The organism is Vibrio sp. 10N.286.52.F8 (assembly GCF_041468745.1).
Classification (GTDB): Bacteria; Pseudomonadota; Gammaproteobacteria; order Enterobacterales; family Vibrionaceae; genus Vibrio; species Vibrio crassostreae_C.
Genome location: NZ_JBFRJF010000014.1, coordinates 1 through 56,984, shown reverse-complemented (window position 1 = coordinate 56,984; position 56,984 = coordinate 1). Strand labels below are relative to the sequence as shown.

Sequence of the window (56,984 nt, the reverse complement as noted above, 5' to 3'; positions counted from 1 at the left end):
AACAGTTCTTTTTTATTATTCGCTTGAAGGTTGTTATTAATTAAGTTGACGTTAGTTAGCTGTGTGATCATTTATTAACTCATTCAATATTGAAGTTCTTGAATTAAAATTAATGGATTAACCCGATTCGCGAAATAGCAAATAAAAGCCCTTCACTGTACATTTGTACCAAGCAAAATTAAGTGTGATTTGCATCATTCATCCAGTGTGAGATGGGTCATATTTGATGGTGTTTTTGATTATGTTTTTGACACGCCGAGCGGCCTCATCAGAAACAAAAATGCCCCGCATGAGCAGGGCAGTAAGACTTTGTACTGAGTTCTAAGGGAGCTAGCTGTAAGCACGCGCTACTCGGCCAACGCAGTCCAGTTTGTAGCTCTCAGCATAAGCAGGAATGAATACCGATTGGCCTTTCTCTATCACGCAGGTTTCGCCGCACTGGTGAGTAAGCACCATAGATTCGTCGAGAGGTAGTAGGATCTCGGCACCTTCGGTAGTGATCCGTCGCTGATGTGAGTTTTGCACGATAGAGAACTTAAAATCCTCGACTGGAATTTGGTATTCCATCACATCACCTTGCTCTATCGGGCTGAGCAGTAACCTATCCGCAGGCTTTTCCTTAAATCGAGTACAAGAAACCAGTTCATTCACGTCCATGTATTTAGGCGTTAACCCAGCGCGCAATACATTGTCTGAGTTCGCCATGATCTCTAAGCCCGTGCCTTTGATGTAAGCGTGGGGCGTCTCGGCATCCAGATACATGGCTTGCCCCGGCTTTAGCGTGATAACGTTCAATAGCAGCGGAGCGAACAAACCGACATCACCTGGGTATTGAGTTTCAAGCTCTGAAATCAGTTGGAATACACGTTTATCAGAAAGCTTAGCCTTCATGAGCAGTATGGTAAGCGCCATGCCTTTTTGCTCACCCTCCAGAGACAATAAACTCGCGAAGAAGCTCGCTAATCCATTAGGCGTTTGATCGCCCGCGAGGTCGTTAACCATCGAGTGCAGCTCAGGAATATCGAGGTAATGGAAGTGCTCAAGGATCTCGCTGATCGACCTAAAGCCATTCATCGCCGTGTAGTCCGTTAGGGCATACACCAGTTCTGGCTTATGATTAGGATCCTTGTAGTTACGATTGCCCGCTGTCATCGGAATGCCTTGCTGCTCTTCTAGAGCATAGCCAGATTCGGCTTGCTGCTTGTTCGGGTGAACTTGAACAGAGAGCGCTTTCTCCGCCGCTAGCACCTTAAACAGATACGGAAGTTCACCAAAACGGCTCGCGACTTTCTCGCTCAGAAACAGGTTTAGGTTCTTAGAAATCAAGTTCGACAACGTGGTTTGATGACCATTGTCAGTGACTATCGAACAACCATTAGGGTGAGCGCCCATCCAGATCTCCGCTTGTGGCTCACCTGATTGGTTATCAATACCAAACAGTTGGCTAAACGAAGAAGGGCTACCCCATGCGTAGTTTTGAATTACGTTGGTCATAGGGTAGAAAAAGCGTTGTACGAACGAGTCGTTCGCTAAAGAAAAATCAGACATCGAAATCACCATGAAGGGAAACATGGCTTGAGCTCTATTCGTTCCTAAAAGGAGAGTAGAAGGGCTCAAGCCATTGGAGTTGAAATGGCTTAAGCCGCTGCTGTTGCTAGCTTGGCTTTGCGTAGATTTTTAAGTGCGATACAAGTAACCGCAGTTACGCCTGCACCAGACGCCATGCACAACAGTGCTAGCAGTGGGTAGTTCATTGCGCCAAGTAGAGCGACCACTGGACCACCGTGAGCAACACTGTTGGTGATACCAAACGAGAACGCCATTACCGCAGCAGTCATTGAGCCAAGCACGTTGGCTGGGATAACTGACATTGGATCTTGAGCCGCGAATGGAATCGCACCTTCAGAGATACCCACCAAGCCCATCGCGCCTGCTGCTTTACCTGCTTCAATCTCAGAAGATTCGAATAGGTCGAACTTACGGCCAAGTCTGGTTGCGATAGCCATACCAAGGGGAGCGACAGGGATTGCACACGCCATTGCACCCATGAATTGAGTTTGACCGCTAGCAATCATGCCGACCGAGAATAGGAACGCTACTTTGTTGAATGGGCCGCCCATATCGAAACCGGCCATGCCACCCAGTACGATGCCAAGCAGAACCACGTTGCCTGTGCTCATGCTGGTTAGTAGTGCAGTAAGCGCATCCATCAGCCCAGCGATAGGTGCACCGATAACAAAGATGAACAGACCCGCGATGAATAGAGAGCCAGTGATCGGAGCGATCATGATAGGCACAAGTGGTTGAACGAATTTGTGGTAGTTAAACGAAGTAATCCATTTAACGAAGTAACCCACTAATAAACCCGCGATGATTGCGCCAATGAAGCCAGTGCCTGCGTCAGCGCCATAGAAAGAGCCGTTGTTGGCAATCCAACCGCCAATTAAGCCAGGGGTTAGGGCTGGGCGGTCAGCAATCGCGTAAGCAATATAACCAGCCAAGATTGGGATCATCAATGTGAAGGCAACCACGCCCACTTCTAGGATTTGGTTCCACATGCTGCCAGCAGGAATCGCCATGCCAGATTCACTTGGCTCGCCGCCAATCGCCAGTGCAAGGGCTATCAATAGGCCACCAGTCACGACGAATGGGATCATGTGAGATACGCCATTCATCAAGTAACGGTAAAGGTCTGAACGTGCTTGTGAGGCTTTTTCTACAACAGATTGGTTGGTCGGCGTTTGTTCAGCTTGGTAACTAGGTGCGTTGAGCGCTTGCTTAATCAAGCCTTGTGCGTCTTTGATTGGTGCTTTTACGTTGGTGCTGATGACGCGTTTTCCGGCAAAGCGAGCCATGTCGACCTGTTTATCACAAGCCACGACAATCGCGTCGGCGCGTTCGATCTCTTCTTGAGTCGGGCTGTTTTTAACACCAATAGAACCGTTAGTTTCGACCTTGATGTCGTAGCCAAGAGCCGCCGCTCCTTTCTCTAGCGCTTCAGCTGCCAAATAAGTGTGCGCAACGCCAGCTGGGCAGCCTGTCACACCAATGATGAAGCCTTGTTTCTCAACGTTGGTTTCGGTTGCTGAAGGCTCAGGTTTGCTAAGCAGTAGTTCTAATGCTTCTTGTTCAGATTGAGCATTCATGAAGCTTTCGATAAAGCCTTCTTCAATCAGTTTTGAAGAAAGCTCTGCCAGTACTTCGATGTGGTGATCATCGCCGCCATCAGGAGAGGCAATCATGAAGAACAGTTTTGATGGCTGACCGTCATCGGCGCCGTATTCGATACCCTGCTTGTGGACGCCGATAACAACCGCGGGTTTGATAACCGCAGCGCTTTTCGCGTGTGGCAGAGCAATACCTTCTTCAAATCCGGTATTACCTTGTTCTTCACGAGCTTTAATGTCGGTAAGGAACTGTGCTTTGTCTGAAATTCGACCTTGTGCGTACAGCACCTCGATCAGCTCTTTAAATACGTCTTCTTTTGAATTAGCGCTAAGCGAAAGCTTAATCAAATTTTGGTTGATCAATGTCGTGATCATAATGAACCCCTACTCTGTTTTTATTTTGTTAGGGGTATTCTGGAATCTACGGCTTGCCTTCTGTAGTGAAGAAAAAATGCATTTACTGGATGATTGTTGCCTTATAAATGGAGTGTGATTTTGATCGGTTAGGAGTGCCTGTTTGGGGGAGTGTTGACAGCTTTTATGAGGTTATAACGCTTTTATTGATAAGGGCTTAGATTGATTTTTCTATCATGATAACAGTGTTCTAAATCTGGCCTTAGACTGGAGATTTATTTCCACTACTGAATTTTTGTAACCTAGATCTCAAATTGTGATTTTGCTCAATAGCGCTATGTTTCACTAAGGAGTATATCTATTCCCGTAGCCTTATTGCTGCTTATAAGAGTTCGAAACAATGATATTTCATGACCTAATCTCGTCGGTATTAAACGAGCGAGAACCGTTTCATAACATCTGGTTTGCGGGAGATTTTCACACGCCTTCAGCATTCAGTTATCAGGTGAACTTTCCGCGTTTAGAGCTGGTGCTAGACGGAGAGTATATTAATGAAATGGAGAGTCATGATCGCAAGATCACCAATGTTGTTGCGAAAGCAGGGGATGCGATTTTCATCCCGCCTAACTGTTGGAACAAGCCGAACTGGGATACTGATTGTTCGGTACTGAGTATGTTGTTTGGGCGTCGTCAGCTTGGTTTAAGCTTGGTGAGCAAGCGCAAAGGGGAAGAGAGCTTCTACGATATCCAAAAGCATAGTATTCAGACTCGCTCTGGCTTTGCGATTGATAATATTTTGGAGGCGCTCAGCTCGTTAGCGCGCGAGAGCAACAAGCAGCCGATGGATGAATTATTGCTGCAAGCGTTGCTTCAATACAGCAAGACGATGCTGGATGCGCCTGTCGAGAAGTCTCACAGCCGCGTACAGGATGTGTATCAAGGGATCTGTATCTATATCCAAGAGAATTTCCACCGCCAGATAACGCGAGACAGCATCGCTTTGCGCTTTAGTATTTCATCCAACCATTTGTCGCGAATGTTTCGTCAACAAGGCCACATGACGCTGGCTGAATACATTACACGTGTGCGAATCGACCGCGCCAAGTTCATGCTCAAGAAATACAATTTCAAGCTCAATGAAGTGTCGGTACGTTGTGGCTTTAAGGATGTGAATTACTTCTGCCGAGTATTCAAAAACCGCACCGGAAGAACCCCGACTGAATATCGTGGTTCAATCTAATATCCCTTCAAATTGCCATTTTTGACCAGAGCTTATACGACCGAAATTTGTATGACTAGATCACCACAGTGAGCTCTGTGTTGTGGTGATCAATTTGCTTTGTGTTTTCCTCTGCTGTTTATTTCTATACCTTATTTCCAAACCTATCTTTAGGCACGTTCTCTATTTATCCCGTTTCACTAAATAAACCCAATTAATAACATTAAGGCTTCGCTTTGCGAGTTGCTTATTGTTTTTCGTTGCCTATTTATTGAATTAAACGTGTGAGAGTTGATGTATTAACGCGATGCATTTAATGGATGATAAGTAAATTAAAAACCACTTATCGAGACGATAAAATCTTGTTGTTATTGTCCGGCTTACTGATTTAAATGTTTTTAAGTTATTGATTTTAAATGCTTACTTCGCTTCGGCTTATTCTTTGTTTACTAACGTGTAATTCATGTCTCGAAATCAAATATTCAGGTTTATACGCCCCATCACAATCTTGACTTATAATACTACAAATTAAAAATTCTATAGATAATATGATCTTCAGATATTCATCATAAAGAAGACTTATACATGGAACTCAATACTCTGATCGTAGGAATTTATTTCCTTTTCCTTATAGCAATAGGTTGGATGTTTAGAACGTTCACCAGTACAACCAGTGATTATTTCCGCGGGGGCGGTAACATGCTTTGGTGGATGGTTGGCGCGACTGCGTTTATGACACAGTTCAGTGCTTGGACCTTCACTGGCGCAGCGGGTAAAGCGTATGCCGATGGTATGGCTGTCGCGGTTATCTTCTTAGCGAACGCATTTGGTTACTTGATGAACTACCTGTACTTCGCTCCGAAATTCCGTCAACTGCGTGTGGTAACGCCAATTGACGCGATTCGTATGCGTTTTGGTAGCTTCAACGAACAAGTATTTACTTGGTCTGGCATGCCGAACAGTATTGTTTCTGCAGGTATCTGGCTGAACGGTTTGGCGATCATCGCATCGGGCATCTTTGGCTTCGACATGACGACAACCATCGTTCTGACTGGTCTTGTTGTACTTGTTATGTCGGTGACAGGCGGCTCTTGGGCGGTTATCGCGTCTGACTTCATGCAGATGGTTATTATCATGGCGGTAACCGTAACGTGTGCTGCAGTGGCTATCGTACAAGGTGGTGGCGTTACTGAAATCATCAACGATTTCCCTGTAGCAGAAGGCGCATCATTCGTTTCTGGTAACAATCTGAACTACGTAAGCATCTTCGGAATTTGGGCATTCTTCATCTTCTTCAAACAGTTCAGTATCACCAACAACATGTTGAACTCTTACCGTTACCTAGCGGCAAAAGACTCAAAGAACGCGAAGAAAGCGGCACTGTTGGCATGTATTCTGATGACCATCGGTCCAATCATTTGGTTCATGCCACCTTGGTTCGTTGCAGGACAAGGCGTTGACCTTGCAGCACATTACCCAGACGCAGGCTCTAAAGCAGGCGACTTCGCTTACCTTTACTTCGTAGAGCAATACATGCCAGCGGGTATGGTGGGGCTTCTAATCGCAGCGATGTTTGCGGCAACTATGTCTTCTATGGACTCAGGCTTAAACCGTAACTCTGGTATCTTTGTAATCAACTTCTATCAACCGATTCTTCGTCCAAACGCGACAGAGAAAGAGCTGATGATTGTGTCTAAGTTGATGTCTACCTTCTTCGGTCTAGCTATCATCCTTATCGCGCTGTTTATCAATTCGCTAAAAGGCTTGAGCTTGTTCGACACCATGATGTACGTGGGTGCACTTATTGGCTTCCCAATGACCATTCCAGCATTCTGTGGCTTCTTCCTTAAGAAGACTCCGGACTGGGCAGGTTGGGGTACGCTAGTGGTCGGTGCGATTGTGTCTTACATCGTTGGTTTCGTGATTACCGCTGAAATGCTACAAAACTTGTTCAACCTAGAGCCTCTAACAGGCCGCGAATGGTCTGACTTGAAAGTTGCAGTAGGTCTGATTGCGCACCTAGTGTTTACTGGCGGCTTCTTTGTTCTTTCGACATTGTTCTACAAACCACTAGAAGCGTCTCGTCAGAAAGATGTTGATACCTTCTTTAACAACCTTGCGACACCATTGGTTTCTGAATCAACAGCACAGAAGAAACTGGACAACAAACAACGTCACATGCTGGGCTCACTGATCGCAGTGTCTGGTGTGGCAGTGATGGCGATGTTTGCTCTACCGAACCCATTCTGGGGAAGAATGATGTTCGTACTGTGTGGCGGTATCGTATTCGTAGTTGGTTTGCTGTTGGTGAAAGCTGTAGACGACTCGGTTGAGGATGCGAAACAAGCGAAAAAAACAGCTTAAGTTAGCTAACCAGTTAAACAAGTAATTAAACATAAAACGGCTGAGCTCTAATGCTCAGCCGTTTTTTTATTGTATGAGAAAATGAGCTTATAACGATTGGATAGGTGTCACAACAGGGGATTAATGGATGCTTTGAGTTTGACCAGAAGAGATGAATTAGATAAGGCGTGACGAGATGTACATCAACAAGGCTTGTAGGTCGACACTGCTTCGAGTCTTTTGCAGACGCTCATTGACCTGATCGTGAAGCAGGTTTCGAGTTAGGTTGGTCGCCGCGACAATGTGCTCACGCTGTGGCTTGGTTGGCAGAACAAGAGCAATGGCTACATGCACTTCGCCGATACGTGATGCCCAGTCAATCGGGTCGTCACTGACGATAACCGCAATCGAGAGATCTTGAGTCGATTCAAACATCACATGCGGCAGTGCAATACCCGGTGACACGCAGGTTGAAGAGCGTTCTTCTCGCTTAATAAATGCTAGAATCAGTTCATCTGGATCTTCTGGATAAACAAGGTGAGCGAGCCCTTTTAAGCACTCAAATTTGGTCAGTTGGGTTTGCGCCTTAGCGTGGTGCCATTTGATGTCACAAGGCGGGCATATTTGTGGCATTCGCTGGATTAAATCTTTAGAGAATTCATGGTTCACTTGTGAGCCAACCATGTCGTAATGCTCAGCAATTACATCTTTGAGAACGAAACAGGCCAGCTCCGCATCAATCCCAACCGCGGTTATCTGACACAAATCACCACGAAGTAAACCTACTCGCAGTATCGCAACGGATTTGGAGAGATCAGCGGTTCGATTTTGAGTGATGTTGATAATGCGGATGTTGCTTTTGAACTTCTTCGCTAAGCGAGTCAGCGGCTGTGCGACATGTGAGTTCGCGGCAGGATCGTTAACGAAGAAGGTGATCTGGTATTCGTTCATCAAAAGCTTAAGTTCGACAATGCTTAATAAAAACTTTATCGACACTCAACAACACCTCTTCCATTGGAACAAATACGGTTTTAGCTGGGTCAAATCGGCTTAGTTGTCCGATGTCGATATCAGAGACGATCAACACCTTGTCTGCGAGGGTAATATCTTGGGCTGTCAGTAAGTTTTCAATACCCATAGCGCCTTGCGTCTCAACCTTGATTGAAACGTTGAACTTAGGGGCTGTTTTATTTAGAGCATCAGCTGCCATATAAGTATGCGCAATGCCTGTAGGGCACGCAGTTACCGCTACAATTCTCATTATTATTCTCGGCTTAATCTCGTCCCTGTTACGTTACAAAAGCTACCTTGGAAAAGCTATCTTGCATGGAAAATCCAGTATAGAAAGCTCGCATGGCGGAGGGACGATATTGTTATGGGTTCTGTGGATTTTATGGATTGGCGTTTTTTATTCCAAGGTGAAAGTCACACTCTGAGTTCTTGGTTACAATAATCCAGTTAATGCACCTTTCGTCCTATATATTGAGTGCCTTCACACCGTTAATCTTTTCATCTTATTAACCTTATCACTTACGTAATTACTTCAGTCTGAAATCAGGCGAGGCAGAGCAGCATATGGATATCACCAACATTATCGAGCCCGAGATTATCTGTTTGGATTTACAAGCAGACTCAAAACAGGCGGTATTTGAAGAGCTTGTTGAACTGCTCGACCGTGCCGGTAAGCTCTCTAATAAACGTGAATTCCTTGACGACATCTGGAAGCGTGAAGCCATCGGTAATACTGGCTTTGACGATGGCATCGCCATTCCACACGCGAAAAGTGCTGCCGTAGCTAAACCTGCGGTGGCGGTAGGTATCAGCCGTTCTGGCATCGATTATGGCGCAGACGGCGGCGAGCTGTCGGATGTGTTCTTTATGCTCGCTTCACCAGACAACAACGACGACCACCATATCGAGGTACTGGCTCAGATTTCGACCAGGCTTATCGAAGATGGCTTTGTTACAAAATTAAAGGCGGTGGAGTCTGTCGAGGAAGCTCAAGAGCTGTTTCTTGAAGCCAATTCAGAATCGTTCGATAGCTACGCATCTAGCCATCATGAAGTGTATGTCGAACCACTAAGCCCTTGGGCACAATCTCTTAATCGCCTCAAAGAACACTTATTATACGGCACCTCACACATGATTCCTTTCGTGGTTGCAGGTGGTGTGCTTTTGTCTTTGTCGGTGATGATGTCGGGTCATGGTGCAGTACCTGAAAGCGGTGTGTTAGCAGATATCGCACAGATGGGCATCGCGGGGTTAACCCTGTTTACAGCGGTGCTCGGTGGTTACATCGCGTATTCAATGGCCGACAAACCGGGTTTAGCGCCCGGTATGATTGGTTCTTGGGTTGCGGTGAATCAATACAATACCGGCTTTCTCGGTGCAATTGTGGTCGGTTTCTTCGCTGGTTTTGTGGTGAATCTACTTAAGAAGATCAAACTGCCAGACAGCATGATCTCGCTGAGCTCTATCTTCATCTATCCATTAGTCGGCACCTTCGTGACCTGTGGTGCGGTGATGTGGGTGATTGGCTCTCCGATAGCTCAAGTAATGCTTGAGATGAACCAAATGCTCACGGGCATGGCAGGCTCCGGAAAAATGGTATTGGGCAGTATTTTAGGTGCAATGACGGCCTTTGATATGGGCGGCCCGATCAATAAAGTAGCAACGCTGTTTGCCCAAACTCAGGTGAATACTCAACCATGGTTGATGGGCGGTGTCGGGATAGCGATTTGTACGCCACCGCTAGGTATGGCATTGGCGACTTTCTTATCGCCAAAGAAATTCAAAAGAGACGAACGTGAAGCAGGTAAAGCGGCGGGTATCATGGGTATGATTGGCATCAGTGAAGGCGCGATTCCTTTTGCTGCCGCCGATCCTGCGCGCGTTCTGCCTGCGGTTGTTGCTGGTGGCATTGTCGGTAACGTGGTTGGCTTTATGTTCCATGTAGTGAACCATGCACCATGGGGTGGATGGATAGTGTTGCCAGTGGTTGATGGCAAGATTGGCTATATCGTTGGCACACTAGCGGGGGCTCTAACGACAGCCCTGATCGTGATTCTTCTGAAGAAGAACGTGGTCGAAGGTGAAGTGAATTCTAATCAGTTGACCTGTGGTTCTGTAACGGAAGAAGGGCAAGCAGATGTATTGGCGATCACTTCTTGTCCATCTGGTGTTGCCCACACTTTCTTAGCGGCGAAGTCTTTAGAAAAGGCGGCGCATCATCTTGGGGTTCGGATTAAAGTCGAAACCCAAGGTGCCAACGGAATAGGTAATCGCATTACCCAGAAAGACATTGAAAGGGCGAGGTTGGTGATCTTTGCTCACGATGTGGCGATTAAAGAAGTTGAACGCTTTGCGAACGTGAAAACCTTGGATGTCAGTACTAAGGAAGCAATGCTTAATGCTCAGGCGTTGATCATGAGAAAGGTGTAACTCTTTAAACCGCAAAGTTTATCATCTATAAAGTTAACTAGATCAAAACTAAAAAGACTCCGCTCAGACCTGTTAAGGCGAAAGTGGAGTCTTTCTGTATTGTGCCCAATCAGTCAGGTCAAACGCTAAAAAGGGTGGTACTTAAATACGTCTTCAACCATTGAGTTGAGTAAATCGATATCGTCACAGGTTTTGGCGTAGGTACGCAGGCCTGCGATTTGAACCTGAACATGACGAGCAAGCTGAGTCGGTTCACGCTCTTTGCTTATCTCACCCAATTCTTGTGATTCTGCGATCAGCTTAGCGAACTCACCTTCCATGATTTTGAGTGATTTCTTTGCTTCTTCTAATAATTCGGCGTGTTCATCAGTCAGTTCTGCTACCGTTTTTGCCAGCATACACATGCCATTTGGCGAACTTTGTTTTGAGTCGACCACAGCACGTTTGACGAAGCTTTCGAGCGCTTTGATTGGAGAGTCTGTTTCACTGCGGAAGCGGTTCAGATTCAGGATGCCAAGTTCGGTATAGCGAGCAAGCGTCTCTTTAAACAAACCTTCTTTGCTGCCGAACGTCGCGTAGATGCTGCCCGGACGCATATCAATCACGTCTTGCAGGTTGCGCATAGAAGTCGCATGAAAGCCCTTTTCCCAATACAGGTTCGTTGCTTTATCTACTACGTCTTGTCTATCGAACTTAGCGGTCTTAGCCATAACATCTACTTCATTAATCTGAACATATGTTCAATATTTTATGCTGAACGCCCGTTCTAGTAAAGGTGTGTTTAGCTGCTTTGCGCAGGCTTAGAACATCAAAGAGTTAATAAAACATCCCGATCATCAGGAAATAATCTTAATCATCAATAACTTCTACGGTCTTGTGCTGAGCGCCGTAGTAGGTGCCTTCATCGATGGTGTACATCAATGTTGCTTCGCACTCTGGACAATCGAATTCCTCATTGGGTTCAATAGCCGCTTCTTCTACCCATTCCCAACCGATATGTTCTTCGCAAGCGGGACAATCCATACAATATCTCTCAGTTGTTGTCGCATATTTATTGCGAATCTCTACTTTGATAATTCGGCATTATACATATTTAGTTAACGAGGAATAGACAGTTAATCAGCGCAGAATAGGGAGTTGATTAGTTGTGAATCAATCGCTGGTGAGCGTTGAATCTATAGTTAGTTCTGAATATATCGTTTTCTCTGAGCACATAATTGGTGCAGGCCTACCCCTTTTGGGTAGTTAAAGTGTGTCAGATTTCAGTCGCTTACGTCAATAAAATGTTGTCGCATGTGTTTTGGGTATCGTTAGGTCGCTTAGCTAACAGTTTTATCGGTAAATCAATGAATTTTGTAAGGTTAAATGTTACCTTCATCGCATCGCGATCTGTGTGGCACGGTAATTGATGCACATTGATCAAGTTGAATAATTATACAGTCACAATTGAGGCGCATCTTATTAAGGGTGTGCGAGTTAGATGACTGAAAAGATTTGTTAGCTGCTAGGGAAATGATAATGAAATTAACCGATATGTCTTTTAAGCAAAAAATCATCGCTTTGCTTATTTTACCGATCTTGGGATTTCTATGGCTTAGCGTTTCTGCGATTTCAAAAGGCGTAGAAACCAACAGTGAATTGTCTTCATTAAACCAACTTACCCGTTTGTCGGTTGTGTACAGTGAACTTGTGCATGAGTTACAAAAAGAGCGTGGAATGACGGCTGGGTTTATCGGCTCACAGGGCACTAAGTTTGTCAGTGAACTACGTGCACAAAGAGCCAGTGCAGATAATAGACGTAATCTGAAAACCGAATACTGGCAATCTGCTGAAATCGATTTACCGCAGATCACTCGGCTGAACACTGAAATAAGCCAAAGCCTAAATCAAATTACTTCTATTCGAAATCGAGTGGATTCTCAATCGATTCCTCTGTCTGAAGCTTTGGGTTACTACACCAAACTGAATGCAAAGCTGCTGAGCGTATCGGCGTTAATTGCTGAGCTTAGCTCTGATGCTGCCATCACCACTGAAACCATCGCTTACTACAACTTTTTACAAGGTAAAGAGCGAGCGGGTATCGAGCGTGCTGTCCTAAATAATACCTTCTCTAAAAATGAATTTGGCCCAGGCATGTTGGTTAAATTCATCTCTTTGGTGACTGAGCAAAATACCTATTTCTCAAACTTTGAGGTATTGAGTAACCCAGCTAACGTTCGTTTCTTTGAACAGCAATTGAATGATCGTTCGGTGGCAGAAGTAGAAAAGCTTCGTGGTTTGGCTGAATCTAAGATGAGCGGTTTTGATGTTGATCCTGTGTACTGGTTCTCGCAATCTACCGCTCGTATTGTTCAGCTAAAGAAAACAGAAAACCGCCTAGCAGAGTCGCTTATCGCACTGACAGAGAAAAAAATGTCAGAGGCGCAGTCTGCGATGATGATGAGTATTGGTCTGTTTGCTTTGATAACCTTGTTCGCGACCTTCGTGAGCTATAAGGCGATCAGCGACCTGACGATGAGAGTAAAAGATCTTACAGTGATGTTGTCTAAGGTTCGTAATGACAACGACTTAACAGTTCGCGCTAAGTTCGTTGGCAACAGCGAGCTTGGACAGATCTCTTCGGCACTCAACGAAACGCTAGAGAAGTTTTCAAACGTTATCGACAACCTGTCTCAGTCGAGTCTGACCTTAGCTTCAGCCGCTGAAGAAACCTCACAAACCTGTCACTACAATTCGAACACGCTAGTGCAACAACAAGACCAAATTGGCTTGGTTGCGACGGCGACAGAAGAGTTATCAGCAACGGTAAATGAGGTGGCGGCTAAAACTCAGCAGACAGCAAGTTCCGCTAAACTGGTCGATGAGCAGTCTCAAGAAGGTTTGAGTACGGTTCAAAACTCTTACCACTCTATCGAAAAACTGGCATCTGAAATTAATGATCTAGCGGAAAAGATCACGCACTTACACGAGAGCAGTAATAACATCAACAGTGTGATTGATGTGATTAAGTCCGTCGCTGAACAGACTAACTTGTTAGCATTGAACGCGGCAATTGAAGCGGCAAGAGCGGGTGAGCAAGGTCGTGGATTTGCGGTAGTGGCTGATGAAGTTCGCACGTTAGCACAGCGTACTCAGCAGTCGACAGCTGAAATTGAAGGTTTCATCAGCTCGTTACAGTCTGATGTGCAAACCGCGTTTAATGTGATTGATAACAGTCAGAAGATGTCGTCTAAAGCGGTTGAGGATTCAAAAGAGGTGGAACACACCTTACAAGGTATCTCAGCATCGGTGAGCGAGATCTTTAGCATGACTGAGCAGATCGCAACCGCTACCGAAGAGCAAGCGGTAGTGACTCAAGATATTGCTCAAAACGTCATGGCAGTAGAGCAGAAGTCGACAGAATCTACGACAGGTGCAACGCAAATAGCTGCAACAGCCAAAGAACAAGCTCAGTTAGCAGCTTCATTGAAAGATATTGCGAGTACGTTTAAGAGCTAACTAGCAAGCACTCCAATAAGAAGTAAAATGCCCGTTAGTCTCTACTTTTAATAGCAGGACTAACGGGCTATTTGTATCTGCTGTCTTCTAAATGGCAACAGATAGTCCATTCAATGGGGATCTACCCCATAAACCAAGACACGAAAATCAACGCACCAAAACCAAATGTCGCCATTAATGCCGTGTCGCCACCGGCTGCTGTGTAGCTGCCTTCGGTTTGTAGGTGAGGGAAGTCAGGTCTGCGAACCTTAACTACCATTGCGAGTGGGCCCCAGATAGCTAGGAACACCAGGACCATGCCTGCATAGTCCAGCATGCTTACAAACTGGCTAGCGAACAGCTCAGCTAATACCAAAGGTAAGATGAAGGTTAGCGCATAAGCCAACGCTTTGTTGTTGGTCACCGCATCTTTGTTTTGGTCGTAAAGCGCCATCGACACGCCGAGGAAAGAAGTCACCAAGGCCAGAGCAGAGAACAGAGCGATCACCACTTTCAACCAAGCAGATTGGCCGCTGAACGCAGAGATCAACTCAGAGATATTGTGGAACTGGCTTATCGCGTCTGTGCCAAGGTTGCCGATAATCGCGAATAACCAAGTTAGGTAGCAAATTAATGGAATCACTGAGCCTAGCAGAATCATATTGCGGATCTGCTTTTGAGTTGCTTCACGGTTGTAGATAACCAGTGACGGGATCACCACCATAGAGGCAAAGCTAGTAAAGATAACTGCGCTGTATTGCACCACGTCGTTGGCCGTGTATTGGCTGGTTTGAGTTAGGTAATCAAGGCGAATGTTGCTAAATAATGACGCGATAACGATAAACAGCATCACGACCATCAAGATGAATAGCCCGCGATTCAGTTTGTCGATATAAGACTTGCCCGAGACGACGATAGTACCCATCAATAGGCTGAAAATGGTATACGCAACGGATGCTGATACATCGACACCAACGTCGAGCAGTAGCTTATGAATGATGTCACCGACACCCAAGATATAAGCGATCAACATGCATACTAGCAACAGGTAAAAGAGTGCATTGATAAAGTGTTTACCTTTGCTGCCCAGAGTGAGGTAAGCAACACTGCTCATGCCACTGTTGTCTTTAGTTTTAGTGCATGCTTCTGCCAGGAGGAGTGCAGAGTATGTGGTGCCGATAAAGATAAGTAGCATCAGCACTGAGCTGATCATGAAGCCAAATTGGGCCAACACCATGGGAATAGCGAGCATGCCAGCCCCTAATGCAGTTCCTGACAGAATCAAAGAACTGCCGAATAATTTCATATTCAAGAAAAACAACCTCAAGCGATCCAATTAAATTTTGTTTGGATTGTAAATAATTGTTTCCAAGACTAACAAAATACTCAGTAAAGTTAGGGGTTAATTTCTAATAAATTTTGAATTTTTCTAAAAAATTTAAGCAGGAATTTCTGGTGTATATGTGTGGTTGATTTAAGTATTCACTCGGTGAGTTTATTTATCGTTTAGTTAACGTTCGTCCATTATTGAATGATTTAGAAATTGGCAAAATTCAGTTAAAAAGAAGTATGTTTATGAGCTAATTGTTTTCAATTCATCAAGTTTAATACTTCTCCTTTCCTGAATCCCGTTCAGGCAATGTCGATGACTAACCGTTCTATGGGTAAAAGACACGCTCAGATCGCTTTATCAATTTGAAGGTAAATAGGTAAAGAACGAGAAAAGTGTCGAAAATTCTGTTGACCTGACTACAACTTCATAGTTTATCTTTACTACTGAAATGAGGGAGAAGTGGATGTATCGCATATCTGAATTAGCGGAGCTCGTTGGCCTGAGCCGTTCAACGCTTTTGTACTATGGAAAGTTGGGTTTGATAGAAGCTCAACGCACCAATAATGGTTATCGAAGTTATTCCGAACGCGACTTGCAGCGTGTGAAATTGTTGCAGCAGTTACAAGCGGGTGGACTGACGTTGAAAGAGTGTCAGGCGTGTTTGGATGCCAAGGTTGACCGCTCCTTGTTACAAAACCGACTCGAACAATTGGACGAAGAGATCGCTCAGAAACAGCGTTCGAGAGATCTTTTATCGGCCTTGTTAGGCGAGAGTGGTTTGCAAGATTGGCATGAATCGATGGACAAGGTGGCGCCTGATGCGCATCTCGATTGGCTCATTAAGCAAGGCTTTGATGAGAAGCAAGCACTGCGACTGAAATGGCTTTCAAAAGACATGAACGATCATGACCAGTACATGGCGGATTTTGAGGTGATCTTTGAGGGTTTACAGCGTTTAGGGCCAGGAACAGCGGAAGATACTTTAGCGGCGTTGGTACACGTTTCGGTTTCTCCTAAACGTGTGCTTGAGATCGGTTGTGGTAAAGGTATTGCCACCTCTGTGTTAGCGAAAGCCTTAGTAGAACATCAAGTGGATGTGCAAATAACGGCGGTAGATAATGATCAACCGAGTTTAGATGTTCTGACTCAGCAAGCACAGGTTCTTGGCTTAGAAAGCAACGTCAAAACCGTATGCGCGAGCATGATGGATCTGCCGTTTGAAGCTAAGTCGTTTGACCTAATTTGGTCGGAAGGCAGCGCTTACATCATGGGTGTTGAAAAGGCGCTAAAGCAGTGGCGAAATTTACTCAGTGATGACGGCATATTGGTCGTTAATGATTTGGTGTGGAATACCGAACAACCTAACGAATCGAGCAAAGCGTTCTGGCAAAAAGAGTATCCAGACATGACGACGGTATCCGAGCGAATTAAACAGGCACAAGCTGCGGGTTATGAAGTCTTGGAGCACTTTGCACTGAGCGATGCTGGTTGGCTTGCGTATTACCAGCCCTTTCAAAAGCGAGTAGAAGCGCTTAAAGCAACGATGCCGAACTCAAAAGCGCTCGTAGATTGCGACAATGAAGTTAAACAATTTTTCGATAGCAACACATCAAAGAACGGCTTGGATCAACAGCCTTCGAAAGGTTCTGAACAACGTGATTTTGATTATCAGTTCTTTGTGCTCAAGAAATTAAAGTAAGTGAGTAACACCATGAAATTTAGACAATATAATTCAAGCGAAATCGAAACGATCACTCAAGTTTTCACTCAAACCTTTACGGATTCAGAAGGCGAGAACGAAGGTAAAACCGTGGGTATGCTTGCCAACGACCTTTTAACGACTACAGCCCCGACAGAGCTACTTTGCTTTGTCGCTGAAGACGATTCTAGTGAGTCGGATGTGGATAGCACGATTGTGGGTGCGATTATCTTTACGCCGCTTTCATTTGATGATGAAACCAAGGCATATTTGCTTTCGCCAGTGGCGGTGAGCACTCAGATGCAAAAGCGTGGTATTGGTCAGCGCCTGATTAACTTCGGTTTGCAGTTTCTAAAAGAGCAGGGTATTGAGCTTGCAGTGACGTACGGTGATCCTGACTACTATTCAAAAGTGGGCTTTGGGCAAATTACCGTTGAGCAGGTCCCAGCGCCCTTTGAATTGAGTTTCCCTCACGGTTGGTTGGCTCAATTGTTAACTGGTGGTGAAATCAAAGTAACAAGTGGCAAGTCGAGTTGTGTTAAAGGCTTGGCTCACGCAGAATATTGGTAGCCGCTTGCAAAAAAATTGAGAAAAAGAGAAAGCCCATCAGGTGTTTGCCTGTTGGGCTTTCTTGTTATGAACGAAGACATTCTTCTGGCTTCAATGTATAAATTGAACAACTGTTCAAAATAACACTTGAACGATCGTTCTTGTTTGATCTATATTGTTTTTACACCAACGGAGAACATTCATTAATTGCTCCGTGATTGAATAACTTTAGAACCGAAAATTGATAGGGATAGAGCAATGAGCAACTTCAAAATTCACTCAGTAGAATCCGCGCCAGAGCAAAGCCAACCTATTCTTGAGGGCGCTAAAAAGCAGATGGGCAGAGTGCCGGGCTTGTTTGGTGTGTTGGCTGAATCTCCAAACACACTTAAGGCTTACACTCAGCTTCATCAGGCGTTTAGTGACTCATCTTTCGATGCTGAAGAGCTAACGGTTGTTTGGCAAACCATCAACGTTGAACACGAATGCCACTACTGCGTTCCTGCACACACTGGCATTGCACATTCAATGAAGGTCGATCCTGCAATCACCGAAGCACTGCGTAATCGCACAGATTTACCCACTGAAAAGCTGCAAGCCCTGCATGATTTTACGCTGAGCATGGTACGTAACCGCGGCAATGTGCCTGAAAGTGAAATGGCAGCATTTTTCGAAGCGGGCTACGGTCAGCAACAAGTGCTAGAAGTGATTCTTGGCCTGTCTCAGAAAGTGATCAGTAATTACGTAAACCACGTTGCTAAAACGCCAGTCGACAAAGTATTTGAACAGTTCGCTTGGCAAGGTTAATCGCATTTAACTAACCATCGTATTTAAGCAACTCAAGATATGATAATGATGAAAGCCCCGCTCAGTTGAGTGGGGCTTTGTTGTTTGGGTTGAATATGGAATTAACAAGGTTACCTAACGTACGTGCCTAGCGATTATCTTCGCTAGTGTCACAAGCCCTTCTTTCCACTCTTTGCTCTCTTCAATGTTGGCGACAGTGAAGCGCAGACAGTGTTTATATTGGTCGTTGGTGCCAAATACTGTTCCGGGTAAGATCCCCAATTTATGCTTCAAACAATCTTGATAGACCGCGTAGCTATCGACCGATTCAGGCAGTGTTATCCAGTTTAAAAAAGAGCCTTCCGGTTTTGATAGGTGGTATTGCCCGACAAGGTGTGGGTAGCTATCTAGTGCTTGTATTAACAGGCTTTGGAATTGCTTTTGATTGGTTTGGTAGAGCCGCTTCATCTTAGACAAATGACTGCGATATTTGCCGGTAGTGAGAAATTGACCCACAGCGGATTGCATCAGATTTGAGCTGCCCATGTTGTCGCATAAAAGGTACTTTTCGACCAAAGGTTGGTAGCGCCCAGACAGTAACCAACCGATTCGCAAGCGTGAGTCTAATGTTTTAGACAGTGAGTTGACGTAGATGACTCTATCTTGGTCATCAAGCTCTTTGAGGCTAGCGATTGGTGTATCGAATGCCAAGCTACCGAACACATCGTCTTCGATAATTGGCAAACATCCGGTGATCTCCAGTAATGCTTTTCGATTCGCCAATGGCATTCTTGAGCCGGTTGGGTTGGTAAAGTTTGGTGTTAGCAGTAAGGTTTTCACTTCCCATTTATCCAGTGCACTTTGTAGCGAAGGAATGTCAATACCGTGGCTAACGCTGCTTGGTATTTCAAGGGCTTGTAAGCCAAGCGATTCAAGTAAAAGTAGATTGCCGAAGTAACACGGTGACTCGACCGCCACGATGTCACCGGGCTTGGTGAGCGCACGTAAAGCCAAACTGATAGCCTGTTGAGCACCATGAGTAATCGCAATCTCTTTGGATCCCGCAGGTACGCCTAGATCATGAGTGATCTTTAACAATTGCTTTACTAATTGCTCGTCGCCGGGAGGTAATTGGTAATACCCAGGCAATTGAGTTTGTAATCGACTGTGGCGACCAATCTCGGCATACAAGCTACGAATCGCAGGGTTGTTTATGTTCGGGTGCGCAGAACCTGCCAACAGTTTCAGGCGGCCTTTCGGGCGAGAGAGTACCGATTTGGTGACAGATAAGAGGTCCACTTTTTGAGGTTGGCTTGGTGTATCCCAGCAGGTGGTGTTCGGTGTCTTTACGCGATAGCCAGATTTAGGTACCGAGTAAACCCAACCCGTTGCTTCGAGTTCTTGATAGGCTCGAATTACGGTATTTTTGCTTACGCCAAGCTGTTCGCTTAACTGGCGGATCGAGGGAAGGCGATCGTCTGGATGAAAAAGTCCTTTATCGATCTGAGCCTTAATATGTTGTTCGGTAGCAAGGTATTTATTGCCGCTGAGTTCTGCTTCCACGTGTTTCTCCCTCGTTGCACACTCTCAATCTGTAACCATTTAAAGTGTTATATCTGTATCTTTATTAGTTATCTGTACCCAACTAAGGTAACAGCATTGATGAAGAGTTGACCAGAGGTTTGTAATGCTGATTAAAATGATTCCGTTTGTGTTTGTAATATTGTGGTCGTCAGGTTTTGTCGGCGCACGTCTTGGTGTTGAATATGCCGAACCCGCAACATTACTTTCATTGAGGATGGTAGCCAACGTGGCGCTGTTCTTGGTTTTGATTGCAATCATTAAGCGTCGTATTCCTCGTGGTCGAGCATTCTTCCACGCAAGTGTGGTTGGCATCTTGATTCATGGTTTCTACCTTGGTGGCACCTATCTGGCGATTGATATAGGTATGCCCGCCGGGTTGAGTTCTCTACTTGTTGGCTTACAACCGATTCTTACCGCATTGATTATGATCAGCTGTACTTCGCAGCGTTTTAATTTTGCACAGTGGTTGGGGTTAGCGCTTGGTTTTGCGGGTATTAGTTTGGTGTTGATGGGCAATATTGAATGGCAGTCAGACGACCAAAAAGGCTTGGCAACGTTATTGTGTTTGGTTTCTTTGGTGGGTATTACCTGCGGCACTTTGTATCAGAAGCGCTTCTGTCAGGGGACAGATATGGTCGGCGGTGCGATGGTGCAATATTTGGCTTCTGCCGCGTTGTTTCTGCCGTTCGCAATGCGTTACGAAACTATGCAGGTGAACTGGACTGTAGAATTCACGCTGACTCTAATCTGGCTGGTGGTTGTTCTGTCTTGCGTTGCCATCCTCTTGCTGCTTTACATGGTAGAACACGGTGCGTCTTCAAGTGTGGCATCGGTGTTTTACTTAGTTCCACCGACGACAGCAATCCAAGCTTGGCTTATTTTCGGTGAATCATTCGATATCTATGGTGCAATGGGCTTTGCGTTGTCGGCAGCTGCAGTTTATTTGGTGGTGAGGAAGCCAGAATGGATTAAGGCTCGCAGTCGAACAGTGTTAGAGCGGTAGTTTGTATACCAAAACTCACTCTACTTAAAGTCGATGACTAGAAACAAAAAAGAGCCTGAATATTCAGGCTCTTTCTGTATCAAATATTGGCTAGCGACTTTTGATTAGCGTTTCATCAAACAAGCGTAAGCCGTTGTAAACGGTGCTTCTTGGTATTGCTTAAGGCCGGTCTCTTTGAACTTCATCATAAGAGGGTTGCGCTTAAGGCTCTCTTTGATGTCAGCAGGAGATACAACGGTTACGTCTAGGCCGTCGATCAGTTGAATCGCTGCTTCTAGTTTGAAACCAAAGCCACCGCCAGCAAATTTGCCTTTAGTTTGGCGCTGACGAATCACAACTTTGTCTACTTGGTAATCTTCCATTAACTTTGCAAAAGAGAATTGAAAGTCTTTCATATTCTGTGTGTCGTTTGCGTCGCTAATTGAAACTTTAGAAACTCGGCAATCAGGAATGTTAAATACACCATCTGATAGAGAAAGAAGACAGATGACTGCATCGTTACCTTTGATTTCAACACCACAAATTTTCATGTTCTTACCTACTTATTTTAGAGCCCTACATTATGGTGTTATTTCTAACACTTCTCCAGTATTTGCGCGTATCAGCGGCAAATAAGTCTAAATCAGAGAGTATTTTAGCCGTCGAAAGTTAACCTTTGATTGAAAAAACATCACACGAATTTACGGTATCGTTTGCTATGAGATGAAGCTCACAAAAGCTTAGCGGGATTTCATATGTGTGCTGTATATTGCGCGCGCATCCCTATTTGAAGTGTGGTTATTAATCCCAATGAATATCAATAATCTTTCGATTAAGAGTAAAATCGCGATCCCGCTGTTGGTGATTGTGATTGTTTTTTCTACCGTTACTGTGCTCAACGTTATCAGATCAAATGCTCAAGCTGCGATTAATAATGAGCTCAATAATGTGGTTCAGCCCGTGTTAGACAATTTGGAAGATGGGTATCGTGACATTTATCAAGTTATCGCTTCTGCTCAAGGTCTATTACTCTCGAAAGACCAAGCGGCGATTGAGTACCAAAAATTTGAATTTAAAGACAACGCTTACAAAGCGGTTCCTCGTTTTGAAAGTGTCGAAACCTTGTATCAAGCGGGCGTGTTGGATCCATCTTCACGTGGCGAGTTATCAAAGCTTGTTAACGCGATGAGCAAGTGGGTGGCACTGCACGAGCCAATGTTCGCTGATCCGGCAAACGCAGACCAATACAATATTGATTACTCACCAGCGCTTGACGCAGAGTTTGCGATCATTCGTACTCAACTGCGCGATATCCGAACTCTGATCGAATTAAAGCAGAAAGAGCTTCGCCAGCAAGCTGATGACTCTATTGAATCGAGTAAGTTGATCATTGAAGTAGGTATGGCCGTTGCTGTTTTCGCTGCATTTTTCGCTATGTGGTTATCAAATCGCTTTATCGTTCAGCCAATCCAGAACGTAGAGAAAGCAATGAATGAGATTGCATCGGGTGACGGTAACTTATCTCAACGTATGAAGGTCGAAGGTAATGATGAGATCGCTCGTTTGAGTTCTGCTTTCAACCAGTTTGTTGGCAAGATCCATGTCGCCGTGGAGCAAGTTATTCTCACATCGAACGCAGTACGTGGCGAGATGGAAAACATCAAATCACTCACGCAAAGTGTTGCTGAGTTTTCATCGAACCAACAGCGAGAAAGTGAAGTGGTAGCTGCGGCAGTCCATGAAATGCAAGCAACCAGTGAAGTGGTGAGTGGTAATGCATTAGACGCTGCAACCGCGAGTAACGTTGCAAACCATGAAGTGGAATCGGCTGATACTACGCTTGGCTTAACTGTTACTTCGATTGAACGCCTTGCGCAAGATATCGAGAACGCGGGTGGTGTGGTTCAAGAACTGGACACAGACGTGAAGAACATAGCCTCAATCCTTGGCGTGATCAAAGGTATTGCAGAACAAACCAACCTACTTGCTTTGAATGCGGCTATTGAAGCGGCACGAGCGGGTGAACAAGGCCGTGGCTTTGCGGTTGTGGCTGATGAAGTTCGAGCGCTTGCGAGTAAAACTCAAGACAGCACTGGCGAAATCCAATCAATGATTGAACGCTTAGAAGTGGGTGCTAAACACGCGGTTGGTGTGATGACTGAAAGCAAAGTGAGTGGCGAGAAAACCATTGTTCAAGCAGGAACTGCAGCATCTTCATTGAGTGAGATTCGTAACTCAATTGGCAAGATGAATGACATGAACACACAAATTGCTACGGCGGCTTCGCAACAGTCTCAAGTGTCTGAAGAAGTGAATAAGAATGTTCAACGCATCGCTGAAAGAACCATGCAAATGGTTGAGATGGCAAGCAGCGCAGAAAATGCATGTATGGCATTGGCTGAACAGTGTGAAGCGCTAGATAGCCTTGTGTCTCAGTTTGAAGTGTAATTTTCAAAATTAGACAGACGAATATGAGCTGATAATGGTTGCTCGTATTGAGTCCCATTAATCAGCGGTGAACGACAAAAAAGCCCGCACTCTATGAGTGCGGGCTTTCTTTTTGACTAGGTGATCAGTCTTTTGACTAGGTGATCAGTTTTTAGACCTGATCAATCACTCAGTGTTAGCTGCTAAGACCGTCTTTGTATGTGTAACGGTAGTCCACTTTTACGTTCGCTTGGTAGTGGATGTCGCCGTTCATGTTAGTGATCTTTTTCACTTCCATATTTGCATCATCAATCTTGAACGAATCGTATTTGGTTGTCTGTTGGAACTGTGGCAGTTCTCTTGAAAGCTCAAAAGGTGTTTTTGCGCTTAACTCATCCATAAGGTTGGTGCCTGCATCGTATGCTTCCGCTTCAGTAACAAATGTATCAGATTTTAGCGTTGTTTCTTGAATTGTTGTTTTAGTTGCTGCAAACGCAGTGGTGCTGAGTACAAGAGTTGATGCAAGTATGATTAACTTCTTCAAAGGGATACCTTACTTTGTTGTACCAGTGTTTTAGAGATTCTCACCCTAGCAATAGGGGGTGAGGTTAATGTTAGGACAAAAATATGGTTCTGTAAGGGAATGACTATAGGTGCCGAAGATTAATGCACAGCGCATATCAAGCAAGGTGACACTGATATCTAACTTCAATACACTGTATGGGTAACCAAAGTTCAGCATAAGGTAAAGGCATGGCCAATTGGGAAGGGGTAAGTGAGTTTGTTGCAGTGGCAGAGCGTGAAAGCTTTACTGGTGCGGCGCAGAAGCTCGCTACGTCGGTGGCTCAAATCAGTCGTAGAGTAGCAAACCTCGAAGAACGACTCGCAGTGAAACTGCTCAATCGAACGACTCGAAAGGTGTCTCTTACAGAGGCTGGGCAACTCTATTACCAACAATGTAAGTTGTTGGTCGAAGGTTTAGAAATTGCTGAGCTTGCGGTCACGCAGATGCAATCCACACCCAAAGGCTTACTGAAAGTCACCGCGCCTGTGACTTATGGTGAGCGCCAACTCGCCCCAATACTGCATCAATTCTTAAAGCTTCACCCGCAAGTAGAGCTTGAGCTGATGCTGACCAATCAAAAGCTCGATCTTATCGATTCGGGTGTTGATGTTGCGATTCGTCTTGGCCGCTTGGAAGATTCAAGCCTTGTGGCAAAGAGGCTGTCTCAACGCCAACTTTATGTATGTGCAAGCCCTGAATATATTGAACGTTATGGCGAGCCGCATACATTATCAGAATTAAATAATCACCAATGTTTAGTCGGTGGATTTGAACATTGGCGTTTCAAAGAAAATAGACGCCCTCGCTCAGTTCGTGTTAACGGACGCATTAAGTGCAACAGTGGTTTAGCCTTGTTAGACGCAGCTAAGCAGAGCATTGGCTTGGTGCAGTTGCCTGAATACTATGTGAGTGAAGACCTTGATTCTGGTGAGTTGGTTGAGGTGCTGTCCGATTATCGAGATGACAAAGAAGGGATCTGGGCGCTTTATCCTCAGAACCGCAACTTATCTTCAAAGGTTCGCCTGCTGGTGGACTTCCTTTCTGAGCAATTGGATTAGTGTATGGCTTAAAACCTCCACCGATAAAAACGGGCTTCAGAATAGAGATTCTGAAGCCCGACGTGTTTTAGGATTAATTATCGTTTGATTACGGCTTACTAGACCGAAAATGTATTAGACGGTGAAGCGATCCACCAAGTGATACAGCTCATTTGCACGACTGTTGAGGTTTTGGCTACCTGTACGGTTTTGATTCGCGAGTTCTGCCGATTGTGAGCTTTGGTCAGAAATCACCACGATGCGTTGAGATATTTCTTGGCCGACAATATTCTGCTGTTCAGTCGCTGTCGCAATAAGCGAGTTCATGTCCATGATGGTATCAATCGACGCTTGGATCTTCGCCAGTGCTTCGGCTGCGGCATTCGCTTCTTCCACGGTTTGCGCACTTCGGTTTTGACTTGAATCCATCGCTTTCACAGCAGCATCTGAGGCAGCTTTAAGTTGCTCAATCATCTTATGAATGTCGCCAGTGCTCTCTTGAGTACGGCTTGCTAGCTTACGTACCTCATCGGCTACTACAGCAAACCCACGCCCTTGTTCGCCCGCCCGCGCAGCTTCAATCGCGGCATTCAACGCAAGTAGGTTAGTTTGCTCGGCAATGTCTTGGATGACCGCCAATGAAGAGGAGATGTTTTGTACATCGCCTTCTAAACGAGACACCACGGTGTTCGCTTCTGATACTTCGCTCGCTAGGCCTGCCACCGAGTCTGCAGCTGCGTTTACGATCTGTTGCGCTTCTTTTGCATTGCCCTCTGCAAGTTTAGCGGAATCCGCCGCTTGGCTAGCGTTGCTCGAGATCTCTTGCGCCGTTGTGGTCATTTCAGTCATCGCCGTTGCAACTTGTTCAGTCTCTTCACGTTGCCCAGTAGCAATCTCGTCGACCTGCGCAGCGCGAGAAGACATGCTAGATGTCTCGGCTACGACTTGCTGACCGACATCGCTTACGCTGCGAATGATGGTTTGAAGGCTTGCCACGAAGGCGTTGAAGTTCTCGCTGAGCTTAGTGAACTCAGGCGCTTTAAATGTTTCCATTCGAGCGGTTAAATCGGCTTCGCCACTCGCGAATGCGCTGATTGAACGATCAAACTGCTCGAGTGGTCGCATGATTGTGCGGTTGACGGCAACGGCAAACGCAGCAACTACTAGGGCAATCAAACCACAGAATATAGCGATCGCCGTCAATGAGCTTTGTAACGCGACATTCGAGCTCTCTTTCATCTCTGCGATTACAGCATCGATGTCGTCAGTATAAAAACCTGTGCCTAGCATCAAGTCCCACTGGGGAACGAATATCGAGTAGCTCAGTTTCGGTAGAGCTTCTGATTGACCAAGTTTTGGAAAGTAGTAGGTGGTGAACTCACCAAGCTTTGAGTTCTTGATCAAGTCACGAATCAGGTAGTTGCCTTTTTTGTCTTGCAGGTCGTAGTAGTTTTTACCAATGCCATCGTTATTTTGCCCAACAACTACTCGAACGCCTTTAGAGTCGTAGCCAAAGATGTAGCCAGACTCGCCATATTCGAGAGTTCTTAATGTCGGTAAGGCTTCTTCTAATGTTGCACCTCTTTCCAAGAACGGGCTAATAGAAGATTGAGCCATTTGCAGATACGCTTTAAGTTCCTTTTCTTTCATCGCCATCATATTGCTACGCGTCGATTCTACTTGTTGTGCGGTTAGCTCGGTGCTCTTCATATACGTCACGCTCATCATCCCAATTGCCATCAGTAGCAGTGGAATAAAAGAGAGAATATAAAGGCGGTTTTTGATGGTTAGGGTCATGTTACGCTTCCTGTGTGATTGTCTCATGCAATTTTCAACACATTATTAATGTGGTTTCAAAATGTAAATGGGCTTGTTGTTTAATTGTTGTCCTAGAGTGTTTTTGTTTTATAAATATGATGACGGTTAGGTTTTTGGGGTGAGAAGCCTTGCAACTAGAGGCTTAAGCGCGAAAAAGTGAGTTTGTATCGATGCTTTTGAATTCGACGCTGCTTTGTTAGAATGCGACGCTTTGTAGCACCCTGCTATGTCTATTCGTTAAGTGAGAAAGATTCATGAACAAAAGCCATGTGACTATTGGTTTAACTAACCCAAAGAGCCCGACAAACGTTGGTGCTGTTATGCGTGCGGCTGGTTGTTACCAAGTCGACGAAGTTAAATACACAGGGCAACGCTACGAAAAAGCCGCAAAATTCCACACCGATACTAAGAGTGCTGCGCGTACTATCCCGTTGACTGGTGTTGAGTCGTTTTTAGACAATCTTGATCCAGAAACTAAGATCGTTTGCGTAGAACTCGCAGAAGGTGCAACACCACTACCGCGTTTTAAACACCCAGAAAATGCCATTTATATCTTTGGCCCTGAAGACGGCTCTATTTCTCAAGATGTCGCCGACAGAGCCGATCATGTTGTGTACGTACCAACAGTTGGCTGCATGAACTTGGCAGCGACAGTGAATGTGCTGCTTTACGATCGTCTTGCTAAATCTGATGAAATGGATGAGAGCAACGAACTGATTAAGAAAAGCCGTGATAACCGTAACCATCTGCTAATCAAAGAAAAGTAACTATTTACTTCTAGTAAAAGTAACGATCTGCTTCTAGTGTTATCTATCCCGTAAGCAATCGGATATTATCTTTGGTTCATCATTAGATAATTGAAGGGTTAGATAACACCATGGAAGACAAGCAATTACTTGCCGCGCTGCAACAACACCCTGTCCTCGATCTCTATCAGTTATTCCAAGAAGTTGGTCAAAACCGCTCTTTGTATGCATTACTAGAGAGGTTATCTTCCCTTAAAGAACATCATCAACTGAGTACTCGTCTTAGCCCTTTTAAGCCTCATATCGAAGGATTGCTAGCTCAATTTGATAGCGCCACGCCAGATAGCGAGATCCTCAAGGCAGTCGCTCTTCAGTCTGAGATTCAGCAACGAGGCCACAGTATGAGTCGTTACATCATGACATCAGATAACCATCGCCATTTTTCCCCAAGTGCAGACCTAGTCATGTTTGGTGATTCGATCACCGAATGGGCCCCGTGGGCGGATATCTTTCGCGATGTTTCGATGGTCAACCGTGGCTTAGCGGGTGACACCACAACTGGCATGTTGCGCCGTATTGATACCACGTTGAATGTGAAGCCAAAGCTGGTGTGTTTTATGGCAGGGATAAACGATTTAGCTCAGGGTTATGATGTCGACCATATCTACCAGAACTACATTGATATGCTTAAGGTGTGGCAAGAAAATGAGATTCGCATATTGGTGCAATCAACGCTTTATGTTGGCTCTAAACTGCAAGGTTTAAATCCGTCGGTTGAACTGCTCAATAGCAAGCTAAGCGAGTACTGTACACAGCAAGGCATTGCGTTCTTAGATGTGAATTCAGTATTGTCGCCTAATAAGCTGTTGTCGAACAAGTACTCGTGTGATGATCTGCATTTGAATGCGAAGGCTTATCAAACTTGGGCTGAGATACTTCAACCTACGATAGCTGAGCTACTAAAATAGACTCACGCAAAACGCTAGCTAGACCGATAAACAGCTTAGCTAATACAAGAAAAGCCAAACCCTAGATTTGTTTCGCGAACCATAAGGACATCAATGTGAACCTAAGACAATTGGAAGTCTTTTACGCCATTATGCAGACCGGAACCGTATCTGGAGCCGCGCGCAGCTTGCATGTGTCGCAACCAAACGTGACCCGTATTTTGGCGCACACGGAGCAACAACTTGGGTTTGGCTTATTCGAACGAGTTAAAGGGCGGTTGGTGCCAACGGTTGAGGCAAAAACCTTACTGCCAGAAGCGGAAAAGGTGTATCAGCAATTGGGGCAATTTCGATCTCTGACCAACAAAGTGAAGCAAGGCCATCAGCATTTACGCATTGGTGCGCCGCCGATACTGGCGACTAAATTACTAACTCAGGTAATAGCCCAAATGTCTCGGGAACAAGAGCTATCTTTTGAGTTGCTGACTGCAAACCGTGATGAGCTGTGTGCTGGGTTATTAAAGCATGAGCTTGATATTGCTATCGCGTTTGGCGATGAAGCACCGCCTGCGATATTAAGTGAAACGCTATTAACCGAATCACTAAAGGTTTTGGTTCCTTCCAATACGGTTGATCATTTCCCCGCGGAATTAACGTTAGATGATCTGATCAATTATCCGCTGCCAATCATCGGGCTCGATAGCCGCGATCCATTAGGCCTCCTGTTACATCAACGCCTTATTGCACGTGAGCAGCATTATCACCACCCGATATCTGTACGTGGGTATAGCGCCGCTGCGGAACTGGTCAAGCACCAAGCGGGGTTTGCGATTGTTGATCCGTGGACGGCAGAGCAATATCAAAATGACGATGCGGTCTGTGTGTTGCCGCTTCAACCAGACATCCAATTTTCGGTATCGATGCTTTGCGCAGAGCACACCCCTCAGTCGATTTCCGTTAAGCAATTTATCGCTTCATTGAAAATCCATACTCACCCTATAACTTAAGGTTATAGGCTCGCCATAAATAGGCATTCGGCAGCTTCGAAGTTCTTAATTAAAGTAAACCCATACAAGGGCTTATTAATTAGGAATACTCATGTCGATCGCTCAACCTTACCTTCTTTTTCTTGGGGATGTTACTGACCCACTCGCTGCAAAAACAGCTCGCGGTATTCATCAATGGCGACCAGAAATCTGCCTAGGTCAACTGCGTTTAACGGGTGATACCGTTTCACTGGGCTTAACGGATATGACCCTGCAAGAGGCGCAAGCGCAGGGCGCGAAGACGCTAGTGATTGGTACCGCAAATCCGGGTGGTGTTATTCCTGATTCTTGGCAGTCAACCATTATGGCCGCTGCAGAAATGGGATATGAGATTGCATCTGGCATGCACCAACGATTGAGTGAATTTTCACCGCTTGCTGACATGCAGCAACAAGGATTGACTAAGCTTCATGATGTACGCCATTTTGACGGTGTTCTTAATGTTGGTAACGGTAAGCTTCGTCAAGGTAAGCGCCTGCTTACTGTCGGAACTGATTGCTCAGTCGGCAAAATGTTTTCAGCTTTAGCTATCGAAAAGTCGCTTAAAGAGTCAGGTACATCCGCTCAGTTTAAAGCGACAGGCCAGACGGGTATTTTGATTGAAGGCAGCGGTATTTCGATTGATGCAGTGGTTGCGGATTTTATTTCTGGCGCAGTTGAAGCGATTAGCCCCGATTTTACCGACCACGAGTGGGACATCATTGAAGGGCAAGGTTCTTTATTCAACCCTTCGTTTGCAGGCGTGAGTTTGGGTCTTTTACATGGCGCACAAGCGGATGCTTTGGTGCTGTGTCATGAAGTTGGGCGACCTCATATTCGTAACCTTCCTCATGCTCAGTTACCAACGATTGAACAGACGATTGAAGCCAACTTGCAAGCGGCGCGACTGACTAATCCAGACGTGAAGCTGGTGGGTATCTGCTTGAACACGTCGGCGATTAGCATTGAAGATGCTGAGACATTGTGCCAAGAATGGACCACACTCTATCAAGTGCCAGTGACGGACCCAGTGCGCTTTGGTGTACAACACATTACTGATCATTTGCGACATTCACTTTAACGACTTCATCATTTCTAAGTTTCCATTTGTTAAAGCGAACATCAACCGAGTGAAATTATGAAGATTACAGCAGAACCCATTACTATCGCGATGCAAACGCCTTTTCGCATCTCTCGTGGCAGTCGAACTGAGTGTCACGTTGTTCGTGTTTACATTGAACATGGTGGCAAACGAGCTCAGGGCGAATGCACGCCTTACCCACGATACGGCGAGTCATCGGAGTCTGTGTTAGCGCAAATCCAACAAGCGTCTAGCGCACTTGAAGCTATGTTTGAACGAGGCGTTACTGATCCGGCAGAGCTAAGAGATCATCTTCAGTCTTTATTGACCGGAGGGGCAGCGCGCAATGCGGTCGATTGTGCGCTTTGGGATTTTGAAGCTCAGCAGAACGACCAGACGTTTCCGAATAGCTTGTTTGAGTTGCCTGCTCAAATCGTGACTGCAATGACAGTCTCGATTGGCACGCCAGAAGCCATGGCGACTCAGGCTCGAGACTATGTCGCGAATGGTGCGAAACTTCTGAAAGTGAAGCTTGGCGGCGAGCAGGTGGTAGAGCGTGTTCGCGCGGTACGAGAAGCTGCGGCAGATGTTCAAATTGTATTGGATGCGAATGAAGCGTGGACAGGATTGAATCTCGAAGAGTTGTTCAATCAACTGGTAGAATTTGATATTGCGATGATCGAGCAGCCGTTACCCCAACAGCACGATGCCTCATTGGCGCACATCAAGCACCCGATACCACTGTGTGCTGATGAAAGCTGTCATACCACTTCGCAACTTTCATCTTTGTTAGGCAAATATGAAATGGTCAACATCAAGCTCGATAAAACAGGTGGTTTGACCGAAGCATTGGTACTTGCTGAAGAAGCTCAAAGGCTAGGATTTACGCTGATGTCGGGTTGTATGCTCGGTACATCGCTGGCGATGCGTGCAGCTCTGCCTATCGCCGTTCAATCTGAAATCGTCGACCTCGATGGCCCAGTCTTACTTGGTCAAGATGTAGCACCATCACTGACTTATCGAGATGGGATGATTGTTCTTTAAGTTCCTAACAAATTAGCTAGGAATCTCTCCATACAAAAATCGCATAAGCGTTAACTTATGCGATTTTTTGTTTGTACCGTTTTACAGAGATAAGTAAACCATACTGCAACTACTCACTTGCTTCATTGAGTGGGGTGTACTGAACTGCTAAATACAACCCGCCTAGAAAATACAGTGTTTAGCAAAATCGCCCGCTTCATTAGCCGTCCAGTCACCTTTAGGCTTTTCTTTCATATCCGCACACCAAGCTTCACTGCCAACCTCGGTACAAGCCATTAATTGAGTAGCAAGGAAAAGTATCAACGCGATTTTCTTCATAATAAACATTCCGTTGTGGTCTAAATTTCTGCTTATAACTGTATCAAATACCACAAGTGATTGTTATAGCTGCTAAGAACTTAAGGGCGTTAATAATGATGTGGGGTTGAGCTGAATTCGAGAGACGGTAAAGAAGGGAAGGTTTGCTTGGCTTTAAGATCGAAAAAGCCAGCAACATGTGCTGGCTTTGAAATTCTTAATAAGTGTCTATTCGTTATTTCGCTTTAACTACTTATCGATTTATACCAATTTCATCTCTTGGATGATGTCCGAAGCAATCTCTGGCTTCGTGCTTGTTGGTTTCTCGTGTAGGTCGGCTTTCAATTGTCCCTTACGGTTACTTAGGCCAGCTTCAAGTTTCTTGAGTGCTGCAGCGATAGCTGGGTACATAACATCGTCTGTCGATTTTGCTGTTACTCGTACACCTTCGTAGTTGGTGAATACTTCAACCTGATGTTGACCGTGTTCTTTAGTAATGATGATGTCGCAACTGATCAGTGATGGGAAATGGTTAGATATCTTCTCGAATTTACCTTCGATGTCTTTGCGTGACTCGTCGTTAATTGATACATGATGTGTTTGAACATTTATTTTCATAAATCATACCTTTCCAATGACTGTGTCATTTAAACGTAGCAAACATCGGATAGATTAACCAACTGAGAATTAGCACATGTGTGATTGACTTCAGTGTTATCAAATATTCTCTTGTTACTCCCTTGAAAGTCCGATGAACTGATCGCATATTATGTTTCGTGTTTTAAAGACATGTTCAAAAAAACTCCATCCTTGATAATTTGCGCTAACCTACAGCGAATTCCCAGTGAATCTCTCTTTATCGGTTTTATAATTCCGAACTTGTCACTCCATTGATTTTCTTTCCAGCTCACTCACTTTTTTTTCTTTGATTAAAAACTCAGCTTAAGTTACTAATTTATAGACACTCAACTGCCCACTCCATATTGAAGTGAAACTCTCCTGCTGTGAGTTGAGACTCGGGTATGGTAATGTGTGCTCGAATATCGACTTCTTTATTGGATGCCAGTTGATCGACAGGAAATTCGACGCCCTGACGCCAATAATTAATGTCACCTTCATAGCGAACCGGCGTTTCGACTTTGAATCGCACAAGTTCTGAAATGCGAGACTCATCAATTGAGCCTAGATCAATATGTTGCAGTTTGAGCAACAATCGAGAATCTTTGCGATTGGACTCAAGCTTAAGCGTTATCGCTCGGCCATCGTATTCTCGGCCACTGAATTTAAGCCGTTTAAGCGTATTAAAACCATCAAAGCCATTAAGATTGATGCAGAAATGCTGGAGCTGTTAGGCAGTGAAGATGGCAACACGGCGATGATCAAAGTGAGCTGGGATGAGAAGGGAATGAAGGTCTATAAGGATGGCTACTTAGCAGATTATGAGTACGGGATTGCCCCTCATGAGATGCAAGAAAACTACGAATTAGCACCTAAGTAACTCGATTCGATTGCAGAAAAGCGCCTTGCTTAGTTAGTGGGCGCTTTTTTGTTGCTCACCAAAATATGACGAAACTCACACTTTTCTGACAATTAATGACTCGTTGTGCTAGTATGCGCCGCTTGTCTTTGTAATTGATAAAAAACGCATTACCAAAACAGACTTTTCTGTTTACCTGCTTGTAATGACCTCATTCAGTTTGGCCTGACTTGGCTGAACATCTGCATTTTGCTCGGACGCAAAGAGAGTAGTACTCACTACTTCACTATGTACATTTGAGAGCACCATCTATCAAAGGCCTTTTTGAAACAGCCTAAATTAGCGCGAACTTAGTTCAGCGTGAAGGGTTTCTTTTTTCCAAAAATCCCTATCGGCGGCTAAGTGAACCTTAGTTGCTGACAAATAAGGAGTCTATATGACGACTACGGTATCTACATCCGTACCTACATCTCAAGCTGGTAACGCAGCGCCGACAGAGAAAGAAGTAAACCACCCGTTTCTCTCTTTGGTTATCATGGTGATCGTTGCTGCAATCGCAACTTACTTCATCCCTGCTGGTGAATTCGAGCGAGTGGTCATGAATGGCCGCACGGTTATCGACCCAGACAGCTACACACAATTGACCAGCAACCCAACAACATTAGCCTCTTTTTTCGAATCATTTTTTAAAGGCTTCAAATCCGCTTCTGGCGTGATGGGCGTTGTGGTATTTGTGGGTGGTGCTTTTGGCATTATCAAACACATGGGTCTGTTAGACGCATCCGTTGTTGCACTAACTACTAAGCTAAAGAAGCAAGGCTTATACGTGATTGCGCCTGTGATCATGACGGCGATCTTCTTCAACGTTACCTTCACCGGTATGCGTGAACTTGATGTCATTTTCATCTCTTTGATGATCCCGATCTGTATCAAGCTTGGCTATGACGCGATTACGGCACTTGGCGTTGTTTTACTGGCAAGTTGTGCCGGTTTTGCTGCGGCGTTGGCTAACCCATTCTTTACGGGTATTGCACACACTATCGCTGAACTGCCTATGTATTCAGGCATGTGGTACCGCTTTATTGTTGGTATGTTCATGTTGTTAACGGGTGCATGGTATGTGCTTAACTACGCGCGCAAAGTTAAGCAAGATCCGACCAAAGGCTTGTTACACGGCACGGGTTACCACTATGAATCAAATGTTGAAGCGAAAACACTGACCACACGTGAAAAGCTTGCGGGCATCGCGTTCTTGGGCGTATTCGCATACATGATCTTCGGCACGTTGACGATGGGGTTCGGCTTCACCGAGATTGCGGGTGCATTCGTGGCGATGGCTATTATTCCGGGTTTGGTGGCGGGTTTATCTCCGAACAAGATCTGTGAGTATTGGACCAAAGGTGTTAGCGACGTATTGATCGCGGTACTGATCATCTTTTTTGCTCGTTCAGTGCTAACCATTATGGAAGACGCGAAGATTGTTGATTCTATTATCTTCTATCTTGCACAGATCATTTCTGGTAGCTCTAAACTTGTGGCAGCAGCAGGGATCTACTTCTCGCAGGCTGCGATCAACCTGTTCATTCCATCGGGCAGTGGCCAAGCGGTGATCACCATGCCAATCATTATTCCGTTGGCAGATATTGGTGAAGTGACTCGTCAAGTGGCGGCACTGGCTTCTCAATTGGGTGATGGTATTTCTAACTATATTTACCCAACCAATGGTGGCTTGTTGGCGGTATTGGCTATAGCAAAAGTACCTTACACCAAGTGGGTTCGTTTCTTCTTACCACTGTTCTTGTTCTGGTCGGTAGGCGCTTTGGTTTCTGTTGTGATTGCTCAAATGATTGAGTTAGGGCCTTTCTAAGGTTTCTGTTTAATCGAATACATGGACAGTTAAGGCTTAACTGAAGCTGTGTGAGTAAATAAGAAGGCAGCGAATTCGCTGCCTTTTTTCGTTTAAAGAAAAGCTATTCCAACGTTAAAGGTTACTCTTCAAATTGGTAAGAAGAGGGCACCACAATCACGCCTTGTTTTGATATGTGGAAGCGTTTCGCATCGGCAAGGCCATCAAGACCGATCTGGGTTCCGTCAGGCACCTTAACGTTCTTGTCGATGATGCAGTTTTGTATGTGGCAATTTTTTCCAATCTCAACATCTTCAAACAGAATACTATCAATCACAATCGCGGCATTGCTGACTTTCACTTTCGGGAAGAAGATTGAGTTTTGCGCCGAGCCGCCTTCAATTACAACGCCATTCGCTATCATCGAGTTGATGAATATTCCTTGATTACCTTCAACTGAAGCAATGGTTCGTGCGGGTGGCAGCTGCGGTTCGTAAGTACGAATCGCCCAATCAGGTTGATATAAATCGATAGGCGAAGCTGGCTTTAACAGGTCCATGTTGGATTGGTAATAAGAGTCGATAGTACCAACATCTCTCCAGTACGCATCTTGGGTCACTCGGCCTTCTTCATCCCCAAACTTGTATGCGTAAACACTGTTGTTGCCCACCAATTTAGGAATGATATCTTTACCAAAATCGTGGCTTGAGTTCGGATCTTCGGCGTCCGCCAGTAGCGCTTGTGTTAGTACTTCTTTATCAAAGACGTAAATACCCATTGAAGCCATGCTTCGAGTTGGCCTACCAGGTACACATGCAGGGTAACGTGGCTTTTCGGTAAAGTTATTGATCTCTAGAGATTCATCTATCTCCATCACACCAAACTCTTTGGCTTCGTCAATCGAAACCTCCATGCACGCCACAGTTAGGTCGGCCTCGTTCTTTTTGTGCTGCTTGAGCATTGGAGCGTAGTCCATGCGATAGATATGGTCACCGGATAACACCACCACATGCTTGGCTTCACTGCGTGAAAGTAGATACAAGTTTTGATAAATCGCATCGGCAGTACCGCTGTACCAGCTATCACCGGTTCGCATTTGTGGAGGAACATTGGTGATGTATTCGCCGAGCTCAGGGTTAAGCACCGACCAACCATCTCTTAAATGTTTTTGCAAAGAGTGAGATTTGTACTGAGTCAGCACCAAAATTTGGCGTAGCCCAGAGTGTAAGCAGTTCGCGAGTGTGAAATCGATGATTCGATATTTGCCACCAAAGGGTACCGCAGGTTTTGCACGGTTATCGGTGAGAGGGGAAAGCCGAGAGCCAACACCGCCGGCCAGAACGATTGTTAGAGTGTCTTGCATGATCAGAACCTCAATGTATTTATGATTATGAACATAGACTTGCAAGCACTAAGCCAAATGTAACTCATTGAATATTATACGAGGCGAGATTGATTCTTGTTGTTCTGCACCAAAATAATGCGTGCGAGATATTGGCTTGCTCTATTTTGATCCAAAAAAGATCCGAACAGAGTGAAGGGATTGGGTTAACAAAATGACGCACGGAAAAGCTGCATTACAAAACTGTCAATAAAATGAAGAAATAAAGTGATCGGGTCGATATAAATTTACATAAATAATCACAACTTTTCACAAATTGATTTCCATCAATAAAGTAGGGTTATTCTATGATACCTTGCACGCAAAATAAGAAATGATTACTCATTCACCAACAAAGATTAAGCCCCCAAAAGGAAATTATAATGAAAAAAACAGTATGTGGTATTGCGGTTATTGCGGCTCTTATGTCAACCAATGTTCTTGCTCATAAAGAAGGTGATTTCATCATCCGTGCAGGTGCAGCAACGGTATCTCCTAACGATAGTAGTGGCGCTGTGTTGAATGATCCAAATACAGAATTCTCTGTAGACTCAAACACTCAACTTGGTTTGACTTTTGGCTACATGTTTACAGATAACATCAGCTTTGAAGTACTAGCGGCAAGCCCATTTTCTCACAACATTTCTGCAACTGGTCTAGGTGAAATTGCTGATACGAAACACCTACCACCAACGTTTATGGTTCAGTATTACTTTGGCCAAGCAAACAGTGACTTCCGCCCTTACGTAGGTGCTGGTATCAACTACACTGTATTCTTCGATGAGTCACTAAATCAAGGAGCGAAAGATCTAGGTTTAAGCGACTTATCTCTTGATGACTCTTGGGGCTTGGCAGCAAACATTGGTATGGACTACATGATCAATGAAGATTGGTTTTTGAACGCATCGGTTTGGTATGCAGATATCGGCACTACAGCAAAATATAAGTTTAATGGTCAACAGTTCTCGACAGACGTTGATATCGACCCATGGGTATTCATGATTGGTGGTGGTTACAACTTCTAACCTACGATTCAGTTTACTAAGGCGCTCAAGCACCAGCCAGCTTGTGCGCCTTTTTTTGTGTGCTTGTTAATGAAATGCTCGTTCTAACCCTCTGTTGTTATGGGTAAAAGAAACCGATTGTCGTCACCTATTGTTAACAAAAGGGAAAGATAACTGTCATAAGCGGCCTCTATGATCGCGATTCAAATTATGGAGGATATATGAATCGTAAATTTAATAAGCTGACTTTATTACTACCTATCGCAGTGAGTTCCGCTCTGGCTGGATGTTCTCAGTCAACATCATCTACGGCGAATACGCTATCTCAAACCTCACTTGATGCTTTTAGCCTTCAATGCCAATCCATTCAACAACCGAACAAGACAGATGCCACTGTTACCGGGATTAGTCTGGTTGGTCGTGCTATTGCTGACGCCCCGTTTGATACTTCTGCAGCCGAAATCGTCAGCTACGATTCATGTACCGACAAGCTTTATGTGGTTAACGCTCAAGCACAGAAAGTTGATGTTTTATCAATGAACTCAGCTAGCGAACCAACATCTTCGGGTTCGATTGATCTTCAATCAGCGGCTGCAGCTTCTGGTATTGATATTGGTGCAGCGAACAGTGTGTCGACTCATCAAGGATTAGTTGCTGTCGCGATTGAAAATGCTGACAAGCAACAAAACGGCATCATTGCCCTTTATCGTTCAGACACGTTAGAGCTGATTACTACTTATACGGCTGGTGCATTACCGGACATGGTGAGCTTTTCTAAGGATGGCCGTTACATCGCATCAGCCAACGAAGGTGAGCCGAATGCGGATTACAGCATTGACCCTGAAGGCTCAGTGACTCTGGTTGATTTAGCCAATGGTTCTCTGCGAGCAAAAGTCACGCAGATCGATTTTAAGGCATTCAATCAAGGTCAGCCTCGCCATGCAGATCTGACCGACAAGGTTCGAATTTCTGCGCCGAATGCAACCGTTGCTCAAGATCTTGAACCGGAATACCTAACGTTTGCTGATAACGGAAAACTCTACGTTGCCCTTCAAGAGAACAACGCATTGGCAGCCATTGATGTGGTGAGTGTACAAGTGGATGCGATTCTTGGACTAGGCGGCAAGCCTTGGGATAAAGCTAAGCTAGATGCGTCAAACAAAGACAAAAACATCGGTAATCTACAAAGCTACACAATGTTAGAAGGCCTTTACATGCCTGATAGCATCACTAGTTACAGTGTGGATGGCAACACCTACATTGTAACTGCGAACGAAGGCGATGGTCGTGAATATGGCATCAAGACCACGCAAAAAATATGTGATGAGAAAGGTTTTGAGTGGGACGGTGACGATTATCAAGGTACCGAAAACTACACCACAGAAAAAGACTTTTGTATCGCGCATGTCGATGAAGTACGCGGCAAGAAGTTAGACGTTGACGCTAACCACCCATTAGCAGGCGCATTGAAAGACAACAAGCAACTTGCTCGTCTTAAAGTGATTAAGCCACAAGGGACACTCGCTGCTGACCAAGAGGTTCAAGCATTCGGTAGCCGTTCTTTCTCTATTTGGGATGAGTCAGGCGAGTTAGTGTTTGATAGCGGTGATGATTTTGCTCGAATCGTACTTGAGCAAGATCCTGCAAACTTCAACAGCACCAATGATAACAACCAAAGCGGTGACGATCGTAGTGATGATAAAGGTGTAGAGCCTGAAGCGATCGAAGTGGCTGAGATCAACGGCAAGCACTATGCCTTTATTGGACTTGAGCGCCAAGGTGGCATCATGGTTTACGACGTAACTCAGCCTAGGAGTGCAAGTTTCATCAGCTATCTAAACAATCGCGACTTTACACAACCAGTGTGCACCAAGGTTGATGAAGACGGTGATTGCGACAATGATACTTACAACGCTAAAGCGGGGGATTTAGGCCCTGAATCAATTAAGTATTTCACACGTTTAGGTAACCACTTTATCGCTGTCGGTAATGAAGTAAGTGGTAGCACATCAGTCTATCGCGTTGAGTTTTAATCAAGATTATTACTAGCAATTAGCTCGAATCAAAACAAAAGCGCCACTACTTAATCAGTAGTGGCGCTTTTTAGTTCATCGCTTATTTATTAGCGATGGCAAAGGCCTATGGCTGTTGCTTAGTTGGTGCTAGAGCAATCTCACGGATACATACGTTCTGTGGTTGTTGGTAAGCGAATGATACAGCGCGAGCAATGTCGTCAGCTGCCAATACGCCGCCCATGTCTTCTTTCCAAGAGTCGTAACCGTCTTTGATCTCTTGAGATGTTGTGTGAGATAGAAGTTCTGTTTCTACAGCACCCGGTGCGATAGTAGTAACACGAACATTTGATGCCGCCACTTCTTCACGAACGTTCTCAGAAATAGCGTGTACCGCGAATTTAGTACCACAGTAAGCCGCGTGGCTTGGGAATGTTTTCTTACCTGCGATAGAGCTGATGTTGATGATAGTACCTGTGTTGCGTTCCATCATCGGAGCAAGTACAGACTGCATGCCGTTTAGAAGACCAATCACGTTTACATCGAACATTGTCTTCCACTCTTGTGCGTCTTGAGTATCAATTTGACCAAGAAGCATTGCACCAGCATTGTTGATAAGTGCATCTACAGGGCCAAACTTCTCTTCACCTTGTGCGATTGCTGCATTAAAAGACGCTTTGTCTGTTACGTCTACTTTTACTGACAGTGAGTTTGGTAGATTCAGCGCTTCAAGGCGGTCAACACGACGAGCTAAAAGTAGCAGAGGGTGACCTTCATCGCTTAGACGACGAGCGATTGCTTCACCAATACCAGAGCTTGCACCTGTAATTACGATTAGTTTTTTCATTTTATTTCCTCTGTACTTTTATTGCGTCGGTTGGCTACGACGGGTTGTTTAAGTGCATTCGAATCAAGTGCTTGTTGCCTTGCTTCGTTGCGATGGAGGTATATTAAGGAAAATAGAATTGTTGATATATAGCGCTTTACTTGAAACACTGTTGCTGTGGTGCAACAATAAAAGTGTCTATCTCATAACCTCACTAGTAAGCTGGCGGCCATGCTCAATCAAATTAACCTGTCTGATATTCGTTCTTTCGTGCTGATCGCTCGTTTAGGTAATTTCACCAAAGCGGCGGAGGAGTTGGATGTGTCTCGTTCCCACGTATCACGCCAAGTGAGCAGCCTAGAAAAGCAGATGGGTGTGACACTGTTTATCCGCACCACTCGAACCTTAAGGTTGACTCACGCAGGGCAAGATCTGTACGCGAGATGTGAACAAGCCTTAGATAATATAGACCAAGCCTTGATTGCTGCTGTGGATGACGTCGAAGAAGTACGTGGCGACATAAAAGTAAACTGTGTTGGCGGTTATCTGGGCGAGGTGATCATCGCGGATCTGGTCAATGAGTTCATGCAACTCTACCCAGACATCAGCATCAGCCTTGATTTCAGTAGTAACCGAGTCGACTTGATTGAAGATGCTTTCGATATCGCTTTTCGCATGGGAAGCTTAGAAGACGCGGGCTTTATCGCGAGGAAGCTATTGGATATTGAGATGGGAACACTCGCGAGCCCTGAGTATTTCGTTCGTAAAGGAAAGCCTAATCACCCCAAAGATTTGATTCACCATGACTGCTTAACGGGGTCAGTGCGCAAGTGGAGCTTTCAAGCTGTTGACGACACCAAGAAAACGGTCGATGTGCATGTGACTGGAAGGTTGCAATGTAAAAACGGTCGAGTGCTAGTACAGGGCGCGAAGTCGGGTAACGGGATTATTCGTGTACCTACAATCTATTGCTTACAAGAACTGAATGATGGGCAATTAGTGCAGGTGTTTGATGATTGGGTGGTGCCTAAAGTGGACTTTTCAGCGATCTACCATCGAGACCGCTATCAACCAAGCCGTATTAGAACCTTTATTGATTTCGTGAAAAGTCGCTTTGAGCAAATGCCAGTGAGCTAAGTATATTTGCTGTCTTCCGTCTTCCTTTTTTTGTCTTCCGTTTTTTGACAATAGTTGGATTGGCTTAGACTTAAATTTCGTCGATTTCGTTTTGTAGGCTTTCTAGCTGATCGAGAATCAGTAAGAACCTCTCACCAAATGGAGTGACTTGGTACTCAACTCTTGGTGGCAGCTCGTTGAACATTTGCTTATCTAAAATCCCGAACTCCACATTTCGCTTCAAACATTCATTCAGTACCTTGGTCGATAACCCTTCGACCGAACGCACCATTTCACCGGGGCGATTAATGCCATTTGCCAATAATTGGTAAACCGTTAGCGACCATTTACAGCCGTAGATGGTTTCGACCATACGAGCGGAACGCTCTGGTGCCGATTTTCTTGAAAAAAAGTTTTCCTGATTTTTCATAAAGATGTACCAATAAGTACCTACCTAACCGATTTGTACTTACTATTCATAGTGTTAGTTCAAAGCCTAAGATTACCACGTTCACATGACTTAGGAGATAACAAAATGAACTTCACTAAAAATGGTATTGCAGTAGTAATCGGTGGCACAAGTGGTATGGGCTTTGAAACAGCGAAGCAGTTAGTCGCTCAAAACATCTATGTGTTGGTTGTCGGCTAAGTTAGATAAAGCGGTGTCAGAACTTCAATCACTAGGCCGCGCGACTGGCTGGCAAGCTAATCTTTATGATGATGCGAGTGTAGCCAATCTTATTGCGCATTTAGAGTCACTTGAAGAGGGCATTGGTTACCTTGTTAATGCGGCTGGTTACTTTAACCCTAAAGCGTTTATTGAGCACCAAGAATCGGATTACGAGCAATACATGCAGCTAAACAAAGCGACTTTCTTCATCACTCAAGCTGTCAGCAAGTTGATGATCAAAAACGGTGGCGGAAACGTGGTAAATGTAGGCTCTATGTGGGCGAAACAAGCGATCAAAGCGACGCCATCTTCTGCTTATTCAATGGCAAAGGCTGGTCTACACGCTTTAACACAGCATATGGCGATGGAGCTTGCGGATCACAACATTCGTGTGAATGCGGTGTCTCCAGCCGTAGTTAAAACGCCAATTTACGAATCTTTCATTAAACCGGAAGAAGTAGATCAAGCGCTAGAAGGCTTCAATGCTTTCCATCCAATTGGTCGAGTAGGTTTGCCGAAAGACATCGCAAACAGCATCTCTTTCCTACTGTCAGACAGTGCCGATTGGGTAACGGGCGCAATCTGGGATGTTGATGGTGGCGTGATCGCTGGCCGCAATTAATCAAGCCTAGCTTTCAATATGGGGGGATGCTTTGTTAGCAATTAGCAATTAGCAGTTAACAGCGAAGTCTCCCCCTAGCTCGTTATTCGCGTAGAATAGACATTAGCAAGACAATAATAATTAAAACAATACTTAGAGTAAGGTCGTCATTATGTTCAACATGGACTTTTCAAAGAGACTGGTTATCGAAACCGAGAAGCTAGATTGGGTTGCGAGCCCTGCCAAAGGGGTATGGCGTAAGCCCCTAGAAAGAGAAGAGAAAGAATCGGGTCACACGACTAGCGTGGTGAAATACGATCCTCAATCTTCATTCTCTGAACACCCACATCCGCAAGGAGAAGAGATCTTCGTGTTAGACGGTGTGTTCTCAGATGAAACTGGCGACTTCCCAGCAGGCACTTACATTCGCAACCCTCCTGGCAGTGCGCACTCTCCATCGAGTAAAGATGGCTGTACGATCTTGGTTAAGCTTAATCAGTTTGACGCGAGAGACTTAACTCAAGTTCGTATCAATACTCAAGAAACGGAATGGCTTCCGGGTATTGGTGGTTTACAAGTGATGCCACTGCATGGTTTTGAACACGAAAATGTTGCCTTGGTGAAATGGCCCGTTGGCGAACGTTTTCAGCCGCATCGCCACTTTGGTGGTGAAGAGATATTTGTACTTTCTGGCACTTTTAAAGATGAGCATGGCGAGTATCCAAAACACACATGGATGCGCAGCCCGCACATGAGCGAGCATTTTCCTTATGTGGAAGAAGAGACCGTTATCCTAGTGAAAACAGGGCATCTGCCATTGGATTAAATGAATGCTCAGTAAAAAGATGAGAAAGCCGCATTGTTTTGAACAAGCGGCTTTTTAGTTTTTATATGTGAGCTGACTAGTAAGCGACACCAATACGTTGGCGTGGGAACTTGCCAGCTTCTAGTTCATCAATCATCGCGATAGCGTAGTCGCTGACGGATATTTTGCTGTTGCCATCTTCGTCAGTGAGCAGTTGATCACCACCTGTGCGGTAGGCTGATAGCTTATCGCCCGGGAAGATTTCCGCAGCAGGGCTAACGAATGTCCAGTTAACCTTGTCATTAGATTGTTTGAACACTTCAAGCGCTTCACCCTGTGCTAGTGCTTCGTTTTTGTAATCTGCTGGGAAGTCAGGAACGGTCACTAACGGTACGTTTGGTGCTACTTCTAATGAGCCTGCACCGCCAACCCACAACAAGCGCTCGATACCGATACTTGGTAATGTGGCTAGCAATTTAGTCGCAGTGTTTTTTACGATGTCGTGATTACCTAGAGCACGTCCGCCAATCGAAGCGATAACCGCATCAACGCCTGTTAGCGCGGCCGCTAAGCTTGCTGCTTCATCTTGTAAATCAAATGAACGAACTTCAACATCATTGGTTTCTACACGGCTTTCATCTCTTACGACAGCAACCACGTCGTGACCACGAGATTGAGCTTCTTGAGCGATGTGACTACCAATCCAACCTGATGCGCCTAATACTGCAATTTTCATAATGTCTCTCCAATTATCTAATTTATTGAGTCGTTTTCTCGACAGCCATTGCAGTCTAATAGCTCACTAGGTTGCGATAAATATCGCAAAATGATGTAGATTGTATCCATATAGTGATCTAATAAGGTTAGGTTAGCAGCTAAACAGTTCAAGGAGAGTGTGATGGATAGGTTGACGGCAATGCGTAGCTTTGTCGAAGTGGCAAATTGTGCCAGCTTCACTCAAGCGGCTGAGCATTTGGACATGAGCCGATTGCAGGTGTCACGTCATGTTCAAGAAATAGAAGGGTGGCTAAAACAAAGGCTGTTGCACAGAACCACTCGTAAGGTGAGTTTGACGGCGGCAGGGGAAATCGCTCTGCAACGCTGTGAGAAAATTCTCCATGAAACCGCAGAGCTAGAAGTCACTTCACTTAATCAAACCGAGGATCTTTCTGGAACCATTCGAATTGCTGCACCCATTGGTTTAACTCAAAACATGCTGTTGGATGTGGTTGAACAGTTCACTGAGCGCCACCCTAATATCACGGTCGAGTTGTTTGCATCGGATCGTTTTGCGCAGCTGGTGGATGAAAGGATCGATATTGCACTTCGCTATACAGATCAACCTGACGATAGCTTGATTGCACGAAAGCTAATGGTAATTGATTCAGTCGTGTGTGCCTCGCAAGCCTACTTGGACAAACATGGTGAGCCTGAAACGGTCGAAGCGCTTCGACAACACAATTGCTTTCGTCATTTGAATGTCTCGAAGTGGGATTTCGTTAAGGATAATCAGCACTATTCGGTTGAGGTGTCTGGCACTATCAAGGCCAATGATGTTGGAGTGCTAACTCGCGCTGCACAGCATGGAAAAGGGGTGGTTCGTTTACCTTGTGACTTAGCCAACCCACTGATTGCGAATGGCAAATTGATACGAATATTGGATGAGTTTGTTTCACCGAGTAGTGTGCTGTGGGCGGTGTATTTGTCTCGTAGTTATCAGCTGCCGGTTGTTCGTCAGTTCATTGATTTTGCCGCAGAAGCTTGGTCTAGCGATATCAAATCTGGCGATGTTTGAAACTTCATAGGCAATGATACATAGCGATAGAATTTTAAAAGCTCATAAATACAAAAATCCGATATCAATGGTGATATCGGATTTGAACTCAATAATTCAGAGTTCCAGCACGCTCTCCTCTCACGAAGTCTTTACATGTAATGATGTACGGATAATCGGGTATTTATTACCTTTTCGTTTACGTCTGGTAAAGGCTGATACAAGCTTCTCGTAATGTCGGATAATACTTGGTCGTAAACTTGCGACACGACGCTAGAGATATCACTGGTTAATTCGTACATGCTATCTGCCGGTTGGGTCGCTTCGTTACTTGATGCGATCTCTGAGAGTGCATGCATCGCTCGCGTACAAACCGGTGACCCACTACTAAGAGGGCAGATAATCGATAACTGGTTGAGTTTTCTGTGTGTCTGAGAGGCGTAGAATTTGAATCTCGCGTACTCCTCAGGCTTCTCCATATCAGGGATACACATTCGTAATTTGGTCAGGATCTCCATGCAATCTAAGATCTGTTGCCAATTCATGTGGTACTCACGGCTCATGTCTTCACGCTCAGACTGAATTAGCCAGATGATCATTACTTCATCCATCAAGAACATGCTATGGCGAATTGTTTTGCCATGAATCGATTGGTTACGCACCAAGCTACGGTTTTGCCAGTCGCTGTGCATAGCGATGAGCTTGAGGTGATAGATGCGATACATAGGGCGGCTGTCAAACGACACATGGGATTGAAGCAGCTCAGATACCTCAAGTATGTTGTCGTAAATCTCGTTCACTTTGCGAATCGAGTCGCTAGACAACTTATAAGCTAGAGCATAGTGCGTTGCCGCGCGATGTTTGCGTGATAACAACAATAATTCTCTAAGCAGAACTAAGGTTTCAAACCTGTGTGATAGCGCTGTTTGTCTCTTCCTTGAGAAATGAAACAGGGCCGCAAGTACTAATAGGGATAAACCCACTGAAATAACTACAAACATATTCAACTCCTAATATTTGTATACCTACTTAGTGGTAGTGCAGACACCGTGCCAAAATAAATAAGTGTTATATTTCAGTTGCTTATGATTCCCCTGTAATTATGGATGATCAATGATGGTGCATGACTTCACCATTCTAGTGAATGTTTCTCATATTTTGCAGGATTTTTTGAGAGGTTACGCTTTTCTAACGATAGGTTGGGGAGGTTTCGGTAAGTAGAGACACTTTGGCGATCCATTTCAGGCTCGTTTCAAGCTACGGAAATTAAAAAGGCCTCACCCTATATGCTTTAACTCTAAAAGCAGTAAGAGTGAGGCCTTTCAATGTTCACTTCGCAGTGTAGTTGACTTAACGACTAAGTGTTTAGCATTGAGGGCTAAACGTTATGCAAGCTTAAGGTCGAACTCAGTGCGGTACATCACCATGTCTTCAATGGTCAGTACTGGCATGTTGTGTAGTTTGCCGAAAGCAACGATCTCTGGCGCTTTTGCCATCGTACCATCCGGATTGGTTACTTCACAAAGTACACCAGCCGATTGAAGACCAGCCATTTGCATAAGATCTACTGTACCTTCTGTGTGGCCGCGACGAGCAAGTACACCACCTTTACGAGCACGCAATGGGAATACGTGGCCAGGGCGAGCAAGGTCAGTAGGCTTAGCTGTTGGATTTGCAGCTGTCTTGATCGTTGTTACACGGTCAGCGGCAGAAACACCTGTTGTTACACCAACTTTCGCTTCGATAGTGACGGTAAACGCAGTTTGGTTTGCGCTGTTGTTATCAACAACCATAGGTGGAAGTTCAAGTTGGTTCGCTTGCTCGTCAGTTAGACACAGACACACAATGCCGCTGCATTCGCGGATCATAAGCGCCATTTGAGCATTCGTCAGGTGTTCTACTGAGTAGATGATGTCGCCTTCGTTCTCACGATCTTCATCGTCAAGTAGAAGTACGCCACGACCTTCGCGTAGAGCTTGCAGTGCGTTTTCAACGCGAGTGATTGGTTCGCCAAATTCGACAAGTAGTGAAGACTGATTCATGGTTAAACTCCTAAAATATCACCAGAATCAGGGCTGTATGAGGGATCTCAACCGAGCACAACAAAGCCTACTCATTACAAGTCAACTTTAGCTCATTATGGTTTTATCCAAAACGAAATGCACCCGCCTAAGTTGGAGGTACGAACCCAACTCACGCGGGTACGCCTTTCCAACTTAAACGAGTGTGTTTTCATTCTCTCTCATCCGGACTATAACCGTCGGCTCTGGCATCTCACCAGATCTGCTGACCTCGACGAATCGAGCGCTCGCGGGCTTATCTTTAGATTTTGCTAAGGACATACCGCCGGTGGGGAATTTCGCCCCGCCCTGAGAATAAAAATTAATAATCTGTTTTGCTTTTGAAAGCAGACCAGATGGTAATCCTTTCAATAGTGGATTTAAAGGACTGACAGCAAAGTTTTTAAGATTCTGGCCTTATAATCCGGTAAGTGTTCACTTTATCAGCAGAACGCGTCCGGTAGTCTATTAATGGGATGATGCCTTTGTCTCGTCTGGTTTCAGTGGTTTTTGCTATCTCTATGAACATAAATGGATGTTGAACATTATTGGTGCTGGCGTGGCTGTTCACCGAATCAATACTCAAGAGGTCTATTAATCGAATATTGTTACACCATGACGGCTGACTGACCGTTTTGACATAAAATTGATATTGACGATGCTAAGCTGCGATAGCATCCGACCACTTTATCTAAAAGATCTTAGCCATGACTTCTCTGTTCTCTAACAAATCCAAAGGCTTATTACTGCTCGTTCTAAGTTTGTATTCCCTCATACCCTTTTTGATCTTTGGATCTGACTTCGACCTTGGAAGTGCTGTTTTGCCTTTCTATGGCGCCTTCATAACGTTTGTGACTTACTCTGCGGGCAATCAAGGGTTCTTGGTAACACTAGCGATTTTGTCTTTAGTATTGTTCACGATGAAGTTTTCCAAAGCTAAGTTAGTCAGTCTTTGTCTGCAGCTCGGCTTGTTGTTGGTGCTTAGCTTTGCAGCGAAAACCTTCTTAAAGCATTCCACTGAGAGCCCTCGTCCTTATTCTGAGTATTTGGTAACGCAGGAAGTCGTTGAAATGCCAGAGCTGTTTTACGAGCTGCCTTTGGTAGAAAAAAATGCCGCGATTGAATCTGTGCAAGATAAGGTCAGCGAGTGGCGAACTCGTCATTGGCATGGCGAAACGGATTACTCTTTCCCATCTGGACACATGATCTTTGTCGGTGTGTGTTTGGCATTCTTTGGTGGATTGTTCATAGAGGCGAAACGCTTTTACCTAGTCGGCGGTTTGTTGGTTTGGGCTGGTGGTGTCGCCTATAGCCGTGTTTGGCTTGGCATGCATCGACCTGAAGACTTGGCGGCGTCTATCGCCTTTGCGGGTTTAATTTATTTATTGGTGCCACTGATTCCAACGCAAAAGATAGAACCGTTATTGCCCAAGTTTTTAAGAGAGGCTTAAGGTTTTAAGAGCAGCCTAAGTTTTTAAGACGAGCATAAATCTCTATTTAACAAGCAGATATTCTGGCTACTGATTGAGCCCGAGTTCTGCTTGTTTCTTTTTGGTTAGACCTAAAGACACAATTCGGTGTGACTCCGTGAGGTAGTATCTTAGTTCCTCATCCCTTTCTGATGTGCTCTCAAAAAGCTGAATCCACTTCATGCCACGAGAAGCAAAGTAGGGTGCGGGTTTATAGCCCGGCTCTTCTTTGAGAAAGTCGAAATTCTGATCGGACGCCTTGAAGATAAACGCAGGCTCATCTTTCGGTCCCCAACCACCAATCGCAAACACCTTGCCACCTACTTTCCAAACGTGAGAGTTATTCCACTGCATCACATAACTGGTTGCAGGCAGTGACTCGCAGAATGTATTGAATTCATCGTAAGTCATAGAACGTCCTTTTATCTATTGTGTTTGATCTGTGTTGGTTTTCTAAGATGTCTTTCTACTTCCCGTCTTTAATTCGCCAAGCACTAGCCAGCTAAACCCTGCCAGATTGCCGTAAAGCCACTGATAGAACATAGCAGTAATGAACCAATGCGTATCTTCTCTTTAGGGATGCTTTGTGTCGTCATCAATGCCACTTTATAACCTAACCAAGCCGCAGGCAGCAAAGGGATGGTGATGATCAAATGGTGCATGGTGAAGAAGCCAATTGGGATCTGAACAATCAACGAGATGATCGAACTAAACACGAAAAACGCAGAAAGGTTGCCACGAAGCTGATTAGCGTCTTGGTGTTGCAGTAGTAGTGCCATCGGAGGACCACCAATACCCGAACTGGTGCCAAAGAACCCAGAAAAGAAACCTGCAATACCCATCTTAGTTGGGGTTGGTTCGAGTCTAAAGGGCAGTAGGCTAACAATCACGGCAAATACCACCAATAAGCCCAACCATAGTGATAACACGCTCGTTGAAACCATCACCAACAAAGCACCACCTGCCAGTGACCCAGGAATACGGCCCAGCAATGCGATTTTTAATCCGCCAATAGAGATATTTGCTCTATGTTTAAAAGCGTTGAATAACGAGATAAACAGACCGATCAAACAGATAGGCGCAGGCACATAATCTGGAGAGACCAAAAACAGCAGTGGGGCTGCAACAATGGCCAAACCAAAGCCGATTGCGGTTTGCACAAACGAGCCGACAAAAATGAGTGTCATTGCGATAAGGACAGTCTGATCTATGTATTCCATAAGCCTGCGGATTAGTTTTAAAGGAGCGGGTGGATACTATAAATGAAAACTAAAATAATAGTCTTATTATTCAGTGAGCTTTATGCCAGTTTCGCTAGTTATAATTTCTACTATAACGACCAACAAAAAAGCGAGTGAGTATCTCAGGATGCTTCCTTTCAATACTCACTCGCTTTATTGGAACGACTTGTTTACGCTAGTGGGGGAGTCAGCATAAAACGTTAAGCCATTGCCAATTTCAGTCGCTCAATGGGCTTGTCATTGATTGGTAAATGGATAAGTGCTGCTGCAAATGCCAGCACCACCGTTGACCACCAGATTGGCTCGTAAGAACCGTAGTAATCGTAAATACGACCACCCACCCAAGCGCCTAAGAAGCTACCCACTTGGTGAGTAAAGAATACCAAGCCGTACAACGTTGATAGGTAACGGGCACCGAAGATCTGACGAACTAAGCCAGACGTTAGCGGAACTGTACCCAACCAACAGAATCCAATGGCCGCACCGAAGATAGCCGCGGTTGATTCAGTCACAGGCAGAGTCACAAACGCACCGATAACCACAGTACGCACTAAGTACAGTGCAGACATAACGTGGCGTTTGCTGAACTTGTCGCCCATTACACCCCAGAAGTAAGACCCAAAGATGTTGAAGATGCCAACGTAAGCCAGTGCCATCGCAGCGCTGCTCGCGGGTAGGTCTTTATCTGCTAAATAGCTCGGTAAGTGCGTTGCGATAAACATTACGTGGAAACCGCACACGAAGAAGCCCGCGTGAATCAACCAGTAACCTTTGTGAGCAAACGCTTCAGACAACGCTTCTTTGAGTGTTTGGTTCTCTTCAGCTTGCGCTTGTTTGTTTGAGGCTGCTTTAGGCGCTCGCATGAACAGCGCAAAAGAGATCATCAAACAACACAGTACGCCAAACACTTGCATCGCACTCTGCCAGTCAAATTCATTCAGCATGTATTGTGCGCCCGGAATTACCGCGAACATACCAAATGAACCTGCAGCCGTGGTTAAGCCAAACGCCTTAGCCGCGTGCTCTGCTGGTACAACTTTCGCTACTGCGCCAAGCACGATCACGTAACTTGTCGCACTCAAGCCAAGACCAACCAGTGCGCCTAACGAAACGTAAAGCATGCTCGATTCGGTAGAAATTGAGGTAAGAAGTAAACCCAAACCGTAAGCACATGCGCCAGCAATAATGATGCGTCTTGCTCCCCATTTGTCAGCGGCCATACCAACAAAAGGTTGGAACACACCGAACAATAAGTTTTGTAGAGCAATAGAGAAGCTGAAAAACTCTCGACCCGTGCCGAAATGCTCTGAAATTGGCATCATGAAAATGCCGAATGATTGTCTGATCCCTAGACTGATAATAAGTGTGCCTATCCCTAGCCATACCAGTAAAGGAAAACGGAAAATGCTCATTCTAATACTCTTAAATTAATGGTGGTGATGTGAGTGGTCTTGCGCTGACATGTGTTGGTCAGTCATCTCATGGTGATGTTCGTGCCCAGAATGATCATGCCCTGACTGCTGGTGGCAACCACTGCTTACGGCATGCTGAGCCAAGAGATCAATCAATGGCTGACTGTGATGCACAATAACCAAACTAATGACGAGGAATAACGTCATTCTGGCAAGTTGGGCAAAAAGAGATTGTGAAAACATACGGTGTTGACATGCGCTCAATGTTGTAAGAAGTCGCGCATCATAGTGATGAGTCGGGTATGTATCAAATGACCATTTGTGATGTAGTCTATGCGTTTTATGCATAGATTGTCGCTTGATTGGAATTGGTATAAAACGCGCTCAATAAATAAGAAAACTTGAAGCTCGTTAGTTAATAGAAACAAGTATCTAATTAAGAATGAAAGTCTAAATTAAGGCTTATAACTAGCTGTTTAATTTAAAGTTTCACAAAGCTGTAAAAACTAATATACAAACTAATCACTAAGCAACATTGCTCGTTCACTCGACTTATCTGTCAAACATCGTAAATTTGGGCATAAATCGTTTCAAGACTACTGAAACGCGATGTTAAAAGATTCAGGGAGAGTCATTCACATGGATAAAGATCATAATCTTCGCGAAAACTTACTGGCACTGATCTTAGGTAGCGCATTGGTTTCACTCGGCGTTATCTTTTTCAACCAAGTCGGTTTGCTCACCGGGGGCACGGCTGGTCTAGCGATCTTCATTACCAAAGTAACAGATTTGAGCTTTGGCCAAGTATTCTTCGCACTTAACTTACCTTTCTATATTTTGTCGGTTGCTCGTATGGGCTGGCGCTTCACAATCAATACGTTTATCGCGGTTTCGATTGTTTCGTTCGCCGTGGATCACTTGTATCACGTGATTCAAATTGCCGAAATTCATGCATTGTATGCAGCTTTACTTGGTGGTGGCTTGATTGGTACCGGCATGCTGGTGATTTTCCGTCACAAGATGAGCTTAGGTGGCTTCAACATTCTGGCGTTGTTCTTACAAGAACGTTTTGGAATTCGAGCAGGTAAGGTTCAGATGGCATTAGACTGCACGATTGTTGTGCTTTCTCTGTTCATTGTTGATGTGTCATTGGTTCTTCTGTCTGTGCTTGGTGCGATAGTCACCAACTTGATTCTAGCAATGAATCATAAACCGGGGCGCTATCAACCTGTGGTAAAAGCGGAAGCAGCATAGTTCGGTTCGCTCAAGCTCTAGATTTGCTTAAGTAAAGAGTGATTTGCAGATTATGAAAACAACAAAGCCAGCATTAATTGCTGGCTTTGTTCTATTGAAATAACGGATTCGATGTAACGATTAACACTTGCCGCAGCTGGCGTTCGGCTTAAGCTCGCAATCAATCACATTGCCTTGTTGATCAAGGGACAAGTTACAACACTCTTCAAACAGGTTCTTAAGATCAGCACGGCTTTTTTGCACGCGGGATTTAACCGTTGAATAGCTGACGTTCTGCGCTTCTGCGATCTCTTTTTGGCTTTGGCCTTTGATGTCGACCGCAAGCAGTAGCGATGAACTTTGTTCTGGCAATGCCTGAATAAAAGGTTCAATACACAATGAAAGTTTCTGCTTAAATTCAGAGTCGTGGTCTAAATCGGTAAACCACAGATCTTCAGCATCAATTTGGCTATCACGTTGTTGGCGTGCATGCTTACGGTAGAAGTCGATAATGGTGTTGTTGGCTAACTGGAACAGCCAAGCCTTAACACTGCTAGCATCTTGTACCTTATCTAAGTTCTGATAGGTCTTAATCAAGATATCTTGGAGCAAGTCGTCTACATCCGCAGAGTTGTTGACCTTTGAATGCAGGAATGACTTTAATGCTTGCTGATACTCGGCCCAGACTTGTTCGAGCTTCAAAGGTGCATTAGTTGCACTGTTCATTTACGCAACATTCGTCTTGTAAGAAATCAATCACACCTTCTAGGCACTCATACTCCGCCACGCAGAATAGAGTTCTTCCTTCTCGTCTTTGGCTGATTAGGCCCGCAGACGCCAAGCTTGATATGTGGTGAGACAAGGTAGAACCGGGAATGCCTAGCTCTTCTTGTAGGCCGCCAACTGCAATGCCTTGGTAGCCAGCTTTAACGACACTCTTATAAATGGTTAGGCGAATAGGGTGCCCCAACTCTTTAAGTGCTTTCGCAACGACTTCTAAGTTCATATTAACTCCTCAAGATTTAATTTCGATGTTAGTCGAAATGTATGTCGAATTCAAATTTAAAAACGGTGTCTGTGTAAGTTATTGAAAAACTGTGTTTTCGAAAATCATTTCGATTTTTATCGAAATAATGCTTGTTCTGGAGCTGTTTATTTCTATAATTCGAGAATATTCGAAATTAAGGGTTGGTTACTTTTCTCATAGAGCCCGACCTTCAATCCAGTTTGGAGTTAATTATGAGCAATGAAATGTTAACAATGCTGAAAGACGCACTTGATATGTTCGCTTTCTTAGCAGTAGAGCTAATTATCCTTTTCTTAGCGATCAGCTACATTGTTGGGATTCTTCAAGAGTTCCTTACACCAGAAAAGATTCAATCTATCCTGAGCTCACGTAATGGTAAGGGTTATGTAGTAGCAGCACTACTGGGTGCAATTACACCTTTCTGTTCATGTTCGACCATTCCTTTCTTAAAAGGATTGCTGCGTGCAAGAGCGGGTTTCGGTCCAATGATGGTGTTCCTATTTGGTAGCCCACTATTGAACCCAGTGATCATTGGTTTGTTTGTGATTACCTTCGGTTGGCAAGTTGCTGTGTTCTACTTCCTTGTAGCAATGACGGTGTCTGTAGTGGCTGGTTACGCACTTGAGAAGCTTGGCTTTGAGCGTTACGTAAAACCTGAAGCGTATGAATCAACAGGTTCAGCTTCAAGCTGTGGCACTAGCTGTGGTGACTCTGCTCCTAAGAAAGCAGCACCGGTTAAAGCAGAATCTTCATGTGGTACAAGTGCATGTGGCGAACCTGCACCAGTAATGGCAAAAGAGACATCTTGCTGCGATTCTAAAAAAGAAGAGCCACAAGTAACGGTTTCATGCTGTTCAGCGGATGGAAGCGCAACAGCTGAAATCGTAGAGAAGAAAGAACCTAGTCGTTGGATGAGAATTTGGTTCTCAACTTGGAAAGACTTCAAACAAGTTTTCCCTTACCTAATGATGGGTATCGCGATTGGTTCATTCATCTACGGCTTCATTCCTACAGACCTAATTGCACAGTACGCTGGTGAAGGTATGTGGTATGCGATTCCAGTAGCTGCCGTGATTGGTATTCCACTGTACATTCGTGCTGAAGCGGTAATCCCATTAAGTGCAGCTCTAGTACAGAAAGGTATGGCGTTGGGTTCAGTAATGGCATTGATCATTGGTAGTGCAGGTGCAAGTTTGACGGAAGTTATCCTGCTTAAATCAATCTTCAATAACCAAATGATTGCAGCATTCCTATTCGTTATCCTAAGCATGGCGATGGGTGCAGGCTTCCTATACAGCTTCATCTTTGGTTAATCAGGTCTGATTTCGAGATAACACCATTGATACCAATAGATAGATAATAAAAAAGAGCTCACATAGTTGAGCTCTTTTTTGTTTAGCTTATCAGTCCGGAGGCTAGAAACCGCGAATATCCAGCTCATTATTGATCAATACAACGCACTGAGAAGCAAACAGCATGTTCGGGCCTAAGCTGATTTTTTCTGTCCCTAAGCGCTTTAAGCTGTTGTAGCTTTTCTTCGGCATAGGGATGTGATCAGTAAGAAGGAAACATGGGTTTTCAGCAATCTCTGCATCACGGATAAAGTCACCTTTCTTATCCATCATGTATAGCTGGTGGTCTTCAGCCAGTTCTTTGACTAGTTTTTCAAAGCTCATAGTGCGAACGACGATTCCCGGTTCAACCTGACGAGTCTGCTCTTTGGTCATACCTTGAGAAGCATCAACCGCTCTTACTACCGCTGATAACAATGCCGATTCATGAAAGCCACCAATGTTGGTGATCTCATTTGAATCGAAAGTGATCGTACGTGAAAAGTCTTTAGTACTTTCTAATACAAGGTGTACGGTGACATTCTCACGGTGAGATTGAGCAACGAAGATCGTGTTCATCAGAGTATGAGCCAGAATCTCAGTATGAGCATCTTGCCCAACACCTTCTAAGATAAGTTTGCTCTCTGTAGGGGCTGCGCGAGCGCGTAATACAAATGAACGCATGGAATGTACCTTGTCAGTATGTGATAAAGCGAAACGGGCTTTATCAACATGAATTGATGAATAACCAAAATTGTGGCGGTATGTAACTCTTTTCTATTAATGAAGTCAAATAGAGTTGCGTATAGCGCCAACCAGAAGAACTCTGCGTATTAAATAGAGAATGACCACATTACAAGATGGTAAGGGTTGAAGCGACCCAATGTTTACGTAGATAGTATGCGCAAATTATTAGGTGACTTACATAAGGAAGTAGTCGATGAAGTTACAGAAGATCAATAAAGAAGAATATAGAAAGAAGATGAACCTGCTGTTGGTTTCGTTGGTTGGGTCACTCGCAGTGTTCGCCATTGTATTCGGAACCATACTGATCGAGCTATTCGGTTCAGGGCAATCAATCGCAGGCGAATCGACAGGTAATTTCCACTTGAACGTATTAGGTGTGATCTTATCAGTCGCATTGAATGCATTTATCGCGAGCCGTGTGAAAGGGCATGATTACTTCAAAGAAGCGCTTTATGTATGGAACCTTAAACAAATCCATAATCAAATCTATCGTAAGCTCAAGCGTATTCAACCCAAAGCTGAGCAAGGCGACCGAGACGCGCTGACCATCCTTTATTTCTATTACACCACGCAAAAACAGGTATACGACCTAGACAACAACACATTGACGATAAAAACAGTTCAGCAATCGCTAGATAACATCCTAGAAGTGAGTGAGAAATGGAGCATTGAGCTAGATATAGAGGCTTTTTCGAAAGATCTAATCGCAAAGTTTTAAGTAATACACCCATTATTGTATGAGCTTTGACCTGTGAAAGACGCTTTTGACGTAAAAGTAGACACTTAAGCAACTTTTTTGAATTTTTATCAAAAAAGGGGTTGCCATGTTTACGATGATCTCTATAATGCCGCCTCACTGACACGGCAGACGCCACAAGGCTTCAGCGGTAATCAGTAAGACGGAAAGTTCGAAACAAATTAATTTTAAAAAGTGTTTGACACTTAAGATTAAATCGCTAGAATTCACGTCCGCTTTCAAGGGTTTCTTTGTAAAAAGAAAGTTTCGATAAGCAAAGCTCTTTAACAATTTA

53 protein-coding genes, 2 pseudogenes and 1 riboswitch (1 of these 56 running past the window's edge) are annotated in these 56,984 nt (G+C 44.7%); of the genes and pseudogenes, 28 read left to right on the top strand and 27 right to left on the bottom strand.

Translation table 11 applies throughout. The annotated features are described in order from the left end of the window. The 3 genes from AB4133_RS08755 to AB4133_RS08745 all read right to left on the bottom strand — a co-directional run. Positions 1-71: the 5' end (the start) of a PTS sugar transporter subunit IIA gene (locus AB4133_RS08755; RefSeq protein ID WP_372224232.1), read on the bottom strand. The gene continues 370 nt to the left of window position 1, outside the view; the window shows 71 of its 441 coding nt (coding positions 1-71); it begins with the start codon at positions 69-71; its stop codon lies beyond the left edge, outside the window. A 259-nt stretch (positions 72-330) separates the two neighbouring features. Beyond that, a complete protein-coding gene (gene manA, locus AB4133_RS08750; protein ID WP_372224231.1) occupies positions 331-1,548 on the bottom strand; it encodes a mannose-6-phosphate isomerase, class I in 1,218 nt (405 codons plus the stop codon). Positions 1,549-1,637: 89 nt separating this feature from the next. Continuing rightward, positions 1,638-3,542: a fructose-specific PTS transporter subunit EIIC gene (locus tag AB4133_RS08745; protein WP_372224230.1), complete on the bottom strand. Its 1,905-nt coding sequence runs from the start codon at positions 3,540-3,542 to the stop codon at positions 1,638-1,640. A 379-nt stretch (positions 3,543-3,921) separates the two neighbouring features. Between AB4133_RS08745 and AB4133_RS08740 the strand changes: the two genes are divergently transcribed. Both AB4133_RS08740 and AB4133_RS08735 read left to right on the top strand, forming a co-directional pair. After that, positions 3,922-4,761 (top strand): helix-turn-helix transcriptional regulator, encoded by an 840-nt coding sequence (locus AB4133_RS08740; RefSeq protein WP_017061655.1) that lies wholly within the window; start codon positions 3,922-3,924, stop codon positions 4,759-4,761. 564 nt (positions 4,762-5,325) lie between these two features. Continuing rightward, positions 5,326-7,104 carry a sodium:solute symporter family transporter gene (locus AB4133_RS08735; RefSeq protein ID WP_029236500.1) on the top strand — a complete coding sequence of 593 codons (1,779 nt, stop codon included), beginning with the start codon at positions 5,326-5,328 and terminating at the stop codon, positions 7,102-7,104. A gap of 156 nt (positions 7,105-7,260) precedes the next feature. On the opposite strand, the gene AB4133_RS08730 is transcribed toward AB4133_RS08735, so the two are convergent. Together AB4133_RS08730 and AB4133_RS08725 are read right to left on the bottom strand one after the other, a co-directional pair. Beyond that, entirely contained in the window at positions 7,261-8,034 is a 774-nt protein-coding gene (locus tag AB4133_RS08730; protein WP_372224250.1) for a PTS sugar transporter subunit IIA, read from the bottom strand. Positions 8,035-8,041: 7 nt separating this feature from the next. Next, on the bottom strand, positions 8,042-8,344 hold the full coding sequence (locus AB4133_RS08725; RefSeq protein ID WP_136979973.1) for a PTS fructose transporter subunit IIB: 303 nt from the start codon (positions 8,342-8,344) through the stop codon (positions 8,042-8,044). A gap of 314 nt (positions 8,345-8,658) precedes the next feature. On the opposite strand from AB4133_RS08725, the gene AB4133_RS08720 reads away from it, so the two are divergent. Continuing rightward, positions 8,659-10,524, top strand: a complete 1,866-nt coding sequence (locus tag AB4133_RS08720; RefSeq protein WP_372224229.1) for a fructose-specific PTS transporter subunit EIIC — start codon at positions 8,659-8,661, stop codon at positions 10,522-10,524. Positions 10,525-10,649: 125 nt separating this feature from the next. Here AB4133_RS08720 and AB4133_RS08715 read toward each other — a convergent pair whose 3' ends face one another. Continuing rightward, positions 10,650-11,234 (bottom strand): TetR/AcrR family transcriptional regulator, encoded by a 585-nt coding sequence (locus AB4133_RS08715; RefSeq protein WP_137001680.1) that lies wholly within the window; start codon positions 11,232-11,234, stop codon positions 10,650-10,652. Between the two features lie 139 nt (positions 11,235-11,373). Further along, on the bottom strand, positions 11,374-11,547 hold the full coding sequence (locus AB4133_RS08710) for a hypothetical protein (RefSeq protein WP_017061661.1): 174 nt from the start codon (positions 11,545-11,547) through the stop codon (positions 11,374-11,376). Between the two features lie 495 nt (positions 11,548-12,042). Here AB4133_RS08710 and AB4133_RS08705 point away from each other — a divergent pair, with 495 nt between their 5' ends. Continuing rightward, entirely contained in the window at positions 12,043-14,022 is a 1,980-nt protein-coding gene (locus AB4133_RS08705; protein WP_372224228.1) for a methyl-accepting chemotaxis protein, read from the top strand. Positions 14,023-14,143: 121 nt separating this feature from the next. Here the strand turns inward: AB4133_RS08705 and AB4133_RS08700 are convergent, their stop codons facing one another. Continuing rightward, positions 14,144-15,307: an amino acid permease gene (locus AB4133_RS08700; protein WP_372224249.1), complete on the bottom strand. Its 1,164-nt coding sequence runs from the start codon at positions 15,305-15,307 to the stop codon at positions 14,144-14,146. Positions 15,308-15,797: 490 nt separating this feature from the next. On the opposite strand from AB4133_RS08700, the gene AB4133_RS08695 reads away from it, so the two are divergent. The 3 genes from AB4133_RS08695 (at position 15,798) to AB4133_RS08685 (ending at position 18,389) form a co-directional block, all read left to right on the top strand. Then, positions 15,798-17,033, top strand: a complete 1,236-nt coding sequence (locus AB4133_RS08695; protein ID WP_372073834.1) for a MerR family transcriptional regulator — start codon at positions 15,798-15,800, stop codon at positions 17,031-17,033. Next, positions 17,034-17,603, top strand: coding sequence for a GNAT family N-acetyltransferase (locus AB4133_RS08690; RefSeq protein ID WP_372112843.1), 570 nt, complete (start codon positions 17,034-17,036; stop codon positions 17,601-17,603). A gap of 237 nt (positions 17,604-17,840) precedes the next feature. Then, positions 17,841-18,389, top strand: coding sequence for a carboxymuconolactone decarboxylase family protein (locus AB4133_RS08685; protein WP_017069794.1), 549 nt, complete (start codon positions 17,841-17,843; stop codon positions 18,387-18,389). A gap of 114 nt (positions 18,390-18,503) precedes the next feature. Here the strand turns inward: AB4133_RS08685 and AB4133_RS08680 are convergent, their stop codons facing one another. After that, on the bottom strand, positions 18,504-19,931 hold the full coding sequence (locus AB4133_RS08680; RefSeq protein WP_372224227.1) for a PLP-dependent aminotransferase family protein: 1,428 nt from the start codon (positions 19,929-19,931) through the stop codon (positions 18,504-18,506). Positions 19,932-20,055: 124 nt separating this feature from the next. Between AB4133_RS08680 and AB4133_RS08675 the strand changes: the two genes are divergently transcribed. Further along, complete coding sequence (locus AB4133_RS08675) at positions 20,056-20,955, top strand: DMT family transporter (RefSeq protein WP_372224226.1); 900 nt, start codon at positions 20,056-20,058, stop codon at positions 20,953-20,955. Between the two features lie 104 nt (positions 20,956-21,059). On the opposite strand, the gene AB4133_RS08670 is transcribed toward AB4133_RS08675, so the two are convergent. Continuing rightward, positions 21,060-21,485 carry a DUF3010 family protein gene (locus tag AB4133_RS08670; protein ID WP_017069797.1) on the bottom strand — a complete coding sequence of 142 codons (426 nt, stop codon included), beginning with the start codon at positions 21,483-21,485 and terminating at the stop codon, positions 21,060-21,062. A gap of 259 nt (positions 21,486-21,744) precedes the next feature. On the opposite strand from AB4133_RS08670, the gene AB4133_RS08665 reads away from it, so the two are divergent. After that, positions 21,745-23,382 (top strand): methyl-accepting chemotaxis protein, encoded by a 1,638-nt coding sequence (locus AB4133_RS08665; protein WP_372224225.1) that lies wholly within the window; start codon positions 21,745-21,747, stop codon positions 23,380-23,382. Between the two features lie 175 nt (positions 23,383-23,557). On the opposite strand, the gene AB4133_RS08660 is transcribed toward AB4133_RS08665, so the two are convergent. Further along, positions 23,558-23,905, bottom strand: a complete 348-nt coding sequence (locus tag AB4133_RS08660; protein WP_017069799.1) for a DUF3316 domain-containing protein — start codon at positions 23,903-23,905, stop codon at positions 23,558-23,560. Positions 23,906-24,114: 209 nt separating this feature from the next. Here AB4133_RS08660 and AB4133_RS08655 point away from each other — a divergent pair, with 209 nt between their 5' ends. After that, entirely contained in the window at positions 24,115-24,984 is an 870-nt protein-coding gene (locus AB4133_RS08655; RefSeq protein ID WP_017064933.1) for a LysR family transcriptional regulator, read from the top strand. A 114-nt stretch (positions 24,985-25,098) separates the two neighbouring features. Here the strand turns inward: AB4133_RS08655 and AB4133_RS08650 are convergent, their stop codons facing one another. Continuing rightward, positions 25,099-26,760 carry a methyl-accepting chemotaxis protein gene (locus AB4133_RS08650; protein WP_372224224.1) on the bottom strand — a complete coding sequence of 554 codons (1,662 nt, stop codon included), beginning with the start codon at positions 26,758-26,760 and terminating at the stop codon, positions 25,099-25,101. Positions 26,761-27,035: 275 nt separating this feature from the next. Between AB4133_RS08650 and AB4133_RS08645 the strand changes: the two genes are divergently transcribed. The 5 genes from AB4133_RS08645 to dgcA all read left to right on the top strand — a co-directional run bounded on the left by AB4133_RS08645 (position 27,036) and on the right by dgcA (position 31,624). Further along, positions 27,036-27,548: an RNA methyltransferase gene (locus AB4133_RS08645; protein WP_017061674.1), complete on the top strand. Its 513-nt coding sequence runs from the start codon at positions 27,036-27,038 to the stop codon at positions 27,546-27,548. A 110-nt stretch (positions 27,549-27,658) separates the two neighbouring features. Continuing rightward, positions 27,659-28,495, top strand: a complete 837-nt coding sequence (locus tag AB4133_RS08640; protein ID WP_372224223.1) for an SGNH/GDSL hydrolase family protein — start codon at positions 27,659-27,661, stop codon at positions 28,493-28,495. 95 nt (positions 28,496-28,590) lie between these two features. Next, on the top strand, positions 28,591-29,481 hold the full coding sequence (locus AB4133_RS08635) for a LysR family transcriptional regulator (RefSeq protein ID WP_017066887.1): 891 nt from the start codon (positions 28,591-28,593) through the stop codon (positions 29,479-29,481). Between the two features lie 91 nt (positions 29,482-29,572). Further along, positions 29,573-30,580, top strand: a complete 1,008-nt coding sequence (dgcN, locus tag AB4133_RS08630) for an N-acetyltransferase DgcN (RefSeq protein ID WP_372185537.1) — start codon at positions 29,573-29,575, stop codon at positions 30,578-30,580. A 57-nt stretch (positions 30,581-30,637) separates the two neighbouring features. Further along, positions 30,638-31,624: an N-acetyl-D-Glu racemase DgcA gene (gene dgcA, locus AB4133_RS08625; protein WP_372224222.1), complete on the top strand. Its 987-nt coding sequence runs from the start codon at positions 30,638-30,640 to the stop codon at positions 31,622-31,624. 162 nt (positions 31,625-31,786) lie between these two features. Here dgcA and AB4133_RS08620 read toward each other — a convergent pair whose 3' ends face one another. The 3 genes from AB4133_RS08620 to AB4133_RS08610 form a co-directional block, all read right to left on the bottom strand. After that, a complete protein-coding gene (locus tag AB4133_RS08620) occupies positions 31,787-31,942 on the bottom strand; it encodes a DUF3012 domain-containing protein (RefSeq protein ID WP_017061679.1) in 156 nt (51 codons plus the stop codon). Between the two features lie 240 nt (positions 31,943-32,182). Beyond that, on the bottom strand, positions 32,183-32,539 hold the full coding sequence (gene hpf / locus AB4133_RS08615; RefSeq protein ID WP_017061680.1) for a ribosome hibernation-promoting factor, HPF/YfiA family: 357 nt from the start codon (positions 32,537-32,539) through the stop codon (positions 32,183-32,185). Positions 32,540-32,876: 337 nt separating this feature from the next. Next, a complete protein-coding gene (locus tag AB4133_RS08610) occupies positions 32,877-33,134 on the bottom strand; it encodes a hypothetical protein (RefSeq protein WP_240798922.1) in 258 nt (85 codons plus the stop codon). 57 nt (positions 33,135-33,191) lie between these two features. Between AB4133_RS08610 and AB4133_RS08605 the strand changes: the two are divergent. Further along, positions 33,192-33,419 (top strand): annotated as a pseudogene (locus AB4133_RS08605) (hypothetical protein); the annotation flags it as partial. Between the two features lie 415 nt (positions 33,420-33,834). Then, positions 33,835-35,265 carry a YfcC family protein gene (locus tag AB4133_RS08600; protein WP_102320897.1) on the top strand — a complete coding sequence of 477 codons (1,431 nt, stop codon included), beginning with the start codon at positions 33,835-33,837 and terminating at the stop codon, positions 35,263-35,265. 121 nt (positions 35,266-35,386) lie between these two features. Here the strand turns inward: AB4133_RS08600 and glgC are convergent, their stop codons facing one another. Beyond that, positions 35,387-36,607: a glucose-1-phosphate adenylyltransferase gene (gene glgC / locus AB4133_RS08595; protein ID WP_017064925.1), complete on the bottom strand. Its 1,221-nt coding sequence runs from the start codon at positions 36,605-36,607 to the stop codon at positions 35,387-35,389. A 401-nt stretch (positions 36,608-37,008) separates the two neighbouring features. Between glgC and ompW the strand changes: the two genes are divergently transcribed. Both ompW and AB4133_RS08585 read left to right on the top strand, forming a co-directional pair. Next, entirely contained in the window at positions 37,009-37,650 is a 642-nt protein-coding gene (gene ompW / locus AB4133_RS08590; protein ID WP_008216576.1) for an outer membrane protein OmpW, read from the top strand. 200 nt (positions 37,651-37,850) lie between these two features. Next, complete coding sequence (locus AB4133_RS08585) at positions 37,851-39,662, top strand: choice-of-anchor I family protein (protein ID WP_372224221.1); 1,812 nt, start codon at positions 37,851-37,853, stop codon at positions 39,660-39,662. Between the two features lie 106 nt (positions 39,663-39,768). Here the strand turns inward: AB4133_RS08585 and AB4133_RS08580 are convergent, their stop codons facing one another. Further along, complete coding sequence (locus AB4133_RS08580) at positions 39,769-40,488, bottom strand: SDR family oxidoreductase (protein ID WP_372224220.1); 720 nt, start codon at positions 40,486-40,488, stop codon at positions 39,769-39,771. A gap of 210 nt (positions 40,489-40,698) precedes the next feature. Between AB4133_RS08580 and AB4133_RS08575 the strand changes: the two genes are divergently transcribed. Then, positions 40,699-41,604, top strand: coding sequence for a LysR substrate-binding domain-containing protein (locus AB4133_RS08575; RefSeq protein WP_371713959.1), 906 nt, complete (start codon positions 40,699-40,701; stop codon positions 41,602-41,604). A gap of 70 nt (positions 41,605-41,674) precedes the next feature. Here AB4133_RS08575 and AB4133_RS08570 read toward each other — a convergent pair whose 3' ends face one another. Continuing rightward, positions 41,675-42,013 (bottom strand): winged helix-turn-helix transcriptional regulator, encoded by a 339-nt coding sequence (locus AB4133_RS08570; protein ID WP_372224219.1) that lies wholly within the window; start codon positions 42,011-42,013, stop codon positions 41,675-41,677. A gap of 105 nt (positions 42,014-42,118) precedes the next feature. Between AB4133_RS08570 and AB4133_RS08565 the strand changes: the two are divergent. Both AB4133_RS08565 and AB4133_RS08560 read left to right on the top strand, forming a co-directional pair. Continuing rightward, positions 42,119-42,875 (top strand): annotated as a pseudogene (locus AB4133_RS08565) (SDR family NAD(P)-dependent oxidoreductase). Between the two features lie 151 nt (positions 42,876-43,026). Then, on the top strand, positions 43,027-43,680 hold the full coding sequence (locus AB4133_RS08560) for a cupin domain-containing protein (RefSeq protein ID WP_372224218.1): 654 nt from the start codon (positions 43,027-43,029) through the stop codon (positions 43,678-43,680). A 76-nt stretch (positions 43,681-43,756) separates the two neighbouring features. On the opposite strand, the gene AB4133_RS08555 is transcribed toward AB4133_RS08560, so the two are convergent. Next, positions 43,757-44,395, bottom strand: a complete 639-nt coding sequence (locus AB4133_RS08555; RefSeq protein WP_136985572.1) for an NAD(P)-dependent oxidoreductase — start codon at positions 44,393-44,395, stop codon at positions 43,757-43,759. 162 nt (positions 44,396-44,557) lie between these two features. On the opposite strand from AB4133_RS08555, the gene AB4133_RS08550 reads away from it, so the two are divergent. Continuing rightward, on the top strand, positions 44,558-45,454 hold the full coding sequence (locus AB4133_RS08550; RefSeq protein ID WP_372224217.1) for a LysR substrate-binding domain-containing protein: 897 nt from the start codon (positions 44,558-44,560) through the stop codon (positions 45,452-45,454). 131 nt (positions 45,455-45,585) lie between these two features. Here the strand turns inward: AB4133_RS08550 and AB4133_RS08545 are convergent, their stop codons facing one another. Continuing rightward, positions 45,586-46,434 carry a hypothetical protein gene (locus AB4133_RS08545; RefSeq protein WP_017064918.1) on the bottom strand — a complete coding sequence of 283 codons (849 nt, stop codon included), beginning with the start codon at positions 46,432-46,434 and terminating at the stop codon, positions 45,586-45,588. A 384-nt stretch (positions 46,435-46,818) separates the two neighbouring features. Next, positions 46,819-47,475, bottom strand: a complete 657-nt coding sequence (ribB, locus tag AB4133_RS08540; protein WP_372224216.1) for a 3,4-dihydroxy-2-butanone-4-phosphate synthase — start codon at positions 47,473-47,475, stop codon at positions 46,819-46,821. 188 nt (positions 47,476-47,663) lie between these two features. Then, a riboswitch (FMN riboswitch) is annotated at positions 47,664-47,814 on the bottom strand. A gap of 386 nt (positions 47,815-48,200) precedes the next feature. Between ribB and AB4133_RS08535 the strand changes: the two genes are divergently transcribed. Beyond that, positions 48,201-48,944, top strand: a complete 744-nt coding sequence (locus tag AB4133_RS08535; RefSeq protein ID WP_372224215.1) for a phosphatase PAP2 family protein — start codon at positions 48,201-48,203, stop codon at positions 48,942-48,944. A 66-nt stretch (positions 48,945-49,010) separates the two neighbouring features. On the opposite strand, the gene AB4133_RS08530 is transcribed toward AB4133_RS08535, so the two are convergent. The 3 genes from AB4133_RS08530 to AB4133_RS08520 form a co-directional block, all read right to left on the bottom strand. Continuing rightward, positions 49,011-49,373: an MmcQ/YjbR family DNA-binding protein gene (locus AB4133_RS08530; RefSeq protein WP_048613868.1), complete on the bottom strand. Its 363-nt coding sequence runs from the start codon at positions 49,371-49,373 to the stop codon at positions 49,011-49,013. An 83-nt stretch (positions 49,374-49,456) separates the two neighbouring features. Beyond that, entirely contained in the window at positions 49,457-50,182 is a 726-nt protein-coding gene (locus AB4133_RS08525) for a sulfite exporter TauE/SafE family protein (RefSeq protein ID WP_372224214.1), read from the bottom strand. 221 nt (positions 50,183-50,403) lie between these two features. Then, positions 50,404-51,615 carry an MFS transporter gene (locus AB4133_RS08520; protein ID WP_017061697.1) on the bottom strand — a complete coding sequence of 404 codons (1,212 nt, stop codon included), beginning with the start codon at positions 51,613-51,615 and terminating at the stop codon, positions 50,404-50,406. 29 nt (positions 51,616-51,644) lie between these two features. Between AB4133_RS08520 and AB4133_RS08515 the strand changes: the two genes are divergently transcribed. Together AB4133_RS08515 and AB4133_RS08510 are read left to right on the top strand one after the other, a co-directional pair. Further along, the gene (locus AB4133_RS08515; RefSeq protein WP_017061698.1) at positions 51,645-51,794 is read left to right on the top strand and encodes a hypothetical protein; all 150 of its coding nucleotides are present in this window, start codon (positions 51,645-51,647) and stop codon (positions 51,792-51,794) included. A gap of 460 nt (positions 51,795-52,254) precedes the next feature. Further along, entirely contained in the window at positions 52,255-52,869 is a 615-nt protein-coding gene (locus AB4133_RS08510) for a YitT family protein (protein WP_017065874.1), read from the top strand. Positions 52,870-52,989: 120 nt separating this feature from the next. Here AB4133_RS08510 and sigZ read toward each other — a convergent pair whose 3' ends face one another. Both sigZ and AB4133_RS08500 read right to left on the bottom strand, forming a co-directional pair. Continuing rightward, positions 52,990-53,574, bottom strand: a complete 585-nt coding sequence (gene sigZ, locus AB4133_RS08505) for an RNA polymerase sigma factor SigZ (RefSeq protein WP_017061700.1) — start codon at positions 53,572-53,574, stop codon at positions 52,990-52,992. After that, positions 53,558-53,854, bottom strand: a complete 297-nt coding sequence (locus tag AB4133_RS08500; RefSeq protein WP_004733042.1) for a helix-turn-helix transcriptional regulator — start codon at positions 53,852-53,854, stop codon at positions 53,558-53,560. Before AB4133_RS08500 ends, sigZ begins: the two co-directional genes overlap by 17 nt. A 233-nt stretch (positions 53,855-54,087) precedes the next feature. Between AB4133_RS08500 and AB4133_RS08495 the strand changes: the two genes are divergently transcribed. Beyond that, complete coding sequence (locus tag AB4133_RS08495) at positions 54,088-55,188, top strand: permease (RefSeq protein WP_372150595.1); 1,101 nt, start codon at positions 54,088-54,090, stop codon at positions 55,186-55,188. A 102-nt stretch (positions 55,189-55,290) separates the two neighbouring features. On the opposite strand, the gene trmY is transcribed toward AB4133_RS08495, so the two are convergent. Then, positions 55,291-55,890 carry a tRNA (pseudouridine(54)-N(1))-methyltransferase TrmY gene (trmY, locus tag AB4133_RS08490; protein WP_017061702.1) on the bottom strand — a complete coding sequence of 200 codons (600 nt, stop codon included), beginning with the start codon at positions 55,888-55,890 and terminating at the stop codon, positions 55,291-55,293. Positions 55,891-56,146: 256 nt separating this feature from the next. Here trmY and AB4133_RS08485 point away from each other — a divergent pair, with 256 nt between their 5' ends. Next, positions 56,147-56,671: a DUF3087 family protein gene (locus AB4133_RS08485; RefSeq protein ID WP_065584102.1), complete on the top strand. Its 525-nt coding sequence runs from the start codon at positions 56,147-56,149 to the stop codon at positions 56,669-56,671. Positions 56,672-56,984 lie beyond the last annotated feature (313 nt).

What these genes read in the sequence shown, in the direction of transcription:
- manA (WP_372224231.1), bottom strand. Translation starts at nt 1,548, where the DNA reads ATGTCTGATTTTTCTTTAGCGAACGACTCGTTCGTACAACGCTTTTTC.
- AB4133_RS08745 (WP_372224230.1), bottom strand. Translation starts at nt 3,542, where the DNA reads ATGATCACGACATTGATCAACCAAAATTTGATTAAGCTTTCGCTTAGC.
- AB4133_RS08740 (WP_017061655.1), top strand. Translation starts at nt 3,922, where the DNA reads ATGATATTTCATGACCTAATCTCGTCGGTATTAAACGAGCGAGAACCG.
- AB4133_RS08735 (WP_029236500.1), top strand. Translation starts at nt 5,326, where the DNA reads ATGGAACTCAATACTCTGATCGTAGGAATTTATTTCCTTTTCCTTATA.
- AB4133_RS08730 (WP_372224250.1), bottom strand. Translation starts at nt 8,034, where the DNA reads ATGAACGAATACCAGATCACCTTCTTCGTTAACGATCCTGCCGCGAAC.
- AB4133_RS08725 (WP_136979973.1), bottom strand. Translation starts at nt 8,344, where the DNA reads ATGAGAATTGTAGCGGTAACTGCGTGCCCTACAGGCATTGCGCATACT.
- AB4133_RS08720 (WP_372224229.1), top strand. Translation starts at nt 8,659, where the DNA reads ATGGATATCACCAACATTATCGAGCCCGAGATTATCTGTTTGGATTTA.
- AB4133_RS08715 (WP_137001680.1), bottom strand. Translation starts at nt 11,234, where the DNA reads ATGGCTAAGACCGCTAAGTTCGATAGACAAGACGTAGTAGATAAAGCA.
- AB4133_RS08710 (WP_017061661.1), bottom strand. Translation starts at nt 11,547, where the DNA reads ATGGATTGTCCCGCTTGCGAAGAACATATCGGTTGGGAATGGGTAGAA.
- AB4133_RS08705 (WP_372224228.1), top strand. Translation starts at nt 12,043, where the DNA reads ATGAAATTAACCGATATGTCTTTTAAGCAAAAAATCATCGCTTTGCTT.
- AB4133_RS08700 (WP_372224249.1), bottom strand. Translation starts at nt 15,307, where the DNA reads ATGAAATTATTCGGCAGTTCTTTGATTCTGTCAGGAACTGCATTAGGG.
- AB4133_RS08695 (WP_372073834.1), top strand. Translation starts at nt 15,798, where the DNA reads ATGTATCGCATATCTGAATTAGCGGAGCTCGTTGGCCTGAGCCGTTCA.
- AB4133_RS08685 (WP_017069794.1), top strand. Translation starts at nt 17,841, where the DNA reads ATGAGCAACTTCAAAATTCACTCAGTAGAATCCGCGCCAGAGCAAAGC.
- AB4133_RS08675 (WP_372224226.1), top strand. Translation starts at nt 20,056, where the DNA reads ATGCTGATTAAAATGATTCCGTTTGTGTTTGTAATATTGTGGTCGTCA.
- AB4133_RS08670 (WP_017069797.1), bottom strand. Translation starts at nt 21,485, where the DNA reads ATGAAAATTTGTGGTGTTGAAATCAAAGGTAACGATGCAGTCATCTGT.
- AB4133_RS08665 (WP_372224225.1), top strand. Translation starts at nt 21,745, where the DNA reads ATGAATATCAATAATCTTTCGATTAAGAGTAAAATCGCGATCCCGCTG.
- AB4133_RS08655 (WP_017064933.1), top strand. Translation starts at nt 24,115, where the DNA reads ATGGCCAATTGGGAAGGGGTAAGTGAGTTTGTTGCAGTGGCAGAGCGT.
- AB4133_RS08650 (WP_372224224.1), bottom strand. Translation starts at nt 26,760, where the DNA reads ATGACCCTAACCATCAAAAACCGCCTTTATATTCTCTCTTTTATTCCA.
- AB4133_RS08645 (WP_017061674.1), top strand. Translation starts at nt 27,036, where the DNA reads ATGAACAAAAGCCATGTGACTATTGGTTTAACTAACCCAAAGAGCCCG.
- AB4133_RS08640 (WP_372224223.1), top strand. Translation starts at nt 27,659, where the DNA reads ATGGAAGACAAGCAATTACTTGCCGCGCTGCAACAACACCCTGTCCTC.
- dgcN (WP_372185537.1), top strand. Translation starts at nt 29,573, where the DNA reads ATGTCGATCGCTCAACCTTACCTTCTTTTTCTTGGGGATGTTACTGAC.
- dgcA (WP_372224222.1), top strand. Translation starts at nt 30,638, where the DNA reads ATGAAGATTACAGCAGAACCCATTACTATCGCGATGCAAACGCCTTTT.
- AB4133_RS08620 (WP_017061679.1), bottom strand. Translation starts at nt 31,942, where the DNA reads ATGAAGAAAATCGCGTTGATACTTTTCCTTGCTACTCAATTAATGGCT.
- hpf (WP_017061680.1), bottom strand. Translation starts at nt 32,539, where the DNA reads ATGAAAATAAATGTTCAAACACATCATGTATCAATTAACGACGAGTCA.
- AB4133_RS08600 (WP_102320897.1), top strand. Translation starts at nt 33,835, where the DNA reads ATGACGACTACGGTATCTACATCCGTACCTACATCTCAAGCTGGTAAC.
- glgC (WP_017064925.1), bottom strand. Translation starts at nt 36,607, where the DNA reads ATGCAAGACACTCTAACAATCGTTCTGGCCGGCGGTGTTGGCTCTCGG.
- ompW (WP_008216576.1), top strand. Translation starts at nt 37,009, where the DNA reads ATGAAAAAAACAGTATGTGGTATTGCGGTTATTGCGGCTCTTATGTCA.
- AB4133_RS08585 (WP_372224221.1), top strand. Translation starts at nt 37,851, where the DNA reads ATGAATCGTAAATTTAATAAGCTGACTTTATTACTACCTATCGCAGTG.
- AB4133_RS08580 (WP_372224220.1), bottom strand. Translation starts at nt 40,488, where the DNA reads ATGAAAAAACTAATCGTAATTACAGGTGCAAGCTCTGGTATTGGTGAA.
- AB4133_RS08575 (WP_371713959.1), top strand. Translation starts at nt 40,699, where the DNA reads ATGCTCAATCAAATTAACCTGTCTGATATTCGTTCTTTCGTGCTGATC.
- AB4133_RS08570 (WP_372224219.1), bottom strand. Translation starts at nt 42,013, where the DNA reads ATGAAAAATCAGGAAAACTTTTTTTCAAGAAAATCGGCACCAGAGCGT.
- AB4133_RS08560 (WP_372224218.1), top strand. Translation starts at nt 43,027, where the DNA reads ATGTTCAACATGGACTTTTCAAAGAGACTGGTTATCGAAACCGAGAAG.
- AB4133_RS08555 (WP_136985572.1), bottom strand. Translation starts at nt 44,395, where the DNA reads ATGAAAATTGCAGTATTAGGCGCATCAGGTTGGATTGGTAGTCACATC.
- AB4133_RS08550 (WP_372224217.1), top strand. Translation starts at nt 44,558, where the DNA reads ATGGATAGGTTGACGGCAATGCGTAGCTTTGTCGAAGTGGCAAATTGT.
- AB4133_RS08545 (WP_017064918.1), bottom strand. Translation starts at nt 46,434, where the DNA reads ATGTTTGTAGTTATTTCAGTGGGTTTATCCCTATTAGTACTTGCGGCC.
- ribB (WP_372224216.1), bottom strand. Translation starts at nt 47,475, where the DNA reads ATGAATCAGTCTTCACTACTTGTCGAATTTGGCGAACCAATCACTCGC.
- AB4133_RS08535 (WP_372224215.1), top strand. Translation starts at nt 48,201, where the DNA reads ATGACTTCTCTGTTCTCTAACAAATCCAAAGGCTTATTACTGCTCGTT.
- AB4133_RS08530 (WP_048613868.1), bottom strand. Translation starts at nt 49,373, where the DNA reads ATGACTTACGATGAATTCAATACATTCTGCGAGTCACTGCCTGCAACC.
- AB4133_RS08525 (WP_372224214.1), bottom strand. Translation starts at nt 50,182, where the DNA reads ATGGAATACATAGATCAGACTGTCCTTATCGCAATGACACTCATTTTT.
- AB4133_RS08520 (WP_017061697.1), bottom strand. Translation starts at nt 51,615, where the DNA reads ATGAGCATTTTCCGTTTTCCTTTACTGGTATGGCTAGGGATAGGCACA.
- AB4133_RS08510 (WP_017065874.1), top strand. Translation starts at nt 52,255, where the DNA reads ATGGATAAAGATCATAATCTTCGCGAAAACTTACTGGCACTGATCTTA.
- sigZ (WP_017061700.1), bottom strand. Translation starts at nt 53,574, where the DNA reads ATGAACAGTGCAACTAATGCACCTTTGAAGCTCGAACAAGTCTGGGCC.
- AB4133_RS08500 (WP_004733042.1), bottom strand. Translation starts at nt 53,854, where the DNA reads ATGAACTTAGAAGTCGTTGCGAAAGCACTTAAAGAGTTGGGGCACCCT.
- AB4133_RS08495 (WP_372150595.1), top strand. Translation starts at nt 54,088, where the DNA reads ATGAGCAATGAAATGTTAACAATGCTGAAAGACGCACTTGATATGTTC.
- trmY (WP_017061702.1), bottom strand. Translation starts at nt 55,890, where the DNA reads ATGCGTTCATTTGTATTACGCGCTCGCGCAGCCCCTACAGAGAGCAAA.
- AB4133_RS08485 (WP_065584102.1), top strand. Translation starts at nt 56,147, where the DNA reads ATGAAGTTACAGAAGATCAATAAAGAAGAATATAGAAAGAAGATGAAC.